This is a genomic window from Actinoplanes sp. NPDC021490, assembly GCF_055562135.1.
Map to the genome: position 1 here is coordinate 1 of NZ_JBVHFW010000015.1, position 56,694 is coordinate 56,694.

Sequence of the window (56,694 nt, forward strand, 5' to 3'; positions counted from 1 at the left end):
CCGCGAAATCTTCACCCACATCCACACCGCACTACGACAACACGGACTACTCACCACACCACAGTTATCCACAACTTGACTCACAGGAGCTTCAGACGGGGTGAGGCGATAAGGCCGCAGGACCGCCCGTGTGGCAGGCTTTCCGGCATGAGTGATTCGGTGAAGTTCGGGCTGGTCGGCTACGGCTCGGGTGGGCGCATTTTCCACGCCCCGCTGATCGCCTCCGCGGCGAACATCGAGTTTCTCGGCGTTGTCACCACTAACACCGAGCGCCGCCGGGAGCTGGCCGCCCAGCGGCCGGGGCTGGCCGCGTTCGACTCGATCGGGGCGCTCAAGGAGGCCGGCGCCGAGGCTGTGTCGATCTCCACGCCGGTCGCCACGCATGCCGAGCTGGCGCTCGAGGCGATCGGCCACGGGCTGCACGTGGTGGTCGACAAGCCGTTCACGCTCGACGCCGAGCGGGCCCGTGAAGTGGTAGCCGCCGCCAAGGCCAAGGGCGTGCTGCTCACCGTCTATCAAAACCGGCGATACGACTCCGATTTCCGGACGCTGCGGCGCCTGATCGATGACGGCCAGTTCGGCACCGTCCGGCGGTTCGAGTCCCGGTTCGAGCGCTGGTCCCCCGAACGCAAGCCCGGCGCGGCCGGCGGCGGCACCCTGCTCGATTTCGGCTCGCATCTGGTCGACCAGGCGCTGCTGCTCAATGGTCCGGCGGTCCGGGCTTATGCGGAGGTTCGCGGCAGCGGCGAGCTCGACGACGACTTCTTCCTCGCGCTGCACCATGTCAACGGCGTCGAGTCGCACCTGTGGGGCAGCTGGCGGCAGGGCGCCCCGGGGCCGCGCTTCCGCGTGGCGGGCACGACGGGGTCGTTCGTGATCGCGGGCATCGACGGGCAGGAGGCGGCGCTCAAGGAGGGCCGGTCGCCGGCCGAGCTGGGCGACGAGTGGGGTGTCGAGCCGGAGGAGACGTGGGGCCGCATCTACCACGGAGACGAAGGCACTCCCGTCCGCAGTGAGCGGGGCCGCTGGGATCTGTTCTACCCGGCGTTCGCCTCGGCGGTGCGCGGTGAGGGTCCGCTGCCGGTGGAGCCGTCCGACGTTGTCCGCAACATGACCGTGCTCGACGCCGCGCGCGAGAGCGCCCGCAGCGGACAGGCCATCCGGCTCTAGGGTGCGTTCGTAGCCGAAGCGGCGGGGACGCGCAGGCCGCTCAGCGCGAAGCCGAGCACCCGGTCGCGCTGCGAGGCGTCGACGAACGCGCCCGACGTCAGGCCGGAGATCATCCGCAGCATGTCGTCGAAGCTGGCGTCGGCCCGCACCTCGCCGGCTTCCTGGGCGCGCTTGAAGAGGGGCTCGCCCGCCTCGTACATGGTGGCCCGGCAGGCCCGGAACATGTCCGACTCGCGGTTCAGGGCCTCGACCAGCGCGCGTTTCGTGCCCACGTAGGCGACGAAACGGTCGAGCCAGGTCGTCAACGCCTCCCACGGCGGCAGGGAAGCCACCGCCTCGGCCACGGCGGCGAGCTGGTTGACCTCGTCGACGTACACGGCCTCGAACAGGTCCTGCCGGGTCGGGAAGTTGCGATAGAGCGTCCCGATCCCCACTCCGGCGCGCCGCGCGATGTCTTCGAGCGACGCCTCGGTGCCGTGCTCGGCGAAGGCGTCCCGGGCGGCCGCGAGCAGCGCGTCGAAGTTGCGCCGGGCGTCGGCGCGCTGGGGACGGCGTACGGGAACCGCCATGGAGACCCTCCTCACAGAGTCCGGTGCGATAAATCAGTTGCGAACCGGAGGCACCCCTCCGCTAATGTGGAGGCATGCCTCGACTTTATCAGAGCCCTTCACGGACGAAGGGTGAGCCGCGTGTGACCTTCGCGGTTCTGGCCGCCGCCGCGGCGGCCTTCTCGCTCATGCAGTCGCTGGTCACGCCGGTCCTTCCGACGATCCAGCAGGATCTGCACACCTCCACCGGCACGGTCACCTGGGTGCTGACCGCCTGGTTACTGGCCGCCTCGGTCGCCACGCCCCTGATGGGCCGCATCGCCGACATGACCGGCAAGGATCGCGCCCTGCTGGTGGCGCTGGCCGCGATCGCCGTCGGCTGCCTGCTCGCCGCGGTCGCCCCCAACGTCACCGTGCTCATCGTCGCCCGCGTCATCCAGGGCCTGGGCGGCGCGATCTTCCCGGTCTCGTTCGGCATCCTTCGCGACGAGTTCCCGCCGGCCCGGGTCACCTCGGCGATCGGCGTGCTGGCCGCGGTCATCGCCACCGGCGGCGGCCTCGGCATCGTGCTGGCCGGCCCGATCGTCGGCGCGCTCAGCTGGCGCTGGCTGTTCTGGCTGCCGATGGCCGTGGTCATCATGGTCGGCGTGCTGGCCTGGCGTTTCGTGCCCAAGTCCCCGGTTCGCACCCCGGGCCGCATCAACTGGCTGTCAGCGGCTATGTTGTCGGGCTGGCTCGTGGCGTTGCTGCTGCCGTTGAGCAAGGCCGCCGTCTGGGGCTGGGCCTCCCCCCGTACGCTCGGGCTCTTCGCCGCCGCCGTCGTGCTCTTCGCCGCGTGGCTGATGGCGGAGCTCCGCTCGTCCGAGCCGCTGATCGACATGCGCATGATGCGCCTGCCCGCGGTCTGGACCGCCAACCTGGTCGCGCTGCTGTTCGGGGCGGCCATGTTCGGGGTGTTCGCGTTCCTGCCGCAGCTCATGCAGATCCCGGCCACGTCCGGCTACGGGTTCGGCGCCTCGGTCACCGGCGCCGGCCTGCTGATGCTGCCGATGCTGGTCACGATGGCCCTGTTCGGCTCGTTGAGCGGCCCGCTCACCCGCTGGGCGGGCAGCAAGGCGCAGCTGCTGTGGGGCGCGGGCCTGAGCACCCTGGCCACCCTGTCGCTCGCGCTGCGTCACGGCGAGCGGTGGGAGGTCGCGGTGGCCGGCGGTGTGTTCGGCATCGGACTCGGCCTGGTCTACTCGTCGCTGGTCAACCTGATCGTGCAGAGCGTCCCGCGCCACCAGACGGGCGTGGCCAGCGGCATGAACACCAACATCCGGACGATCGGCGCCTCCCTCGGCACCGCGATGGTCAGCTCGGTCATCACCAGCCACCCGGGCGCCGAGGGTCTGCCCGCCGAGTCCGGCTACACCACGTCGTTCCTGGTGCTGACGTTTGTCGCCGCGGCCGCTTTCCTGGTCGCCCTGCTGGTGCCGGTCGCCCGGCAACCCGCGGCCGAGCCGGAGCGGCCCGAGGTGCTGCCGGAGCTGAGCCCCGTCGAGGCTTAGACCGCAGTCGAGCCGGAGCGGCCCGAGGTGCTGCCGGAGCTGACTCCCGTCGAGGCTTAGATCGTCACGTGGGCCAGCAGGTTGTCGATCACCTCGTCGATCCCGGCGATCAGCGACAAGTGGCCTTCCTCGGGCAGCAGGTGCACCTCGGCGCCGGGCATGTGACCGGCCAGCCAGTGGCCGTGGGCGGGCGGGACCATCCGGTCCTGCTCGCCCTGCCAGATGGCGACCGGCACCCGGATGTCGGTCAGCGCGAAGCCCCAGTCGGCCAGGAAGGCCAGGTCGTCCTCGCGCCACCCGGCAATCCCGGCCGAGACCGAGTATCGGGTCGACTCGGCCAGATAGCCGGCGAAGCCCCCGGTCAGCGCCCGCTTATCCACCTCGGACAACAGGTCGCCGAAGGCCTCGATCACGTCCTCGGCGGTCACCCGGGCCAGCCCGTCGGCCATGCCGGTCAGAAAAGCGTCCAGCGCCTGTACGCCCTGGGCCGCGGCCCCGAACTCGGCGATGTTCTCCTCGCCCATGCCGTTCAGCCAGTCCAGGCCGGGGGCCTGATAGGGCGCGACGCCGGCGATCACCGAGGCCCCGACGCAGCGCCCGGGCAGCAGGGCGGCGCAGGCCAGCGCGTGCGGGCCGCCGCCCGACCAGCCGACCGTCACGAAATGGGCCGCCTCGAGCCCGTCGAGCAGCGCGGCCGTGTCGGCGGCGACGTCGGAGACCCGGCGGCCCGGGTGCGGCGAAGAGCCGCCGTAGCCGGGGCGGCTGGCCAGCACGAGCCGCAGGCCGTGCCGTGCGGCCGACTCGAAGATCGGCGCGTAGCGGATCGCGCCGCCGGGCGTGCCGTGGTGCAGCACCAGAGGGAGACCACCGGGCGGACCCTCGACCAGGTATTCGAGGGTGCGGCCGTCGGGCAGGACAATGCGTTCCACCTCGCCGAATCTACGCGAACGGCGGGGCGCAGGGGGCCCGCGTGGTCGACGCGGGCCCCCTCCGGGCGTAATTAGTTCCGGTTGATGGTGAACGTGGACGTCGGGTTCTCGATGTCCCGGAAGTTGTTGCTGAACTGCAGGTTGGTGAAGGTCGCCGAGCCCACCGCGGGGCCCTGGTTGGCTTCGGGCAGCGGGTTGGCCCAGATGCCGAAGCCGGACTTGGCGTCGAACTGGTCACCGCTCTTCCGCGCGCCGCTGATCGTGACGTTCGTGAAGACGCTGTCCTTGATCGGGTTCACCGGCTGACCGCCGATGTACTGGGTCTGGAACATGATCCCGGAGTACGTGGGATCGATGATGTCGACGTTCGAGACCCGGATGCCCTGGAAGACCTTCGACGCGCTGAACATCCAGATGGCCGGGAAGGTCTGCGCGCCCCAGAAGTGGCCGCCGGCCCGCACGATCGAGATGTTGTCGAAGACCGTCGGCGGGTTGGCGCCGAACCCGTTCATCGGATAGCCGAAGTCCAGCGAGCTGATCGTGATGCCCGAGTAGACCAGGGTGTCCGCGATGTAGATGTTCTTGAACGTGTTGGCGTACCCGCCGTAGACCGCGATGCCGGCGGCCCGCCAGGTCAGCGTGCTGGTCAGGTTGGAGTAGGTGTTGTTGATCTCGTCGGCGCCACCCGCGTCGATCGCCGAGAACAGCGCGAAGCTGTCGTCGCCGGTCGCCCGGGCATCGTTGTTGTCGACCAGGTTGCCGGTGCTGCCGTTGGTCATGTTGACCCCGTCGGCGAACGTGTTCCGGATCCGGCTGTTCTTGATCACCATGTTGTCGGTGTTCGCGCCCCAGTAGAGGCACACCACGTGCTCGGTCCAGATGTTGTCGATGGTGATGCCGCTGACGTTGGCGAAGTCGAACACCTTGCCGGGGCCGTCGATGCGGATCGTGTAGTTGCCGAAGAACGCGAAGTCGGCGAACGTCGAGCCGTTGGCGGTGCTGTCGGCCCGGAATCCGGCGTCCGTCTCGGTCTGCGACGACGGCGTGAAGAACCGCGTGTACCAGGGACCGGCGCCGACGACGCGCACCGACTTGCCGTACACCTGGAACTTGGACGACGTCTGGTAGTCGCCCGCGGGAAGGTAGACGCCGAGCTTGGACGTGTCCTGACGGGCGGCGTCCAGCGCGGCCTGCACGGCCTGCTGGTCGAAGCCGTTGGGCACGACGTAGCGGGCCGAGTCCGGGTTGGCCTTGGGCGCGACCTGCTCGGTGTTGATGAAGTCGAGCGCGATGCTGCCCGAGTTGCCGCCGTCCTTCTGCAGCTTGATCGTGCTGCCCGCCGGGAACGAGCCGGTCAGCAGGATGTTCGCCTCGTCGTAGATGTGGCGCGGGCCGGTGCCCGAGTTCTGCGGCGACGCCTCGTCACCGTAGAGCCAGGCGTACTTCGAGGTCAGCGGCAGCGTCTTGTTGAGGGTGCCGTTGACGTAGACGTTGATCGAGCTGGTGGTGCCGTCCGGGATGGAGAACCGCGCCACCACCGTGTTGGTCGCCGCCCGGGTGGTCCACTGCACGTACGCCCCGGTCTGGTTGAGCGTGACCGCGCGCCGCCCGGAGGCCTCACCGGCGAGGTCGCCGACCGTGCGGTTGGGCCCGACGATCGCCGCGCCGCCGCCGATCGAGCCGTCCTCGGCCTCGTACATGTCGTACGGCATGTTCGCGCCGCGGCCGACGAAGAACGCCTTCTCGCTCGTGTTGTTGGCCTGCTTCACGGGCAGTTCGTTGGCGTCGTTGGCAATCACCGTCCGTACGGTGTAACGCCCGTTCGCCGCCGTCCAGGTGCCGAGGTTGATCGCCGGCGACGAGGCGCCCGCGGCCAGCGTTCCGGTCCACGAGCCGGTCAGCGTACGCACCACCGAGGATCCGTTGAGCACGGTGAGCGTGACGCCGTGGGCGCCGCCGGCCGACGCCGCCGAACCCTGGTTCTTGAGGGTCACCGAGAACGTGACCGTGTTGCCGGCGGCCGGGGTGCCCGGCGACCAGCTGACCACCGACGCGACCAGGTCGGAGCTGCTGACCGGGGTCACGACGAGGCTCGACGGGCTGGTGTAGGTGTTGTTGGCCTCGTTGGACTCGATGACCGTGTTCGCCTCGTCCACCTTGGCCACGACCTGGTACGAACCGGCGTCGCGAGCGCCGACGTTGGCCGAGACGGTCGCCGAGGCGCCCGCCGCGAGGGCCGCCACGTTGGCCGTGCCCACCTTGGTCGTACCCAGATAGAAGTTGACGTCGGAAGCCGGACTGGCCAGACCGCCGGCGTTGCGCACGGTCGCGGAGAGGGTGATCGCGTCGGTCTCGACCGGGGCGGCGGGCGAGGCCGAGGTGGCGGTGACGGTGAGGTCCGGGTTGGGCGCCGCGGTGCCGATCACCTGCAGCTCGGCCACCTGTCCGCTGGGCGCGCCGCTGTTCGCGGTGAACGACAGGCGCACGTCGGCGGTGGTCGCGCTGACCGGGATGGTCACCGTGTTGCCCGAGGCCGGGTTGAAGCTGTACGAGGCCGCGCCGGTGATCGTGGTGTAGGCGCTCGCGCCCTGGTCCCGTCCGAGGATCGCGAACGTCTGCTGACGGGCGCCCCACGAGCTGTCCGGGTTGAGCTTGACCACGACCGACGACACCGACGCGTTGGCGCCCAGCTTGACGGTCAGCGTGGCCGGATAGGCGCCGCCTTCCCAGTACGTCGCGGTGTCGTTGTCGTTCGCGTTGGTGGCCGCGAACGTGTGGACGACGGAGGACGCCTCGATCGGCTTGCCCAGCGCCAGGTTGCTGCCGGGCTGGGTGGTGCCGGTGCGGGTGACCGCGTTGCCGAGCGCCGACGTGTTGCCCGCGGCGTCCTTGGCCCGCACCTGATAGGTGACGGTCGCGCCGGCCGGCTGGGTGTCCGTGTACGTCAGCACGTTGCCGGCGACGCTGGTGCGCAGCACGCCGTTGGCGAACACGTCGTACCCGGTGACCCCGACGTTGTCGGTCGACGCCGACCAGGTGAGCCGGATCTGGTCACCACCGGGCTGGGTGAGGGCCAGGTTGCCGGGCACGCTGGGCGCCTGGGTGTCGCCGCCCGAGACCGGGCCGTAGACCTCGACCTCGGAGAGCTGACCGGCGGGCCATCCGGTGTTGCCGGTGACGTTGACCCGTACGAACCGGGCGGTGGCGGCGGTGAAGTCGATGGTGACGGTGTTGGCACTGGCCGGGTTGAAGACGTACCCGGCACTGGCCTTGAGCGTCGCGAACGAGCCGCCGTCGGTGCTGCCCTGAATGGACAGGGTCTGGGTGCGGGTGGCCCAGGCACTGGCCGGCGGCAGTTTGAGGACGACCTGGTTCACCTGGGTGGCGGTGCCCAGGTCGGCCTGGATCCACTGCGGGAAGGCGTTGTTGTTGCTTTCCCAGTACGTGTTGGCGTTGCCGTCACCGGCGTTGCCGGCCGGGTAGACGTCGGTGTGGCTGCTGGCGCTGAAGGTCTTTCCGGCGGCCAGGTTGGGACCGGCCGCGTTGGCGGGCGAAGGGGCAACGAGGACAGCGGCTACAACTCCCGCCGCGGCCGCCGCGGCCAGGAATCTTCTACTCCATCGGGACATGTGGGAGCGCACCTTTCGTCGAGGGCAGAGCTGGACGGGCTCAGGAGGGATGGACCTCGAACTCGGAGAGCTGACCGGCCGGCCAGCCGGTGTTACCGGTGAAGGTCAGCCGCACGTAACGCGCGGACGACGCGGGGAAGGTGACGGTGGCGGTGTTGGCGCTCGCCGGGTTGAAGACGTAGCCGGCGCTCGCTTTGAGGGTGGCGAACGAGCCGCCGTCGGTGCTGCCGAGCACGGACAGCGTCTGGGTGCGGGTCGCCCACGCCGTGGCCGGCGGGAGCTTGAGGACGACGCGGCCGACCGACCGGGCCGCTCCGAGGTCGACCGTGATCGACTGCGGGAAGGCGTTGTTGCGGCTTTCCCAATAGGTGCTCGCGTCGCCGTCGGTGGCGTTGTTCGGGGCGTAGACGTCGACCTGGGAAGTCGCCGTCGCGGGACGCCCAGCGGCCAGGTTGCCCGCGGGCGGTGTCGTCGGGGGTGTGGTCGGGGTGTTGTTCCACTGCGGCGCCGGCCACGGACCGCAGTAAGAGTTGGCGGTCGACCAGCCCGAGTTGCCGCCCCCGTCGGTGATCTGCAGCCCGGCGCCCGCGCAGTTGTAGACGGTCTGGCTCTGCGCGATCCCGGACGCCCGTACGTTGGTGAACCGGGCCGACGCCGGAGCCTGGGCCTGCAGGGCGAACGTGCCCGCGCCGGCGATGGTGACGTTGGTCAGGTTGAGCCCGGTGGTCTGGTTGCCGATCCACTGGATGCCCGCGTACGAGCTGTCGAGGATGTCGGTGTCGGTGACGTTGATCGTGGCTCCGGTGATCGGCGCCTGGTCGCCCCAGAACCACAGCGCGCCGATGCCGAAGTTCCAGTTGTAGTCCGAGTTGCCCGCCCGGATCAGGGTGTTGCGGGCCAGCGTCCAGGTGCCGGCGACCGCGGTCGGTCCGGTGACGCCGGGGTAGCGGTTGCCGACGTGGATGCCACCGCCGTTGGAGACCGACTCGCTGACCACGTTGTCGGTCATCACGATGTCCCGGCCGCCATAGCTGACCAGGTGGTTGGCCAGAATCGGGGCGACGATCGTGTTGCGGGTGAACGAGTTGCCGACGTTGGGCACGTTCTCGGCCCACATGGCCAGCGCGTCGTCGCCGGTGTTGCGGACGAATGTGTTGGTGACGGTCGAGTTGGTGACGCCGATGTGGAAGTTCACGCCGTCCGCGGTCTGGTCGAGGATCCGGCTGTTCTTGATGGTGAACCGGTCCATCGGCCCGTCCATCCACGCGCCGACCTTGGTGTGCTGCATCCAGACGTTGTCGATCGTCGAGTTCGACATGGCCCCGCCGAACGCGTTCACCTGGTCGTTGTCGACCCGCTCCCGTATGTCGCCGATCACCGCGAGGTCGCGGACCACGACGTTCTGGCTCGGGCCGCCCTCACCGACGTACTTGCCGTAGAGACCGGCCGCGAGGTTGCGCTGGGTCGGGTGCCGCCCGCCGAGCACCGAATACCAGGGCCCGGCTCCGGCCAGCGTGACCCGGTCGACGATCACGTGGCTGTAGAGGGTGAAAGTGCCGCGCGGCACATAGACGACCCGGCCCGAGGAGGCGCCCGCGTTCACGGCCGCCTGGAACTTGGCCGTCGAGTCGGTCGCGCCGGTCGGGTCGGCGCCGTAGTCGGCCACCACGTCGATGGCCCCGGCCGGCTTGGCGATCGGGTCGGGCACGAGCTCGAAGTCGGCCAGGTCGATCGTGAACGACGGCGACTGGGCGGTCGACGAGACCTGCAGCCGGATCTTGGTGCCGGCCGCGTAGGTGGTGCCGAACAGCGTCCGGGCCTCGTCGTAGAAGTGGTGCGGCAGCGGGTCGCCGGGGTTGTTGGTGAACGGGTAATAGCCGTAGTACCAGCTGTATTTGGAAGTGACCGGAACCGTCTTGATGAGCGTGGAGCCGGTCCGTACGTCGAGGGTGGCGTCGCGGCCGGTCCCGTTCGAGCTGTCCGGGAGGCTGTAGCGGAAGGTGACCGCATTGGCCGGCTTGGTCAGCGTGAACTCGACGTATTCGCCGGACGCGTCGAGGGTCACGGCCTCGCGACCGGAAGCCTCGGACGACAGCGTGCCGTAGATCCGGCTGGTGCCGGTGGTCGTCCCGTTGTGCGCGGCCTTCTCGGCCTCCTGCTCGACGAACGGAACCGTCGCACCGCGGCCGGCGATGTCGAACGGGGACAGACCGGCTGCTTGCGCCGCCGGCGCGTTCAGGGCGATGGCGGCGCCCGCTGTGAGGGCAGCGAGCACGCACCACAGTTTGCGGTTGGCCATGGGGATCCCTTTCATAGGTGGCCAGCCCCCGGGTGTTACGAGTTCATGCGCAGCCACACGGCGGTGTCCTGGGGGAGGCGGTCACCGTCGAGAGGGCCACTGGCGAGCAGAACGGACTGGTGGGTGGGCAGGGCGATGGGGGCGCCCGACATGTTGACGACGCAGGCGAACCGGGGGCCGCGGCAGAACGCCAGCACCTCCGGATCGAGGTCGAGCCAGGAGAACTCGGGGAAGGACTCGGCGCGGCGCAGCCTGATGGCCGATCGGTAGAGCTCGAGCATCGAGCTGGGATCGCCCGTCTGGGCCTGGGCGGTGCGGTCCTTCCACTCGGCCGGCTGGGGCAGCCAGGGGGTGGCGGTGGTGAAGCCGAACGGCGCCTCGTCGCCGGTCCACGGCATCGGCACCCGGCATCCGTCGCGGCTGTGCCCGCGGCGTCCCCACATCGGGTCCTGGAACTGCTCGGGCGGGATGTTCTCGTTCTCCCAGAGCCCGAGTTCCTCACCCTGATAGATGTAGGTGGCGCCGGGCAGCGACAGCGAGAGCAGGGCGGCCGCGCGGGCCCGGCGGGTGCCCAGTTCGAGGTCGACCGGGGTGCCGTCGAGGTTGTTGTCGAAGCTGAAAGTGGTGTCCTCGCGGCCGTAACGGGTGACGTGCCGGGTGACGTCGTGGTTGGACAGCACCCAGGTGGCCGGGGCGCCGACCGCGGCGTGCGCGTGCAGGGTGCGGTCGACGCATGCGCGCATGAGCCGCGGATCCCACGCACAGCCGAGGAAGTCGAAGTTGAACGCCGCGTGCAGCTCGTCGGGGCGCAGGTAGTTGGCGAACCGCTCGACCTCGGGCATCCACACCTCGCCGATCAGAGCGCGGTCTTCCCCGTACGAGTCGGAAACTCGCCGCCAGGCCCGGTAGACCTCGTGCACGCCGTCGAGGTCGTGGAACGGGTGCGGGTTGTCCTCGAGAACCTCGGGCAGCTCCGGATCCTTGAGCAGCAGCGCGGCCGAGTCGATCCGGATGCCGTCGACACCCCGGTCGAACCAGAACCGCAGGATGCTCTCGAACTCGGCCCGCACGTCGGGGTGGTCCCAGTTCAGGTCGGGCTGCTCGGGCGTGAACAGATGCAGATACCAGGAGCCGTCCCCCGTACGGGTCCAGGTCGTGCCGCCGAACTCCCCTCGCCAGTCCGTCGGCATCTCGTCACCGTTCTCGCCCCGGCCCGGCCGGAACCAGAAGTAGTCGCGCTCGGGCGCATCCGGACTGGCCAGGGCCGCCTTGAACCACGGGTGCTCGCTGGAGATGTGGTTGGGCACGATGTCGACGATCATCCGGATGCCGGCCTCGTGGGCCTCCTCGATGAGCGCCTCGGCCTCGGCCAGCGTGCCGAAGGCGGGGTCGATGTCGCGGAAGTCGGCCACGTCGTAGCCGGCGTCGGCCATCGGCGACGGATACCACGGGCTCATCCAGATCGCGTCGACCCCGAGATCGCGCAGGTGTCCCAGCCGCGCCCGGATGCCCGCGATGTCGCCGACGCCGTCGCCGTTCGCGTCGGCGTAGCTCCGCGGGTAGACCTGGTAGATCACCGCGTCGCGCCACCACTGGGAGTCTTTGAGAGACACTGCTACCCGCTTTCTGAGCACGCTGGGTCCGGCAGCCGCGATCGGGCCACCCCTATAAGTAGTGGTATGTCAGCCTTTGAGGCTGCCCGTTGTCAGCCCTGACATGATGTTTCGCTGGAAGAGCAGGAAGATGATCACCGTGGGGATGGCCGCGATGACCGAGGCGGCGATGACGACGTTCATCGGCGTCCCGCCCGAGAAGGCGTAGATGCCCACGCTCAGCGTCCGCGTCTCGGGCGACGGCATGACCAGCTTGGGCCAGAGGAAGTCCTTCCAGACCGCGGTCACCGCAAAGATCGAAACCACGCCGAGGATCGGGCGGGACATCGGCAGGATGATCGACCAGAGCGTGCGCAGCGGCGAGGCGCCGTCGACCTGGGCCGCCGCGATCAGGTCCTCCGGGATCGAGTCGAAGAACCGCTTGAGCAGGAAGATGTTGAACGCGTTGGCGACCAGCGGCAGCCAGATGGCCCACGGCGAGTCGAGCAGGTTGACGTGGATGATCGGCAGGTCGATGGCGGTGACGTACTGCGGCACGATCAGCACCATGGCCGGGATCATCAGCGTGGCCAGCATCAGCCCGAGGATCACGTTGCCGAACGCCGGGCGGAGCTTGGAGAGCGCGTACGCCGCGGCGGTGTCGAAGACGAGCTGGAAGAAGACCGCGCCGGCCGCGTAGTAGAACGTGTTGAACATCAGCTTGGCCAGGTCCAGGTTGTTCCACGCGTCGACGTAGTTCTGCGTCTGCGGATCCCGTGGCCACAGCGTGGGCGGCGTCTGCGCGATCTCCTGGCCCGACTTGAGCGCGCCGGTGACCATCCAGTACAGCGGCCCGAGGAAGACCAGGGTGAAGCCGACGACCACGACGGTGAGCAGCGTCCAGTAGATGTACCGGCCGCGCCCGCGCCGGAGCTGGGCCTGCGAGATGAGGGTCCGGGTGCCGGAGTCAGCCATGGTGTCAGTCCTGTTTCGTCGTCAGTCGCACGTAGACGGCGGAGAAGGCCGCCAGCACCAGCAACATGATGACCCCGAGGGCGGCGGCGCCGTTGAGGTCGTTCTGGAAGAAGCCGTGCTGGTAGATCAGGTATGCGACCGAGGTCGCGGAGTCCTGCGTGCCGGCGCCGTTGGCGAGGATCAGCGGCTCGATGAACAGCTGCATGGTGGCGACGATCTGGAGCATCGCCAGCAGGGCCAGGATCAGCCGGGTCTGCGGGATGGTGACGTTCCAGATGCGGCGCCACACACCGGCCCCGTCGAGCTCGGCCGCCTCGTACAGCTCGCCCGGGATGTTCTGCAACGAGGCCAGATAGATGAGCACCGCACTGCCCAGGTTCATCCAGGTCGAGGCGATCACCATGGCCGGGATCGTCATGGTCGGCGACTGCATCCACTCCGAGGTCGGCAGGTGCAGGAACTTGAGGATCGCGTTGAACAGGCCGGCTTCGCTGGGGTCGTACGCGTAGTACTTGAAGAGGAACAGCGCGGAGGCCGGGGGCAGCATCACCGGCAGATAGACCAGGATCCGCAGATAGCCCTTGGCGTGCCGGAACTCGTTGAGCAGGATCGCCACGAAGAACGGCAGGACGTAGCCGACGACCAGGGCCAGGATCGTGAAGAGGAAGGTGTTCTTCCAGGCGATCCAGAAACTCGGGTCGGCGATGATGCGGGTGTAGTTGTCCCAGCCGACCCACGTGGTCTCGCCGCGCCGGGTGCGCTGGAAGCTCATCACGACGCCGCGGATCATCGGGTACCACATGAAGAGGGCGAAGCAGACGACTGCCCCGATCAGGAACGCGTGCCCGGTGAGGTTGTCCCGGACCTTGCGGCCGGTCCGGCTGCGCCCGGTCGGCGCCGGCGCCTTGTTCTCCGGCGACCGGACGGTGCCCGGGGCGGTGATGATCGCCAAAGCGAACTCCTTCGTCGAGCGCGGGAGCCGTCGCCGGCTCCCGCGCCTCGCAATGATCAGCTACCGGCGGCCTGCAGCTGGTTGACCTTCTGCTCGGCCGTCTTGAGCAGAGAGTCGATGTTGGCGTTGGGGTTGGTCAGCACGCCCGACATGGCCGAGTCGAGCACCGCGTAGATCGCCTGGGCGTTGCGTGGCTCCCCGACGATCGCGACCGGGTTGTCCTCGAAGACCTTGAAGTTGGCCGTGTCGACGTTGGCGTTGGCCTTGCGCAGCTCGAGCTCCTGCTTCTGCGCCTCGCTGCCGTTGGCGAACAGCAGCGGCTGGGGCAGACCCACCGGGTAGTTCTGCGGCTTGGCCCGCACGTAGTCGAGCTGGCCCTTGCCCGGGGTGAGCTTCTGGTACGCGATCCACTTCAGACCGGCCTTGACCTGCTCGTCGCTGAGGCCCTTCTTGAAGAAGTAGCCCTCGCCGCCGCCGAGCGTGCCCTTGGCCGCGCCGTCCTGGCCGGGCATCGGGCCCATCGCCCAGTCCTCGTACTTGCCCTGGAACTGGCTGACGATGGCCTGGGTGGCGTCGGGAGCGCCGATGAACATGCCGACCTTGCCGGCCCCGGCGTTGGTCAGCAGGTCGCCCCACTGCAGCAGCTGGCGGCTGCCCATGCTGTTGTCGCCGTAGCGCATGTCCTTGAGGTTCTGCAGGACCTGCTTGCCCGCGGCGTCGTTGAAGGCGGCCTTCTTGCCGTCCTCGCCGAGGACCTTGCCGCCCTGCGAGTAGAGCTCGGCGGTGAAGTGCCAGCCGCCGGTGTTGCCCGCGCTGTACTCCGAGAAGCCGGCGACGCCGCCACCCAGACCGGCGATCTTCTTGGCCGCGGTGCGCACCTCGGCCCAGGTCTTGGGCGGGGTCTCGGCGTCCAGGCCGGCCTTCTTGAACAGGGTCTTGTTGTAGACCAGGCCCATCGAGTAGTTCTTCACCGGGACCGCGTAGAGCTTGCCCTCGTCGGTGAAGACCTCCTTGAGCGCGGGGTCGACGCTGTCCCAGGTCGGGATCGTGTCCTTGCTGACGGCCGAGGTGATGTCCATCGCCTGGCCGGAGTCGAGCACCTGCTGCAGGTCGGTCATGTAGCCGTAGAAGACGTCGGTCATGGTGCCGCCGGCCAGCCGGGCGGTGAAGTCCGGCGGGTTGTTGCACTGCTCGCCGACGCTGACGCTCTTGATGCTGATGTCGGGGTTCTGCTTCTCGAACTCCGCGACATCCGCGTTCCAGTTCGCCAGCAGTTCCTTCTGCGCGCCGACCGGCTGGCAGTCGACGGTGATGGTGACCTTGCCACTGGCGTCAGTTCCCGAGTCGTCGCTGCTCTTGGTCGAGCACGCCGCCAGGCTGAGCCCCAGGCCGGCCGCGAGCGCGAACGCCGCCGCCTTCCGGTACTGCGGTACGGACATCTGTCCATCCCTTCGGGAACGGTTTATCCATGGCCATCGCTTGAATTGCGGTGTCGTCACGGTGCGGACGAGAGGCTTGTGACCCAGGTCTCTCGTCATGTTTCGTGGAGGTGACGATACAAAGTCCAACGGGTCGCCGCAAGAAGGCGACTGATGTCAGAAAAAACTCGACTCCCCGTCCCGAGGGTGCACATGGCAAAGGGCGGGCCGATCGGCCCGCCCTTCGGTTAATAAAGTTGCTGGTCAGCCCCGCTGAGGCGCCGGCCCGGTCGATCCCCGCACCACGAGTTCCGGCTCGAAAAGAAGTTCGTCGGGTTCGACGCCGCTGCCCTCGATCTGGTTGACGAGCAGATCGACGGCGGCCTGACCCATCATCTCGATGGGCTGCCGCACGGTCGTCAGCGGCGGATCGGTGCAGGTCATCAGCGCCGAATCATCGAAGCCGACGACCGAGATGTCGGACGGCACGTCGAGCCCCAGCCGGCGGGCGGCCCGGATCGAGCCGAGCGCGAGCACGTCGGAGGCGCAGATCATGCCGGTCACGCCCCGGTCGATCAGCTTCGCCGCGGCCAGCCGGGCGCTCTCCATCGAGAAATTCGTCCGCTCGATCAGGAAATCCTTGCCCTCGAGCGCGGCCAGCTTGCGTCGCGACGGCACATGATCCTCGGGACCCATGACCATGCCGATGCGCTCATGACCGAGAGACCGCAGATGCCCGTACGCCTGCTCGACCGCCACCGCATCGTCGGTCGAAATGTGCGGAAACCCCAGGTCGGCCACCCCGGCGTTGACCATCACGACCGGCATGCGGCGGTCGGTCAGCGCGCGGTAGTGCCCGTGCTCGGCCTCGGCCAGCGCATAGGATCCACCGGCGAACACGACCCCCGAGACCTGATGATCGAGCAGCATCTCGATGTAGTCCCGCTCGGGAACGCCGCCTATCGTGCGGGCGGCCAGCAACGGAGTGAACCCGCGCTGGGCCAGCGACGCGGTCACCACCTCGGCCAGCGCCGGGAAGATCGGATTTTGCAGCTCGGGCAGCACCAGCCCGACCAGCCGGCCGCGCTCGCCCCGCAACTTGGTCGGGCGCTCATAGCCCAGCACATCGAGCGCGGTCAGCACCGAGGCCCGGGTCGCCTCGCTCACGCCGCTGCGCCCGTTGAGCACACGGCTGACGGTCGCCTCGCTGACGCCCGCCTTCTTGGCCACCTCGGCCAGACGTTTGGTCACGCAGCAATCCTAGGGCAGATCCCTGCAAATTTCGAACCACCGCTTGCAGCAACCCTGAATCCCGGCGTTCAACCTTGCAGCCGCCGTCAAACCATCCGGCAACAGGCCCGGCTCCTGTCATCCAGAATGTTGCGGGGCGTGTCCGGTCGGGCCGGATGAAGCGATTAAGTCGTCGCTGAGCGCAATGACGGCCCGGGCACCGGCTTGCGGCGGCGCCGATCCCGAGCCCCACCTTCGTCGCCGGGGACGCCGGCGGCGCGGCTCGCGGCCGAAATGGAGCGGACGTTGTCCCGCCGAACCGGCACCATGGCCCGGTGACGATTCTGGCGGAAGCCCGGCGAGGCGGCCCGGGCCTCGACGCGATCATCGAGTCGCTCGCGGCCGGCGAGACCGACCCGGCCGAGCTGACCGACCGGCCCCGGCTGGTCGCCTGGCTTGACGAACGGCGCCGCAGTTGGCTGATCACCAAAGACTCACACCCGCGAGCCAACCGGCTGGTGGCCGGATTCCAGCGTGACCCGGCGGCCTCGGCGGTCGCGGCCGTACTGGCCGGCTCGGAACGCGACGGACACGTTCGCGAACTCGCCGTCCGGGCCATGGCCGCCCGGCCGGCCCCGGAGCTCATGCCGTTCCTGGTGCTGCGTTGCGGCGACTGGGCGCTTCCGGTGCGGGAGGCCGCCCGGGCCGCCGTGGCGACCCTGCTCGCCGACCACCCGGAGACCTGTCTGCCCGCTGCGGTGCCGATGGCCACCCACATCCGGGACCGCTATCGCGGCGCGTGGGCGATGGACGAGGTGAGAGCGGCGACGGCGGCCGCGTTCGACCGGGTCCGGCCGGCCCTGCTGGCGTCGCGGCTCCCGGCCGTACGGCGGCTGCTCTTCGAAGTGGGAACCGAGCTCGGCCGGTGGGGCCCGGACGACCTGCTGTGGTTCGCGCTGCACGAGCCCGACACGGTGGTCCGCGTCATCGCCGCCGACGCCGCCGCGGCCGGAGCGGCGGAGCGAGGCGACGTGCCGACCCTGCGGATCATGGCCGGCGCGCGGTTCGCCCAGGTGCGGGCGGCGGCGCTGGTCGAACTGGCCCGGCTCGGCCTGGACGCCGACGTGGCCGCGGCCGCGGACGACCCGGCCGGGCTGGTCCGCGCGTACGCCCGCACCCGGCTGGCCGACCCGCCCGCCTACTACCGGTCCGCCGTCGCGACCCGCCCGGCGCCGGGGGTGATCGCGGGGCTGGGCGAGGTCGGCGGCTACTCCGACGAAGCCCTGCTCGCGCCGTTGCTCGGCCACGACGACGCGCGGATCCGGGCCGCCGCTGTGAAAGCGCTCGCGGCCCTGGACGCCGTACCGGTGGACATGGTCTTGCCGCTGCTGCGGGACCCGGTGGCCGGGGTGATCCGCGAGGCCTCGACCGCTCTTCGCCCCTATCAGCGGCGGCTGCCGGCCGACCTGCTCGAGCGACTGCTCGGCGATCCGCGAGCCGAGGTGCGACGAGGGGCGTACCGGATCGTCCGGAACTGGGACAGGGCGAGCGCGTTGCGGGCCGCGCGGGTGATGGCCGGCGACGACGACCCGCAACTGGCCCAACGCGGGCGGGAGGACGTGCGATCGTGGGAGAGGATCGTCATCGAGCAACGGGCGGGCTGACAAAATGGGTCTCATGGCGCAGAAGACCAAGCATTGCCCCTGCGGGCGCGGGCTGGCGTACGAGGAATGTTGCGGGCCCGCCCACCACGGTCAGCCGCCCGCGACCGCCGAGGCGCTGATGCGTTCGCGCTACTCGGCCTTCGCCCTCGACGACGACGCGTACGTGCTCAGCAGCTGGCACCCGAAGACCCGGCCCCAGCGGATCGAACCCGACTCGCATCTGCGCTGGGTCGGGCTCGAGATCATCGAGTCGTCGGGCGGCGGCATGTTCGACAACGAGGGCGTCGTCGAGTTCCGGGCGCACTACCGCGATCACGGCAAGCCCGGCGACATGGTCGAGCGCAGCCGGTTCGTGCGGCACGACGGCCGGTGGGCGTACTGGGGACCGATTCTCGCCGATGGATCACTCGCGAACGTCTGAGCGGTGTGCTTGTCTTCAGGTTGAGATCTGAAGAAGCGCTTTGGAGGCAACCGTGAGCTCGGACCACCGGCCGATCGAGGACTCCGTCGTCCGCGACTTCAAGGTCAATCTCTCGTACGGGCGTTATCTGCACCTGGACGAGCTGCTGAACGCGCAGCACCCGGTCAGCGTGCCCGAGCACCACGACGAACTGCTGTTCATTTTGCAGCACCAGACCTCCGAGCTCTGGCTCAAGCTGGTGCTGCACGAGCTGCGCGAGGTCACCCGGCGGATCGCCCAGGACGACCTGCGCCCGGCGCTCAAGGGCCTGGCCCGGGTCAAGCACATCCAGCGCACGCTGACCGAGCAGTGGTCGGTGCTGGCCACGCTGACGCCCAGCGAATACGCCGAGTTCCGCAGCTTCCTGGGCACGTCGTCGGGCTTCCAGTCGTACCAGTACCGCGCGGTCGAGTTCATCCTCGGCAACAAGGACGAGCGGATGCTGTCGCTGTTCACCGACGACCAGGGCGCCCTCGAGATGCTGACCGAGGCGCTGGCCGCACCCAGCGTGTACGACGAGTTCCTGCGCTACCTGCATCGCCACGGTCACGACGTGCCGGTCGAGCTGCTGCAACGCGACGTGCGCCTGCCGTGGCGCTACCACGAGGACCTGGTGCCGGTGTTCGTGCGCATCTACAGCAACCCGGAAAAGCACTGGGAGGCGTACGAGGCCTGCGAGGAACTCGTCGACATCGAGGAGAACTTCCAGCTCTGGCGCTTCCGGCACCTCAAGACCGTGGAGCGGACCATCGGGTTCAAGCGGGGCACGGGCGGGTCGAGCGGCGTGAGCTTCCTCAAGGCGGCGCTGGACCTGACTTTCTTTCCCGAGCTTTACGCCGTACGCACCGAGATGGGGACGCCTCACTGAGCCGCCGGCTCGAGCAGGGCCCGTAACGACGGGACCAGCTCGTCGAAATCCGTCTTACGGCCGGTGAAGAATTCCGCGTAGAGAAACGTCCCGACCATACGGACGTAGAGATAGGCGAGATGGCCGAGATCGGTGCCCGCCGGCAACTGGCCGGCCACGCCCGTCTCGCGAAAGATGTCGGCCTGAGCGGCCACCGCGCTCTCGTGCACCCCACCCGCCGGTGTGAATAATATTCGCGCCGCGGCCTCCGGGTCCTGGCGCAGAAACCGGTCCAATATCGGTGAGCGTAATTGTTCGCCGAAATGCCGGGAGATCTCCACGACCCCGTCGAAGCCGGGCCGGGTGCGGGCCATCCGGGCTTCGCCGAACATCCGCTGCGTGAGGACGGCCAGGATGTCCTCGAGCAGGGCGTCCCGGCTGCCCGCGACCCGATAGAGGGTGGCCCGGCTGATCGCCATCTCGGCGGCCAGCGTCTCCATGTCGAGCGACGACCGGACCAGAAAATGATCAATTCCGGCGAGTACGACTTGTTCGTGGCTGACGACGCGTCGGCTCGCCGCTTTCTCGTCAGTCATTGCGTACCACCTTGATCGAACTCCGGCGCTCACTGTAGCAATGCCCCGGCGCACGGCACAGGAATCCTTTCACCGGTCCCGGCCAACGCCTTTGTCCGAATAGTCGCCACCGCATCGAAGCTTCTCTCTATGCGACCGCCGTCTCACGAATGCCCGTCGGTCTTGAACACGGATGGAAGCGCGTTCAGGATCGATTCCGGCGCGCGCCTCGCAATTTTCGTTCACCCGGCTCTCCCCTCCGAGAGGCTTCCCATGTCCCAAACGCACACCGCCCCGGGCGTCCGGCGCCGCCCGCGTGCCCGTTTCCTGGTGAGCGCGGCGGCCGCCGTGGCCGTCGCGATCGGCGGCGTCACCCTGGTGCCGTCGGCCGAGGCGGCGACCAACCCCTTCGAGCGGGGCCCGGCACCGACCCTGGCGAGCATCCAGGCCACCCGCGGATCGTTCGCGGTCTCCCAGACCAGCGTCTCGGCGCTGTCCGCCTCGGGATTCGGCGGCGGCGACATCTATTACCCGACCAGCACCAGCGCCGGGACCTTCGGCGCGGTGGCGATCGCGCCCGGATACACCGCCAGCCGTTCCAGCATGGCCTGGCTCGCCCCGCGGCTCGCCTCGCAAGGCTTCGTCGTCTTCAACATCGACACCCTGACCCGCTCGGACCAGCCCGCCAGCCGGGGCCGGCAACTGCTGGCGGCGCTCGACTACCTGACCCAGCGCAGCAGCGTCCGCACCCGCATCGACGTCAACCGGCTGGCCGTCGTCGGGCACTCGATGGGTGGAGGCGGCACGCTCGAGGCCGCCAAGAGCCGCCCGAGCCTGCAGGCCGCGGTGCCGCTGACCCCGTGGAACCTCGACAAGTCGTGGCCCGAGATCAGGACGCCCACCCTGGTGATCGGGGCGGAAAGCGACTCGGTGGCGCCGGTGGCGTCGCACTCGATCCCGTTCTACACCAGCCTGCCGTCGTCGCTGGACCGGGCGTATCTGGAGCTCAACAACGCGTCGCACTTCGCGCCGAACACCAGCAACACGACGATCGCGCAGTACAGCATCTCCTGGCTGAAGCGTTTCGTGGACGACGATCTCCGGTACGAGCAGTTCCTGTGCCCGATCCCGCGGGCCGGCACGCAGATCTCGGATTACCGGGGCAACTGCCCGCACACGTCCTGACGATTGCTCTCCGCCGGACTCCCTGGGGTGTGGTTTTCCGCAGGGAGTCCGGCGGCCGCCCTCATGGTCCGCCACCCCGCCGGTCCCTAGCGTCGTAACCATGACCACGACCTCTGGTTCCGGCCTCACCGACCTGGTCACCGGCCTGGTCGAGCGCCTGGGCGGCCCCGGCGCCGGCCTCGCCGTCGCCCTGGAAAACCTGTTCCCGCCGATCCCCAGCGAGGTGATCCTGCCGTTGGCCGGCTTCACCGCCGGGCAGGGGCGCATGAGCCTCGTCGGGGCGATCGTCTGGACCACTCTCGGCTCGGTCGTCGGCGCCGTGGCCCTCTATTACGCGGGCGTGCTGCTCGGCCGTGACCGGCTACGCGCGACAGCCGCCCGCCTGCCCCTGATCAAGCTCAGCGACATCGACCGCACCGAGGCCTGGTTCGCCCGGCACGGCCCCAAGACGGTTCTCCTCGGCCGCATGATCCCGATCTTCCGCAGCCTGATCTCGATCCCGGCCGGCGTCGAACGCATGCCGCTGCCGACCTTCCTGCTCTGCACCACGATCGGCAGCCTGATCTGGAACACCGCTTTCATCCTGGCCGGCTACTCCCTGGGCGCGAACTGGCACGCCGTCGAGTCGTACGCCTCGATCTTCCAGAAGCTGGTGATCGTCCTCTGCGTCGTCGCCGCCGTCGCCTTCGTCGCCGTCCGCCTGACTCGCCGCCATCGCGTACGGTGACCGGCATGCCGTTCCTCTCCCGCCGAGGTGGCCGGTCATGATGGGCGCGCTCCGCCTGCTCCGCCGGGCCGGGGAGCCGCTGGCCGTGGTCGCGCTCGGGGCCTTGAGCGGACTGGCGGAGGCGCTGTTCCTGCTCGTCGCCGGGCTGGCCTGGGCCACCCCCGGACGCGCGGCGGTGGTGGATCGCGCCCGCCGGGTCGCCACCTGGGAACGGCGGCGGCTGTCGCTCGAACCGCGGCCTTCCCCGCCGAGCGAGCTCCGGGTTCTCGGATTTCTGGCGGCCCGGCTGGTTCCGGCCTTCCTGGGTGCTCTCACGGCCGGGGTGCTCGTGATCGGCTTGGTGCTCGCGGGCATCGTCGCGCGGTCTTTCGTCACCGGGCCGATGAGCGCGCTCGACCTGCTGGTCCAGGTCCTCATCGGCTCGCTGCTGCTCGCGCTCAACCTCCAGGCCGTCGGCAGCGTGCTCCGGCTCGACCGGTGGCTGGCGCGCCGGCTGCTCGAGTCCGGCTCCCGCGAAGTGCTCGAACAGCGGATCACCGAGCTGACCGCCACCCGGGCCGGCGTCATGGCCGCGGTCGACGCGGAACGGCGGCGTATCGAGCGCGACCTCCACGATGGACTGCAGCAGCGGCTGGTGGCCCTGGGCATGCTGCTCGGCCGCGCCCGCCGCAGCCGCGACCCCGACCAGGCCGCACGCTTGCTCACCCAGGCCCACGACGACGCCCAGCGCGCCCTCGACGAGTTGCGCGAGGTCGCGTGGCGCGTCTATCCATCGGCGCTCGACCACGGCACCCTCGACGACGCGCTCAGCATGGTGGCGCAGCGTTCCGCCGTCCCCGTACGCATCGCCTACCGCCTGACCGAACGCCCCGCGCCACAGGTCGAGACCGTCCTCTACTTCGTGGCGTGCGAGGCCATCACCAACGCGGCCAAACACTCCGGCGCCACGGTCATCGACATCACCCTCAGCCCTTCCGGCACAGAGGTCGAGATGCGAATCCGCGACGACGGCCGGGGCGGCGCCGACCCGTCCGGCAGCGGCCTGCAGGGCCTGAGCCGTCGCGTGGCCGCCCTGGACGGCCGGTTCCACCTGGAGAGCCCCACCAACGCCGGCACCACCATCGACGTCACCCTCCCCCACTCCCCAGCCTCCCCGCCGCCGCCATCCACCACCTCACCGCCGCCGTCGTCGTCGCGCATCCACGCACTGTCGCCGACCACCACACCGCCGCTCGGGCCCACCACACCACCGCCCTTGCGTACCCCTCCGCCGCCGCCTGCCTCACCGCCGCCCACCACCACACCGCTGTCGGCTGTCTTTCCTCTGCCGTTCGAATCGCCACTGCCTTCACCGGCCCGCCGGTGCCCGCCTGCCTCGGCGTCGGTGCCGTCCGCGCATCTGCGCCGGGCGGGGTGAGGTCGCGATGCGCATCGTTCTGGCTGAGGATTCGACGCTTCTGCGGGAGGGGCTTGTCCGGCTGCTCGCTGACGAGGGTCACGACATCGTCGCGGCGGCGGCTGATGCTGATCAGCTTGTGGAGGCCGTCGAACGGCATCAGCCCGACGCGGTGGTGACCGATGTGCGGATGCCGCCGACCAACAGCGATGACGGGCTGCGGGCGGCGCTGGAGATTCGGCGCCGGTGGCCGGCCGTGGCGGTGCTCGTGCTTTCGCAGTACGTGGAGAAGCGGTACGCCACGCAGTTGCTGTCCGACCGGTCCGACGGCGTCGGCTATCTACTCAAGGACCGCGTCGCCCAGGTCGAGGACTTTCTGGACGCGCTCGAACGGGTGGCGGCCGGATCCACCGCGCTGGACCCGGAAGTCGTCCGGCAGTTGTTGTCGGGCACCAGCCACACCGACCCGCTGAGCCGGCTGACTCCGCGCGAGCACGACGTGTTGCGGCACATGGCTCAGGGCTACACGAACGCCGCGATCGCCGAACGCCTGCACGTGTCGCAGAGCGCCGTCGAGAAACACGTCAACGCGATCTTCGACAAGCTCGCGCTGACCGACACGTCGGGTTACAGCCGCCGGGTGCTGGCTATCCTCCGCTACCTGGGGAGCTGAGCGCGGGTGTCAGCTGATGCGCGTCCACGTGCGGCAGCCGCTGCTCTGGAAGATGCCCCCGGGGGTGATCGTGACGACCAGCTGGCCCTTGGCGAACTCGTTGGCGATCGTGCTGGCGGAGGCGCCGTCGGCCGAGCGGGCCCGCTCCCAGTAGCAGAAGTCGGTGTTGCCGGTCGAGCGGTACGTGCCCGGCAGGAAATCCGAGCCGACGAAGTAGACGCCGTTACCGGCAATCGTCGTCTTCTTCTTCACGCTCATGGCCGCGGCGGTGACCCGGGTCCACGTACGGCATCCGCTGGTCTTGAAGACCTTGTCGGTCGGCTTGACGTAGACCAGCCGCTGCCCGGCGCCGATGTCGTTGGCGATGATGCTGCTCATCGCCCCGGTCGCATCGGTGGCGCGCTGCCAGTAGCACGAAGTGTTGCCCACCGACCGGTAGACACCGGCGTTGAAGTCCTTGCCGGCCAGATAGGTCCCCGACCCGGGAATCGTGTTCTTGGGAGCGGCCGCCGCCGGGCTCGCCTGAGTCGTGAGCACGACCGCGACCGCGACTGCCAGCGCCGCGACGACACGGCCACGCGAGCGGGTGGCCCGCCGGAAAAGAACGATCATCTGAATCCTTCGAGCTGAGAGCCGAGAGCTGACCTGGGACCTGAGGCCGGATAGCGGAGACCGGATAACTCAGAACTGAGAACTGAGAACTGAGAGGTGAGAACTGAGAGAGGTGAGAGTCGAGATGAGCCGCGACCCGCGAGCCGCGAGCCGCGAGCGCGAGCCGCGAGTGGAGAGCGGCGAGCCAAGAGCTGCGCAGTGAACGCAGCAGGAGCCGCACGATGAGCGATCCGATCACAATAACGACATGTGGCATTTTGTCGGTCGGATGACTTCGACGACGCGGCAACTCGCCCGCTTCCGCCACTCGCGGGGAACGTCTGCCCAATCGGACGACACCTTGCGGGGGACCGCCTCGTCGCGAGGCAGGCGCGCGGCGGGGGAACGCTGTCCCCGGCCCGCATCGCGCTCGCGGCGGGAACGCTGTCCAGCCCCCGATCGGGCTCGCGGCGGGAACGCTGTCCAACCCCCGATCGGGCTCGCAGCGGGGACGCTGTCCAGCCCGGATCGGGCTCGCAGCGGGGACGATCAGGCCACGACGGTCTCGTAGCGGTCGCCGCGCTTATGCCGGACCGGCCGGGGGCCGCGGTGGGGAGGCGTACAAAGGGGGAATGAGTTTGATCGTGGTGACGGGTGCCAGCGGGCGCCTCGGTGGACGGGTTGCTCGGCAGCTGAGCGGGCCCATGCGGCTTGTGGTCAGGGATGCGAGCCGGGCGCCGCAAGTGGCGGGGGCCGAAGTGGCCGTTGCGGAGTATCGGGATGGGGCCGCGGTTGGCCGGGCTCTGGACGGGGCGGGCACGGTGCTCATGGTGTCGGCGGCCGAGACCCCGGATCGGGTGGACGAGCATCGCAGCTTCGTGGATGCGGCGGCCGCCGCGGGCGTGCGGCACCTTGTTTACACGTCGTTCGTGGGGGCCGCGCCGGACGCGACGTTCACGTTGGCCCGCGACCATTGGGCTACCGAGCAGCACATCCGCGCGAGCGGGCTGGCCTTCACGTTTCTGCGGGACAACCTCTACGCCGACTTTCTGCCGTTCCTGGTCGGGGACGACGGCGTGATCCGGGGGCCGGCCGGTGACGGACGCGCGGCCGTGGTGGCTCAGGACGACATCGCCGACGCGATCACGGCGGTGCTGCGGGATCCGGGGGCGCATGCGGGCCGGACCTACGACCTCACCGGGCCGGCCGCGCTCAGCCTGGCCGAGGTGGCGGAGACGATCAGCGCGTCCACCGGGCGGGCGGTGCGCTATCACGACGAGAGCATTCCCGAGGCGTACGAGTCCCGGTCGTCCTTCGGCGTCCCGGATTGGCAGGTCGACGCCTGGGTCAGCACCTACACGGCGATCGCCGCCGGTGAGCTGGCCGAGGTCAGCACGGCCGTCGAGGACCTGACCGGCCACCCGGCGACCCCACTGGCCAAGCTGCTGGACAACTCTTAGCCCTCGACCGGGATCGGCTTGCGGACGCGGCGGGCCGGGTCGACGGCGTACATGCGGGCCTCCGCGAGGTCGAAGTACAGGCCGGTGAGCGTCAAGCGTCCGGACGCCTCGGCCTCCCGCACCACCGGATAGGTTCGCAGGTTGGCCAGTTGCTGCGACACGTTGGCGGTGACGCAGTGTTCCTCGTCGGCGCAGTCGGAGAAGTCGGCGCCCGACTGCCGCAACCACGAACCGAGCGAGCCACCGGCCGAGCCCTTCGTCAAAGCCTGCACGGCGCCGCAGCCGGAATGCCCGCACACCGTGATCGTGCTGACCTTGAGCACGTTGACCGCGAACTCGATTCCGGCCCCGACCGAGTCGTCGCCGGACCCGTACGGGGGAACGATGTTGCCCACGTTGCGCAGGCAGAACAGGTCGCCCGGCCCGCTGGTCGTGATCAGGTTGGGCACCAGGCGGGAGTCGGCGCAGGTGATGAACAGCTGTTCCGGCTGCTGACCGTCCCGGGCCAGCCCGGCCAGGTGCGGCCGCACCAGGGGCGCCACGCTGCGCTCGAACTCGCGGATCCCGGCCTCCATCGCGTCCCGCCGCTGACGGTCGCGGTCCTGCCACTGGGTCCACGACCCGAACCGTCGCGGCGGCGCGGACTTGCCCGCCCCGAGCCGGCCACTGGTCGCGCGCTGGAACCACCCGCCCTGCGTCTCGCGCACCGTGACGGTTCCGCCGCCTCTCTCGTACGCCTCCCGCCAGTCCTGGATGACCTGGAAGGCCCCGTGGTCCAGGTAGTCGAGTTCCAGCTCGACGGTCACCTTCTCCCCGGCCGGGATCCCGGCCAGCGCGCGGGCCAGCCGTCCCGATCCCACGAAGGCCAGCGTGCCGCGCAGGGTCACGGACCACTCCCCGGCGTTCTCCCCGGGCACGGCGCGGATCTCGCAGCGCACCAGCCGCCACAGCATCATGAGCACGGCCGCGGCGAGCCCCATCCCCACTCCGGTGAGCAGATCCGTCGCGACGACCCCGACCGCGGTGATCACGTACGTCGGGAGTTCGCGATGCCGCACGTAGGTGCGGATCTGGGCCAGGCTGATCAGCCGCAACCCGACGACGACGAGCACCGCGGCCAGGGCGGCCATCGGGATCATCTCGAGCAGCGGCGCGCAGAGCAGCACGAACAGCGCGATCCAAAGGCCGTGCAGGATTGCCGACATCCGCGTCTTGGCGCCCGCGTCGACGTTGGTCGAGCTGCGGACGATCACACCGGTCACCGGCAGCCCGCCGAGCAGGCCCGAGGTCGCGTTGGCGGCGCCCTGGGCGACCAGTTCCCGGTTGAGGTCGGCGCGCGGGCCGTCGTGCATGCGGTCGACGGCCACCGCCGACAGCAGCGATTCGATGCTGGCGACCAGGGCGATGGCCAGCACGGCGACCGCGATCTGGCCCGGTCCGGCGTCGGGCCAGCGCGGGAAGGCCAGTTCGGCCAGCGGCGTCTCGGGCAGGTCGACCCGTTTGGCGTCCGAGCCCAGCACGGCGGCCGCCCCGGTGGCGATCACGACGGCGGCCAGGGCGGCCGGCAGCAGCGAGGTCTTGACCAGGCGGGGCCACAGCAGCAGGACCCCGATGGTGAGCACGCCGAGCATCGTCGAGTGGCTGTGGTTGCCGGCGATCTGTGCGGGCAGGCCACGCAGGTTGGCCCAGGCCTCGCTCCGGGCGTCGCCACCGAGCAGCACGTGGATCTGGCTGAGCGCGATGACCAGCCCGATGCCGGCCAGCATGCCGTGCACCACGGCGGGTGAGAGGGCTAGTGCGGCGCGGCCGAGACGGGCGGCGCCGAGCAGGATCTGTACGCCGCCGGCGAGCGCCACGATGGCGGCGGTGGCGGCGAATCCATAGCTGGCGATGGTCCCGGCGACGATCACGGTGAGCCCGGCGGCCGGGCCGCTGACCTGCAGCGGCGCGCCACCCAGCAGACCGACGACCACGCCCCCGACGACCGCGGCGATGAGGCCGGCCATCAGGGGCGCGCCCGAGGCGGCGGCGATGCCGAGCGAGAGCGGGATCGCGATCAGGAAGACCACGATCGAGGCCGGAACGTCCTGCCGTAATGCCTTCAAGACGGACATGCCCGAAATGTACAGAGCGCGAGTTAACTGGCTGTTACGACGCGACCGCCCCCAGGCAAACCACAGCCAACTGCCCGGAGTCTCTCAGCCGCAGATGAACGGGCAAACGAGAAGGGCGGATCAAGCCTTCCAGACGTCCTGGTTGGCCTCGTACATCTCGCGCAGGATGGCCGGAACGTCGTAGGTGAGCTTCCACTCCGGGTAGTGCTGCTCGAACCGGGCCGTGCTGCTGATCCACCACTGGTGGTCGCCGGTGCGGGCCTGGTCGACGTAGTCGGTGCGCGCCTCGAGGCCGGTGATCTGCTCGGCGATCTGGAAGGCCTCGATGTGGCTGCAGTTGGAGAAGCGGCCGCCGCCCATGTTGTAGACCTCGGCGATCCGCGGGGCCCGGTAGAACGCCTCGAACGCCGACACCAGGTCGTGCGAGTGGATGGCGTCGCGGACCATTTTGCCCTTGTATCCGTAGATGTGGTACATCCGCTGCTCCATGACGCAGCGCATCACGTAGGCCAGGAAGCCGTGCAGCTCGGCCGCCGAGTGACCCGGCCCGGTCAGCGTGCCGCCGCGGAACACCGCCGTCGGCATGTCGAAATACCGCCCGTACTCCTGGACCAGCACGTCGGCCGCGACCTTGGACGCGCCGAACACCGAGTGCAGGGTCTGGTCGATCGACATCTCTTCGTCGATGCCGCCGTGCCACTGGTGGCCCTCGGGCAGCTCGTACCGCGTCTCCTGCTCGACCAGCGGGAGCCGGTTGGGGGTGTCGCCGTAGACCTTGTTGGTCGAGGTGAAGATGAACGGGGCGCTGGGCGAGTGCTGCCGCGCCGCCTCGAGCATGTTGAGCGTGCCGACCGCGTTCACGTCGAAATCGGTGAACGGCTCCTTGGCCGCCCAGTCGTGCGAGGGCTGGGCCGCGGCGTGGATGACCAGGCCGATGTTGCTGCCGAGCTTGGCGAAGAGCGCCGCCAGACCGTCCCGGTCGCGGATGTCGATCTCGTGATGGGTGTACCGGTCGCCGACCTCTTTGGTCAGGCGGTCCAGGTTCCACCGGGTGGACCCGTCCTTGCCGAAGAAGTAGCTGCGCATGTCATTGTCGATGCCGACGACGTCCATGCCCAGGCCGGCGAAATGCCTCACCGACTCGGAGCCGATCAGGCCGGCGGATCCGGTCACCACGACGACATTGCTCATCAAACTACCTCCCGGTGAGAGTTCGGCCCGAGGTTACAGGGTGTGCGCATCCGCGCGGGGCACCGCCCGCCATGTCCTCACAGTGATGCATGCCTTGAGCTGGAAACGGGCACGGAACAGGATCGGTACATGTGATGGCGAGGCTCCGACGGAACAAAAGTGCGGGCCACAAGGAGGACGGTCGGAATGACGGAGTCTCTGAGCGTCACGTCGAGCAACGAGATCAACGACCGGGGGCTCGACCTCGGCGCCGAGGAGGAATTGCACGTCGTCGACCTGGTGACCAGGGAACTCGTCCCGCGCGCGCAGGAGATCCTCGACCAGCTCAACCCCGAGCATTTCTCGGCCGAGCTGCATCGATCGGTGGTCGAGACGAACACCCCGGTCTCCGACACGCTGGACGGCCTGCGCGACGCGATCGTCGAGCGGCGGCGCACCGCGATCAAGGTGGCCGAGTCGCTGGGCCTTGGTCTGGTCGCCGCGGGCACGGTCCCGCTCGTCGACCTGGAGTCACTCCCCGTGACACCCACTTCGCGCTATCGGCGGATGCTCGACGACTACCAGCTGCTCGCCCGGGAACAGCTGATCTGCGGCGCCCAGGTGCACGTCGGCGTGCCCGACCGGGACGAGGCGGTCGCCGTCACCCAGCGGGTCGCGTCGGCGCTGCCCACCCTGCTCGCGCTGAGCACCAGTTCCCCGTACTGGATGGGTGAGGACTCGGGTTATGCCAGCGTACGATCGCTGGTCTGGCTGCGCTGGCCGACCGCGGGCGACCCGGGCGTGCTCAACAACGCCGCCGACTACGACGAGCTGGTCGCCGATCTGCTGGCCTCGGGCACCATCACCGATCCCAAGATGGTCTATTTCGACGTACGCCCGTCCGCCCATGTGCCCACCGTCGAGCTGCGCGTCACCGATTCCAGCCCCGACGTCGACACGGTCGTGCTGCTGGCCGGCCTGTTCCGGGGTCTCGTGCTGCGCGCGCAGCAGGACTACCGGGCCGGGCGCCCGTTCACGCCGACCCGGCCGCCGCTGCACCGCGCCGCGATGTGGCGGGCCGCGCGCTCGGGACTGGAGGGTGATCTGCTCGACCTGGTCCGGCGTCAGCCCGAGCCGGTGCCGGCCCCGGTCTCCGTCGAGCGGCTGGTCGGGGATCTGCGCCCGCAGCTCGAGGAGCTGGGCGACTGGGAGCAGGTGTTCGACCTGTCGGTGCGGGCGCTCAGCCGGGGCAGCTCGGCCGCCCGTCAGCGCCGGGCCATGACGCGGCGCGGCCGGATCTCCGACGTGGTCGACCTGCTGGTGGCCGACACCCGGGGCGGCGCCACCGGCATCGCGCCCGAGGGCCAGTCGGTGCCGGCCGGCCTGTTCCCGTACGCCCAGGCCGGCGACGAGGCCTTCCCCGGTGGTGACGTGGCCGAGCCGTACGCGGGAATCCTGAATGTCATGACCGCGCTGGGCTCGGCCGGTCTGCGCCGTCGCGAGGACGTGCGGGACGACGAGCAGCGCCAGCGCGGCATCACCTTCAGCGTGGCCGGCGAGGCCGCCACCCGCCTGTTCCCGTTCGACCTGGTGCCGCGCCTGGTGCCCGCCCCGGACTGGTCGGCCCTGCGGGTCGGGCTGGTGCAGCGGGTCCGCGCGCTCGACCTGTTCATCCAGGACGTCTACGGCGAGCGGCAGGTCGTGCGGGACGGCGTCATGCCCGAGTGGGTGATCGACGGATCGCCCGAGCTGCGGCCCAGCGGCGCCCTGGTCGACCACGCGGGCGTCCGCGCGCAGGTGGCCGGGGTCGACCTGGTGCGCGACGCCGACGGCCGGTGGTGCGTGCTGGAGGACAACCTGCGGGTGCCGTCCGGCATCGCGTACGCCATGCAGAACCGCCGCCTGACCCACGCCGTGCTGCCCGAACTGCCGCTGCCGGAAAACCTGATCCCGATCGAGCGCACACCCGAGATGCTGCGGCGCGCGCTGACCGAGTCGGCCCGCCCGGCCGCCGGCGACGACCCGCGGATCGTGGTGCTGAGCCAGGGCCCGGACGACTCGGCCTGGTTCGAGCACCGCATGCTGGCCGAGGAGATGGGCGTTCCCGTCGTCCGCAGCACCGAGCTGTTCGTCGACGAGGGCCGGGTGTTCCGGCTGCGCGACGGCAAGCGTCACCGGGTCGACGTGATCTATCTGCGGATGGGCGAGGACAGCCTCGTGCACTCCCCCGGCGCCGACGGGATGCCGCTGGGCCCGAGCCTGATCACCGCGCTGCACGCCGACACCGTGGTGCTGGCCAACGCGCTGGGCAACGGCATCGGCGACGACAAGGCCGTGTACGCGTACGTGCCCAAGCTGATCGAGTACTACCTGGGCGAGAAGCCGCTGCTGGCCGACGTGCCGACCTATCTGTGCGGCATCCCCGAGCAGCGCGCCGAGGTGCTCGACCGCCTCGACCAGCTGGTGTGCAAGCCGGTCGACGGTTACGGCGGCGACCGCATCGTGATCGGTCCGCACGCGACCCCCGAGGACCTTTCCGCCGTACGCCGTCAGATCCGCACCGCCCCGCACCGGTGGGTGGCGCAGGAGGTCGTACAGCTCTCGACGCACCCGGTCTTCGACGGTCATCAGCTGTCGCCGCGGCACGTCGACCTGCGCGCCTTCGTCTTCACCGGCTCGGAGTCGGTGGTCGCTCCGGCCGCCCTGACCCGGGTGGCCCCGGCCGGCTCGATGATCGTCAACTCGTCGCGGGGCGGCGGCTCGAAGGACACCTGGTTGCTGGGGTGACCTGCGCGTTACGGCGTGGTGACCAGATCGAAACCGACAACAGGGAGGTTCATCAATCATGTGCGGAATCGCGGGCGAACTGCGGCACGACGGCCGGACGGCGGATGCCGAAGCCGTCCGCCGGATGCTGCCGTGCCTGGAGTCGCGCGGTCCGGACGGCGAGGGCTTCTGGGCCCGCGGCCCGGTTGCGCTCGGTCACCGCCGGCTCAAGATCATCGACCTGTCGGAGGCCGGTCAGCAGCCGATGATCGACGAGGAACTGGGCCTCTCCCTGGTGTTCAACGGCTGCATCTACAACTACAAGCAGCTGCGTGAAGAGCTCAGCGGGCACGGCTACAAGTTCTTCTCCACCTCGGACACCGAGGTCATCATCAAGGCGTACCACCGCTGGGGCGCCGACTGTGTGAAGCATTTCCTCGGCATGTTCGCCTTCGCGATCGTCGAGCACGGCTCGGGCACGGTCATGCTGGCCCGCGACCGCCTCGGCATCAAGCCGCTCTACCTGGCCGAGACGCCGGGCCGGCTGCGCTTCGCCTCGACGCTGCCCGCGCTGCTCGCGGCCGGTGACGTGGACAAGTCGATCGACCGGGTCGCGCTGCAGCACTACATGACGTTCCACTCGGTCGTGCCCGCGCCGCGGACGATCGTCAACGGCGTACGGAAACTGCCTCCGGCGACCGTCCGCATCATCCGGACCGACGGCACCTCGTCCGAGCACGTCTACTGGGAGGCCTCGCACACCCGCCGGCCCGGCATCGCCGACGCCGAGTGGCCCGAGCTGATCCACGAGAAGCTCAAGCTCGCGGTCGAGCGGCGCATGGTCGCCGACGTGCCGGTGGGCGTGCTGCTCTCCGGCGGCATCGACTCCAGCTACATCGTGGCGCTGCTGGCCGAGCAGGGTCAGCGCGGGCTCACGACGTTCAGCATCGGGTTCGAGGCGGGCGGCGGCGAGCAGGGCGACGAGTTCGCCTATTCGGACATCGTGGCCAAACAGTTCGACACCGTGCACCACCAGATCCGGATCGGGAAGGACCGGTTCCTCCCGGCGGTCGACCGTACGGTGGCCGCGATGAGCGAGCCGATGGTGTCGCACGACTGCATCGCGTTCAACCTGCTCAGCGAGGACGTTTCCCAGCAGGTCAAGGTCGTACAATCGGGCCAGGGCGCGGACGAGATCCTGGCCGGCTACAGCTGGTATCCGCCACTCGCTGACGTGCCCTATGCCGAGGCCGTGGATGCGTACGCGAAGGAGTTCTTCGACCGCCCGCACAGCCGTCTCGCCCAGCAGCTCAACCCCGAGTGGCTGGTCGACACGGATGTCAGCCGGGAGTTTGTCGCCGCGAGCTTCGGCCGGCCCGGCGCCGAGACTGCGGTCGACGCGGCGTTGCGTCTCGACTCGCAGGTGATGCTGGTCGACGATCCGGTCAAACGGGTCGACAACATGACTATGGCGTGGGGCCTCGAGGCTCGCGTACCGTTCCTCGATCACGAGTTGGTGGAGCTGGCCGCGGCCTGCCCGCCGGCTCTGAAATTGGCGCACGGCGGCAAGGGGGTTCTCAAGGACGCGGCCCGCGGGGTCGTGCCCGACGAGGTGATCGACCGGACCAAGGGATATTTCCCGGTTCCGGGCATCCGGCACCTCGAGGGCCCGATGCTCGACAAGGTCCGCGACGCGCTTTCCGCGCAGGCCGCGCGGGAGCGGGGGCTCTTCCGGCAGGAGTACGTGGACTTCCTGCTGGCCGACCCCAACACGCCGCGCACGACGCTCGGCGCCAACCAGCTGTGGCAGCTCGCCCTGCTGGAGATGTGGTTGCAGGACAAGGGAATCTAGATATCGAGGGAGGACCCGTATGACCGGTCAGCTCAACCGTGTCGACGTCACCGTTTTGCCTTTGGGCTGGACGAACATAGGTACGGGTTCCTTTCCCTCGGAAGTTTCCGGAAGCTGGTCGCCGGCCCTGTCGCCGGACGGCCGGCACGCCGCGTACGTCTCCGACCGCGGCGGCCGCCCGCAGGTGTGGGTGCAGCCGGTCGGCAGCGACCTGACCTTCCTGGTCGACACGGGTGAGGCGCCGGTCGCGGCCGTGCAGTGGTCGACCGGCGGCGGCTGGCTGGCCTGCCACGTCGCCCCGGGCGGCGCGCCCCGCCACGAGGTGTGGCTGGTGCGGCCGGACGGCTCTGAGCTGCACCAGGTGGCCGGCTTCGGCTCGGACACGGCCGACAACATGCGCTGGCTGCCCGGCCGGTCGCTGCTCGCGCTGACCGAGAACCTGACCACCGCGCTGCTGATCGACCCGGTCACCGGTTCGCGGTCGGAGGTGGCTTCCGGCTCGCTGATCTCCCTGCTCGACGTCGCGCCGGGCCGCGACCGGGCGCTGCTGCGGATCGGCCCGCGCGGCGACCGGCACATCGTGCTGCGCGACCTGCTGACCGGCGTCGACGAGTTCGTCACCGCGGGCGAGCAGGCGGTCTTCGGGCCGGACGGCGAGACCGTGTACGCCCGCAGCGAGTCGGGCGAACTGCCGGTGCTGATCCGGGTGTGCAAGGGAGACGTGGACGTCCTCGCCGCGTCCGAGACCGACGAAGTCGAGTCGTTCACGATCACGGCCGACGGGCGTACGGCGGCGGTGTTGTGGAACGTGCGGGGCGGGCGGTCGTCGATCTCGCTGCTCGACCTCGACTCGGGCGGGCGGCGCCCGCTGACCCCGCTGCCAGGCTCGGTGATCAGCGGCCCGACCTGGTGCTTCGACGGGTCGACGCTGGCCTTCACGGCCGAGGGACCGGGCCAGCCGCACGGCGTGTGGGTGTCGTCGGCCGCGGGCGTGGTGCCCGTGTCGGCCGATCCGCCGGCGCCGGACGCGGTGCATCCCACGCTCGAGACCTTCACGGCCCACGACGGGCTGGAGCTGACCGGTTGGCTGTTCCGGCCGGCGGGCGACGGGCCGCATCCGACCGTGCTGTGGTTCCACGGCGGGCCCGAGGCGCAGGAGAGGCCGGGGCACGGGCCGCTCTTCCAGTCGCTGGTCGACCGGGGCATCGCCGTTTTCGCGCCCAACGTACGCGGGTCCTCGGGCTTCGGCCGTACGTTCGTGAACGCCGACAACCTGGAGTTGCGCTACGCCGCGATCGAGGACGTGCGGTCCTGCGTACGCTTCCTGACCGGCTCGGGCGTCTCCGACGCCTCCCGGCTGGGCATCATGGGCCGGTCGTACGGGGGCTATCTGACGCTGGCCGCCCTGACGACGTTCCCCGACATGTTCGCGGTCGGGATCGACGTCTGCGGCATGTCGAACTTCGCCACCTTCTACGAGCACACCGAGCCCTGGATCGCCGCGGCCGCGGTCTCCAAGTACGGCGACCCGGCCACCGACCGCGACCTGCTGGCCGACCTCTCCCCGATCACCCGGATCGACCGGCTGCGGACGCCCCTGATGATCGTCCACGGCGAGAACGACAGCAACGTCCCGGTGATCGAGGCCGAACAGGTGGTGGCGGCCCTGACCGAACGCGGCCTCCCGCACCGCTACCTGCTGTTCCCCGGCGAGGGCCACGAACTGCTGCACCGCTCGTCGAGGGCCGACTACCTGCGCGAGACGGTCGACTGGCTGACCACCCATCTGCGATAGGCCGGCACGAGGAACGCCGGCCACCGCGCGGTCCCCTCCCGCTGCGGCCGGCCGGCGCTCCCGTATCAGGCGTCCGTGCGGACGCTGCCCTTTAGAACTTCGTCAACGTGATCCCGGCCAGCCGCGGGTCGCCGCTGTGCACCAGCGACTCCTGGGCCTGCACGTCGTCGAAGGCGAACGCGTACGCCCGGCCGTCGACCATGTTGTCGTGGATGACCTTGCCGTACACGTTGGGCGTGTCGCCCTGGTAGAAGTCGGCCGCCGTGCCGCTCGGCTGGACGTCGAGCCGGTCCAGCGTGTTGCGGGTCAGAGCCGCGCACAGGGTACGGGCGATCGGGCCGACGACCAGGTCGTTGGGGGCGCCGAGCGCGCCGTCGCAACCCCACACGTTCGCGGTCGACGGCTTGGTGAACGACGCGACCGTCTTGCCGCTGCCGTCGGTGAAGTTCATGACGTTGCCCGAGGTGCGGCCGAGGAACTTCTTGCCCGGCTGGTCGCTGAACGGGACGACGGTCAGGTTCTTCCCCGCGTACGTGTTCCACGACTTGGTGATGTACGCGTCGAGGTAGGTCGGGCTCATCAGGCCCGCGTCGGCCGCCTTGCCCGGGGCCAGCACCCTCAGCACCGTGCCGTCGGCCCGGGTGACCACGCTCTTGGCGAAGTCGGGCGAGGCCTTGATCGCGTCGATGACCCGCTGGCGGCCGTTGGCCTTGACCTCGCCGGTCCGCAGGGTCCGGCCGTCGCCGCCGGTGACGCTGATGGCGTGCGGCACGGCGAACATGTCGACCTGGGAGCTGTTGATGAACAGGCCGGAGTCGTTGAGCGTGAACTCGCTCCAGTCGAACAGGATGTCGCGGTTCGGGTCAGCGCCCGCCCACGGCGCCGGCTGCACGAGCCCGTCGCCGGTCAGCCGGAAGTCGAGCTTCTTGCCGAACGACATGTAGAGGCGGCCGGACAGGTTCTTCGGCATCTTGACGGTGACGCTGGACCCGTTGGCCGGGCCGGGGATCGAGACATCCGGCGCCGGTACGGGCACCGGGCCCCCGCCGGACCAGTTGGTGAACGCGCCGTCCGCGTTGACGTAGCCGAGCTTGCCGGTCGTCAGGTTCGTCCCCAGCATGTACAGGAAGACGTTCTCGCCGCGGCCCGTCTCGTTGGTGACCTTGACCGGCAGCACGTTGCTCGCCGGCGGCACGCTCGCGCCCGCCTCGGGCTGGGCCGGCGCCTTGGTGGCCGCCGGCGGCTGCGTGGCCGGCGCCGTGGCCGGAGGCGCCGCGGTCGGAGCCTTGGTGATCGGGGCCACGGTCGGGGCCGTCGTGGCGATCACGTCACCGCCGCCACCGCAGGGCATGCCGTTGAGCTTGCAGTTGGCCGGTTTCCCGCCCGCGCCGACGAACCCGAAGGTCATGGTGGCGTCCGCGCCGACGACGCCGTTCCAGGGCCGGTTGCTGAACGTCAGGTGGCTGCCGCTGACCGACAGGTCGGTGTCCCAGTAGCTGCCGACCGAACCCCCGGCGGGCAGGTCGAACTCGACCTTCCACGACTTCATGTCGCCGCCGGTGTTCTTGATGGTCACCTCGCTCTGCCACCCCGAACCCCAGTCCGAGACCGTACGCAAGGTGGCGGTGGGCGCGGCGGCCGAAGCGGGCAGGGCGATCCAGGTAGTGACCCCGACAACGGCCGCGGCCACGACCGAGAGGGCGAGAGTTCTTTTCCGACGCATGCCGCCATCCTGGGAAGCACCCCCTTAAAGCGACCTTAAAGATCATCCCGGCGGTCCTTAAACCGCGGGATGTTGCCCGAACGCGCCCCCGCCGGAAGGTCAGGTGGCCGGGCCGCCGAGGTCCTGGGCCAGCCAGCCCGGCGAGTCGAAGCGCACAGGCTGCGGACCGGCCAGGGCAACGAGGTGGTCCTCGAGCTTGCGCAGCTCGGCCGCCCCGATCCGGGCCTCCCACTGCTCCCGTAGCCGGTCGAAGATGGCCTCGCCGGTGCGCATCACCTCGAAGCCGAGCGGGGTGACCTCCAGCCGCTTGCGGCGCGCGTCCCGCGGGTCGGGGCCGGTCGTCACCCAGCCGCGCTCCTGCAGCACCGCGATCGTCCGCGCCGCCGACTGCTTCGTGATCGAGAGCCGCCGACCCAGCTCGGAGGCGGTGTCGGCGCCGGCCGCGATCGCTCGCATGGCGAAATCGAGAACGGGCCGGGCGTCCTTGAAGCCCTGCTCGGCCAGCTCGGCGACCGCGGCGTCCACGAGCGTACGGAAACCGCCGAGAAGAAGAAGCGCGAGGTCGGCGCCGGAACGTGACATGCGACAAGGCTAAGGGAATCGCTGGACAATCGACAGTCTGGGTGTCTATCTTTGCGGCAGGACGACAGTCAGACTGTCGAATAGAGGAGAGACATGTCGATCACGCATCACCAGGCCCGGATCAACGGCACGACGCTGCACTACGTCTCGGCCGGAACCGAGGGCTCCCCGATCCTGCTGGTCCACGGTTTCCCCGAGACCTGGTACGCGTTCCGCAACGTGATTCCGCTGCTGGCCCGCGAGCACCGCGTCTTCGCCGTCGACCTGCGCGGCTTCGGCGACTCCGACGCGGGCGACAACGACAGCGCGACCGCCGCCGAGGATCTGCACCAGCTGATCGCCCATCTGGGTGTCGGACCCGTACACCTGACCGGGCAGGACATCGCCGGAGGCACGGTGTTCCGGCTGGCCGCCGATCACCCGGAGGACGTGCTCAGCCTGGCCGCGATCGAGATGGGGCTGGCCGGCTACGGGCTGGAGGCGCTGGCCGACATCACCCACGGCGGCGCCTGGCACATCGGCGTCCTGACCGCGCCGGGCATCCCCGAAATGCTGCTCGCCGGACGCGAGAAGGAATTTCTGGGCCGGTACGCGTTCCCGTCGCTCGCCGAGGCCGACATCGACGAGTTCGCCCGCACCTACGCACGCCCCGACGGCTGGCGCGGCGCCGCCGGCCTCTATCGCTCGATGCTGCGGGAAGGCGACGAGCTGCGAGCCCTGCCCGCCCTGAAGATGCCGGTCCTGGCCGTCGGCGCGTTCACCATCGCCACCATGACGCAGGTGGCGACCGAAGTCACCGAGGTGGAACTGGACGGCGTGGGCCACTACGTCGCGCTCGAGGCGCCCGAGCGACTGGCCCACGCCGTCCTGGATTTCACCCGAGGCTCTTGAGCTTCTCCTGAATGCGCTCGCGCCGCTGCTCGAGCGTGTCGATGATCGCCTCGTTCTCGGCGATGCCGGTCAGCTCGGTGGCGATCTCCTCCGGCTCGATGTCGCCCTCGGAGTTGTCCGTGTCGCGGCCCCGGCGGGCCTGCGCGTCGCCGCCGACCCGCCGCAGCTCGGCCAGCTCCTCGTCGACGTCCTTCAGTTCCTGGCGCAGCTGGTCGGCCGTGATCTCATCGCTCATCCCGCCATCCTAGAGATCGATCGGCACGCCGAATATTTCAGAGGTTCGTTCAACTATTGCAATCCTGTGACCGGCATTGCGACGATGACCGTCGATTCGTTCCATCCCCAACCGGATCGACAGGAGTCCCCATGACTGTCACCCGACGAGCACTGTTGTCCGCGGCCGCCCTCACGCCCGCGGCAACCCTGCTCCCCACCCCCACCGCGGCGGCCGCCGCCTCCCCGCCCGGCGACGTCGTCGGCAAGATCAGCGTTGGCTATCAGGGCTGGTTCTCCTGCCCCGGCGACGGCGCCCCGATCGGCGGCTGGTGGCACTGGAGCCGCGACCGCTTCCAGCCGCCGTCACCCAGCAACACCACGATCGTGTCCTGGCCCGACATGCGGGACTTCGCGCACGCCTACCCCACGGCGTACCCGAACCTCGGCGACGGGCGGCCGGCCACCCTCTTCTCCTCGTACGACCAGCAGACCGTCGACACGCACTTCCAGTGGATGCGGACGTACGGGATCGACACGGCCGCGCTGCAGCGGTTCAACCCGATGGGCGACGAGGGCCCGACCCGCGACGCGATGGCGGCCAAGGTCCGCGGCGCCGCCGAGGCCACCGGGCGCAAGTTCTACATCATGTACGACGTCACCGGCTGGACGGCCATGCAGAGCGAGATCAAGGCGGACTGGTCGAGCAAGATGTCCGCGTACGCGTCCTCGCCCGCCTATGCCCGCCAGAACGGCAAGCCCGTCGTCTGCGTCTGGGGCTTCGGCTTCAACGACGACGGCCGCCCGTTCTCGCCCGCGGCGTGCCTCGACGTCGTCAACTGGTTCAAGGCGCAGGGCTGTTACGTGATCGGTGGCGTGCCGACCTACTGGCGCGAGGGCAAGAACGACAGCCGAGCCGGGTTCTCCGACGTCTACCACGCGTTCAACATGCTCTCGCCGTGGATGGTCGGCCGCACCGGCACGCTCGACGGGCTCGACTGGTTCCTGGCCAACGTCAACACGGCCGACCAGGCCGACTGCAACGCCCGCGGCATCGACTACCAGCCGTGCGTGCTGCCCGGCGACCTCTCCTCGGGTCACCGCCGCCACGGCGACTTCTACTGGCGCAGCCTCTACAACATGATCAAGCTGGGCGCCCAGGGCCTGTACGTGTCCATGTTCGACGAGTTCAACGAGGGCAACCAGATCGCCAAGACGGCCGAGACCGGCGCGTCGATCCCCGCGGGCACGGGCATCCGGGCGCTCGACGAGGACGGCACGTTCTGCTCGTCCGACTACTACCTGCGGATCACGGGCGACGGCGGGCGCATGCTCCGGGGACAGATCGCCCTGACCGCCGTACGGCCGACGCAGCCCTCAACCGGCACGGCGCCCGTTCCGACCGGTGATCTCGCGGCCGGCAAGTCCGTGACGGCCAGCAGCGCGAACGGTCCGTACATCGCGGCCAACGCCGTCGACCGCAACACGGGCAGCTACTGGGAAAGCGGCAACAACGCCTTCCCACAGTGGATCGGGGTCGATCTGGGCGCCGCGTACCCGGTCAAGCGTCTGGTGCTGCGCCTGCCCGACTTCTGGGAACGCCGAACTCAGACAATCACCGTGCCGGGCGGCGCGGCGGCCACCTACGTCTTCGACCCGGCCTCCGGCAACACCGTGACGATCACGCTGCCCGGCGCTTCGGTGCGGCAGATCCGCCTGAACTTCACCGCCAATACCGGATGGCCGGCCGCACAGTTGTCCACCCTGGAGGCGTACGCGTAAAGGCCCCCTTGCGCCGGGGACCCAGCATGAACACATGTCGATGAATCGTCGGGGCGTGTCGCTGGTGGTGGCCGCGGCGGCGCTGGTCATGGCGGCCGGCGTGGCCGTCAGCCTGTGGCCGCGCGACAACGACCCACGCAGCCGGGCCACCGAGGCCGCGCTCGACCGGGCGCTGGCCATCGGCGGCCCTCAAGGCTGGACGAGCGCCGAGCCCGTCTCGCTGCTGCCCCAGGCCGCCCAGACCGGCAAAACCGAGTCCCGCGACGGCGTCCTCGTCGGCATCACCCGCGACGGGGACGCCAAGACGGCCTTCACCGCCACCTGGACGACGACGATGACGGCCGCCTCGGCCAACCAGGCGTGCGAGGCGCTGGTGGCCTGGGCGGTCAAGGTCATCCCGTCAACCGACGTCAAGGAAACCCGCTCGAGCTGCCGCGACAACCGCGACGGCGGAGGGCTCTTCGCGAGCGAGGGCACAGAGCCCGACGGCAGCGGCCGCCAGATGTTCTACGCCTCGGCCGACGGCGACGCTGTTGCTTCGGGGGCTGTGCTTTCGGTTTCGCTGGCTTATAAGGCGCCGCTCGACCCAGCCTGACCCCTGGGCCACCCTCGCCGCCGGCCCACTTCACGGCGGCGTCGCACAGGATCACGTCTGCGCCGCGCAGGCGGCCGGCGTCGCGTCGGCGGGCTGTTCGCGCTGACATCGACCTAGCCCCGCCCGCCTGGTCGCCCTGCCCGTGGTCGCCCTGTCTCCCGTTCGCCCCGCCCATGGTCGCCCTACTGTGGTCGGCCCTGTCCCCCCGTTCGCGCCGCCTGTGGTCGCCCCGTCCGTGGTCGCCTTGTCCGTGGTCGCCCTACCTGTGGTCGCTCTGTCCTCCGCTAGCTCTGCCCGCGGTCGCCCTGCCCGTGGTCGCCCTGACCTCGATCGCCGCACCTCGACGCCGTGCCCCTGATCGCCCCACATAGCTCGTCGCAACTAACCCAGAACAGGGCCCGCCCTACCTAAGGGGGCCTCCGCGCCACGGCCACCATTCTTGCGTTTTTGGGCGATCTTCGCGGGTCGCCCTGTGGATAACCCTCGACTGTGGATAACCGTTGGAGCGGGTTGCGACCCGGCTAAAGTCGGGGATCCACAGACGGGAGCCGAAGCACGAGGGCGATGCCGCACCACGGGGTCGACGACGCTTCGCAACCTCGTTGCTCAAGCCGTGTGCGAGCGGGGCCAGGATCCGACAGGGTCGAGGCCGCGATCGGCGCATGTCTCCACGATCGAGTTGGGAAGGGGGTTCCTCGCGATGCGTCTGCTCGTTCTTGGTGGCACCCGGTTCGTCGGGCGCGCTGTTGTCGAGGCCGCGCTGGGCGCCGGCCATGAGGTGACGCTGTTCAACCGTGGCCGCACGGCCCCGCATCTCTATCCGCAGGCGGAGACCGTGGTCGGGGATCGCACGGCCGACCTGGCTCCGCTTGCGGGGCGCGCCTTCGACACCGTCATCGACTGCGCGGGTTATCTGCCCGAGGTGGTCGGCAAATCGGTGGCCGCGCTCCGCGACAACGTGGGGCGTTACGTCTTCGTCTCGTCGGTTTCCGTGTACGCCGACCAGAGCGTCCCGGCCGACGAAGCTTCCCCGGTGCTCGACGACGACTCGTACGGCGGGCAGAAGGCGCGCTGCGAGCGGGTGGTTGTCGAGGGGTACGGCGAACGGGCCCTGATCGTCCGGCCGGGCCTCATCGTGGGGCCGCACGATCCGACGGAACGGTTTCCGCACTGGCCGAGGCGGATTGCGCGCGGCGGACGGGTGCTGGTTCCGGGGGCGCCCGATGATCCGATGCAGCTGATCGACGTACGGGATCTGGGGCAGTGGCTCGTCTCGACCGATGCGGCCGGGGTGTTCAACGCCGTGGGGCGGCCCGTTCCGATGCGCGAGCTGATCGGGGCGTGTCCGGCGGGCGCGCCGGCCGAGCTGGTCTGGGTGCCGAGCGAGGTGTTGATCAAGGAGGGGGTCGACCCGTGGATGGGTGTGCCGATGTGGATCGGTGATCCGGCGTGGGCGGCGGCCAATCTGGTTGACGGCGAGCGGGCGTGGGCTCAGGGGCTGACGACGCGGACGGTGAGCGAGACCGCGGCCGACGTGCTGGCCTGGGATGTCGCGCGGGGCGGTCCGGTCGACGACCCGTTCCCGGCCGAGCTCGAGGAGGCGCTGCTCAGGCGAGTGTCAGGTTGAGCGTGCAGAGCCCGGCCGAGGCTCAGGCGAGCGTCAGGCTGAGCATGTGGAGCCCGGCCGAGGCTCAGGCGAGCGTCAGGCTGAGCATGTGGAGCCCGGCCGAGGCTCAGGCGAGCGTCAGGTTGAGCATGTCGAGGCCGGTGACCGGGCGGAAGCCGACCTCGCCGTAGAGGGTGAGCGCGGGGGCGTTGTCGGTCTCGGTCTGCAGTGAGACTCGGCGGGCGCCGGCCTCGCGGGCCGCGGTGACCACGTGGGCCAGCAGGGCCCGGGCCACGCCGCGGCGTCGGGCGCGGGGTGGGACGAACAGGTCGCGGACCAGCCAGGCCGTGCCCAGGCTCAGCGACGCGGGCAGGACGGCCGTGGTGACGAAGCCGCGGACGGTGTCGTCGTCGAGCGCCGCCGCCACCGCGAAGCGGCCCGCGGTGACCTGCTCGGTCAGCCATGCGTGCGTCTCCGTCCGAGCGGAGGGAAAGCCGTAGTGGACGCGATATTCGTCGAACAACCCGGCCACGGAGTGGAACAGCCAGTCCGCAGACCCGGGCAGGGCAGCCGGGGACGGGGAGGGAGCGGCAGCCAGGGACGGAGCGGCAGCCGGGGACGTAGCGGCGGCGGGGGTCAGCCAGGTGATCACAAGGTCTCCAGTTCGGCCTCGAGCAGCTTGGTCACGTGGTCGTGCCGGCCGTCGGTCAGGGCCATGCCGCGGCTCGGCTGCTCGGCCAGCATCAGCACGTACAGGTGGACCCGGTAGAGCGCCAGCCGCGTCTGCTCGTCGGGGGTGAAGGCGCGGGCTCCGTAGCCTGCGGCGAACGGGTGTTCGGGGGTGATGCGCTGCATGAGGGCGGGTGACACGAAGTCGAGCAGCGGATCGCCGTACAGGTAGCGTTCGCCGTCGACCAGGCCGCTCAGGGATCCGTCCGGCGCGACCAGCACGTTGCCGTCCCACAGGTCGAAGTACAGCAGCGCGGGCCGGGTGACGGTGGCCAGCAGGGCGCGGTGGCGGGCGACCAGGCCGTCCAGCGGGGGCAGCGGCACGTTCCAGTGGGCGGCGTCCTCGCGCAGCGATGTGATCATCGCGTCGAAGGCAGCTGGCCAGCCGGGGGCGGACGGGCGGTCGCCGGTGTAGCCGAAGTGCGGGCCGGTGAGACCGTGCACCCGGGCGACGGCCGCGCCGAGTTGTTGACGGGCCAGCGGTGAGTCGCCCTCGGTCAGTGGGCGCCCGGGCAACAGGGTCGAGATGATCCAGCTCTCGGTGTGCGCCAGCACCTCGGGCACCGGCGCCAAGCCGCGGACCAGGGCGAAATACTCGGCTTCGGCCGGGAGCATTCCGGCCTCGTACGCGAGAAGGCGGGCCGACGGCGGCGGACCGACCTTGACCACCACGTCGCGCCCGTCGGTCAGCGAAGCCCGCCAGACCGCGGCGAATCCGCCCCCGCTCAGCTCGGCGGCCTCGGATACGGCAGCGCCGAGACCGTCACGGACGATCCCGGTGATGTCGTCGGAGTCAACAGAGGGCTGAGTCGGACTGCGCATGTGGCGAAGATTAGATCCTCAGCGGCCCGAGCACTGTCCCCGGTAAGAATGCGATCAGTGTGCGACGGCCATCACGGGCTCGCCGGTCTCGACGGGCAGGCTCGAGGGCCGCACGACCGCCCAGAGCACGGCCACCGAGGCGAGCATCGCGCCGGCCACGACGATGGCCATGGCGATCGAGCTGTTGCCGAGCACGCCGACCAGCGGGGCGGCCAGGGCGCCGACGCCGAACTGCACCGCGCCGAGCAAGGCGGCCGCGGTTCCGGCGGCCTCGCCGTGGCGGGACAGCGCGAGAGCGGGAGCGTTCGGCATGGCCAGCCCGACGGCGGCCAGCACCAGCCAGAGCGGGATCAGGATGCCGGCCAGGCCACCGAAGCCGGTGGTCGCGAAGATCAGCAGGACGACGCCGGAGACCGCGCCCGCGACCAGCGCGCCGCCCAGGATCTGGGCCGGCTGCCAGCGGCGGAGCAGGCGCACGTTGAACTGGGTGGCGCCGATCAGGCCGACGGCGCCGCCGGCGAAGACGTACGCGAACTGCTGCTCGTCCATGCCGTACTCCTCCTGGAAGACGAAGGACGAGCCGGAGACGTACGCGAACAGCGCCGAGAACGCGAGCGCGGCGACCAGGATCAGGCCCACGTAAACCCGGTCGGTGAACAACCGCCCGTAGTCGCGCAGGGTGCCGCTCAGACCGCCGTTGCGGCGCCGCTCGACGGGCAGCGTCTCGGGCAGGAACAGCGCGGTCGCCGTCATGATCGCGATGGCGGCCACGGTCAGCACGACGAAGACGCCGCGCCACGAGGTCCAGTTGAGCACCACGCCGCCGATGGTGGGCGCGAGGATCGGGGCCACGCCGACGACCAGCATCAGGCGCGAGAAGAGCATGGCCGCGGCCAGCCCGCTGAACAGGTCGCGGACGATCGCCATGGCGACCACGGAGGCGGCCGCGGCGCCCAGGCCCTGCAGGACACGAAGAGTGCCGAGCACGGCCAGGTTGGGCGCGATGACGCAGAGGACCGAGGCCAGCACGTGCACGCCGACTCCGGCGAGGAGCGGCATGCGGCGTCCGACGGCGTCGGAGAGCGGTCCGACCAGCAACTGCCCGAGGGCCAGGCCGAGCAGGGTGCCGGTCAGCGTCAGCTGGACGGCCGCCTCGGTGGAGTGCAGGTCAGTGGTGATCGTCGGCAGCGACGGCAGGTACATGTCGATCGTCAGCGGCCCGAGCGCGGTGAGGAAACCCAACACGAGGACGATGCGGAGGCGGCGGCCTGCGGGCAGGAGTTCGCCAGGGGAAAGTTCAGCGCGCATATTCGGCGACAAGTCTCCCGCGGCCCGGTTTGTTCCGGCCCGTAATGGTGATCACAAAGCCGCCGAACCGCGGAAAAGGCTTGACTACCTCGGTAAATGATCAGTGACCGGACCCACGTGTGGTCTGGGCCGCGATCGGTTGTGACCTTCGGCCGGGCGGAGAAGGCTGGAACCCGTACGCGAACAAATGCCAAGGAAAGGCGACCCCGTGCCCCTGCGTCCCCCAGCGAGGGCCTGGGCGGTCTGGGCCGTCGGCCTCGCCGCGTACATCATCGCGGTGCTGCACCGCACGTCGCTCGGCGTCGCCGGGCTGGACGCGCAGCACCGCTTCGGCATCGGAGCCGGAGCCCTGGCCTCGTTCGCCGTGCTGCAGCTTCTCGTCTACGCCGGCCTCCAGGTGCCGGTCGGGCTGCTGCTCGACCGATTCGGCTCCCTGCGCCTGGTGGTCAGCGGCGGCGTGCTGATGGCGGCCGGTCAGGCGATCATGGCCACCACCGATCACGTGGGCGGCGCGGTGCTGGCCCGCATCCTGGTCGGCGCGGGCGACGCGATGACCTTCATCAGCGTGCTGCGCCTGGTGCCACAGTGGTTCCCGGCCAAGCGAGTGCCCGTGCTGACCCAGATCACCGGTCTGGCCGGGCAGGCCGGGCAGGTGCTCTCGGCCGTGCCGCTGGCGGCCATGCTGGCCGGGCCCGGCTGGACCACCGCGTTCCTGTCCGCCGCGGGCGCCGGGGTCTTCGTCGCCGTCGCGGCGTTCGTGGCCCTGCACGACAGCCCGGAGGGGCGGATCAGCAACGGTCCCGCGGTCACGATGCGGCAGCTCGGGCGTGACCTGAGCGGCGCGTGGCGGCATCCGGGGACCCGGCTCGGGCTGTGGACCCACTTCACCACCCAGTTCACCGGCACCGTCTTCGCGCTCATGTGGGGCTTCCCGTTCCTCATCGCCGGGCAGGGTCTGGCTCAAGAGACGGCGAGCGCGCTGCTCACCCTGTTCGTGCTGGTCGGCATGGCGACCGGTCCGCTGATCGGGGTGCTCGTGCAACGGCACCCGCTGCGCCGGTCGTGGCTGGTGCTCGGGGTGATCGCGGCCAACGCGGCCGGGTGGGGGCTGGTGCTGGCCTGGCCCGGGCACGCCCCCATGCCGGTGCTGGTGGTGCTGATCGTCGCGCTGGCCCTGGGCGGGCCGGGTTCGATGATCGGTTTCGACTACGCCCGCACGTTCAACCCGCCGAGCCGTCTGGGCACGGCCACCGGGGTCGTCAACGTCGGCGGCTTCGTGGCCTCGCTACTATCCATCGAATTGATCGGCCTGATCCTCGACGCCCGCACCGGCGGCGGCGCGAACTATGACATCACCGACTTCAAGGTGGCCATGTCGGTGCAATACGTCTTCATGGTTCTCGGCGTGGCCGGGATCCTGCGAACCCGCAGGCTGGCCCGGCGGCGCATGGCCGAGGAGGGGATCGTCGTACGTCCCCTGCGCGAGGTATGGGCGGACCGCCGGGGTTTAGCGATCGGGCGTAAGGAGAAGGCGAAGACCTGACAGTCAGTCGGGACACAAGGGCAGAGGCAAGGAGGACATGACCGAGCACGCACCGGCCAAGATCTGGTCCGGCATCGACATCCCCAAGACCATCGCAGGAACCCTGGCCGCGGTCTCCGCCGCGGTAATCGGTTCCTTCCTAGGCGTGGCCGGAACGCTCATCGGCGCGGCCGTGGCCAGCCTCATCGGCTCGGTCGGAACGGAGCTCTATCAACGGTTCATCCACCGCGGCAGCGAGAAGATCAAGACGCTCGTGACCGCGCCGTCGGCCATAGGCACCCCGCCCGTCGCCGCGGCCGAGCACGAGGTGCCGTCCGACGAGCCGGTGCCGGATTCGACGAAGCCTAGGGTCAAGATGCGCTGGGGTCGGATCGCCGCCGTCGCCGGAGCGCTGTTCGTGCTGGCCATGGGCAGTCTCACGGCATTCGAGCTGATCGCCCAACGCTCGATGGCGGACGCGGTCGGGCACCGCACCAGCTCCAGCACGACGCTGGGGTCGGCGTTCAAGGGCGACAACGGATCCGACAAGAAGCCCGCTCCCTCGGAGTCGGCGTCGACCGAACCGACGGGCGAGCCGACCGGGGAACCGACTGGCGAACCGACCGGGACGCCCACGCCGACCGACACGACGGCGCCGGCGACCGCGCCCGCCGAGTCGCCCGAGCCGGTCCAGACCGACGGCACGGACACGGGAACGACGCCCACCGAGGCGCCCGCGGACGAGCAGCAGCAGCAGGACGGCACGACGCAGCAGAACGGCGGCTCGCAGGATCAGCAGATCCAGCCGGACGGAGTGGAGTAGTCGGATGGACTCCAAGGACGTACTGACCGAGGCCTTCGGCCGGCTCCCCGAGCTGGTGGGCGCCGCGGTGCACGGGCTCACCCCCGAGCAGCTGCGGTGGCAGCCGGCCAAGGGAGCGAACTCGATCGGCTGGCTGGTCTGGCACCTCACCCGGGTGCAGGACGATCACGTCGCCGAGGTGATGGGCGTCGAGCAGATCTACGCGAGCAAGCAGTGGGCGCCGCGGTTCGGTCTCGAGGATCAGAGCGAGACCGGATACGGGCACGACGCGGCCCAGGTGGCGGCGGTGGCGCCGGAGAGCGCGCAGGCCCTGCTCGACTACTACCAGGCGGTCCACGACCGTACGGTGGCCTGGCTGGCCGGTCTCACCGAGGCCGACCTCGACCGGGTGGTCGACGACAACTGGGACCCGCCCGTGACGCTCGGCGTTCGCCTGATCAGCGTGTACGACGACGACGCGCAGCACGCGGGACAGGCCGCGTACGTCCGCGGGTTGCTCTGAGCTGAACGGAGGCGGGCGGGGATCATCTCCCCGCCCGCTTTCTCATGCCGAGGACGGCTCGGTCAGCGGCAGCCGCACCAGGAACTTCGTGTTGCCCGGCTGCGAGTCGAGCTTGATGTCGCCGCCGTGGCCGTTGACCACGATCCGGTACGAGATGTCCAGGCCGAGGCCCGTGCCCTCGCCCACCGGCTTGGTGGTGAAGAACGGCTCGAAGACGCGCTTCTTGAGTTCCTCGGGCACGCCCGGACCGGTGTCGCCGATCGAGACGATCACGTGGTCGTCCTCGTGCAAGGTCTTGATCGTGAGCGTTCCGACGCCCTTCATGGCTTGCACGGCGTTGTCGATCAGGTTGGTCCACACCTGGTTGAGCTCGGCCGGATGGGCCGGGACCTGCGGGAGCGTACGGTCGTAGTCCTTCACGACCTTGACCCCGTTGCCGATCTTGTGGTTGAGCATGACGAGGGTGCTGTCGAGCCCGCTGTGCACGTCGATCCACTGGTGCGCGGCCCGGTCCATCTGCGAATACTGCTTGGCCGCGGCCACCAGCGACGACACGCGGCTGGTGGCGTCCTCGATGTCGGTCATCAGCTGCTCGGTCTCCAACGCGTACCCGATCCAGTGAATCGCCTGGTCGAGCAGCTTCTGGGTGCCGACGCGCTCCTCGATCAGGGTGAGGCACTCGATGTCGAGGCCGCCCTGGGCGAAGACCGGCGCCAGGTCCCAGCCGCCGGTGACGTTGCGCTCGTCCATCCAGTCGCCGAGCTCGTCCTCGCGGTCGGACGTCTCCATCGCGGTCAGCGGCTTGGCCTTGGCCGCCCGCTCGATCACGTCCTCCTGCAGCTCGACCAGCGCGACCAGGCGCTCCGGGTCGACCTTGCCGGCGGCCAGCATGGCCAGCTTGTGCCGCATGCCGGCGACGCGCTGGCGCAGCGAGGCGGTGGCCCGGGAGGCCGCCGCGGCCGGGTTGTTGAGCTCGTGCATGAGGCCGGCCGAGAGCGCGCCGAGGGCGGTGAGCCGCTGCCGCTCGCTGACCGCGGCCTGGCTGTTGCGCATGCCCAGCGTCAGGCCCTCGAGCAGGTGGATCGCCATCGGGAACCAGTCGCGCATCAGCCCACCGAAGTCGGCCGCGCTGAGCACGAAGAAGTCGCTGTCGTCGAGGGCGCGCATCGAGGCCATGTAGCTGCGGGGCACGCCGTCGTCGCGCAGGTAGGCATTGGTGGCGCCCATGTAGACGCCGCGCTGCTCGGTGCGGTTCATCCGCACCTCGTCCTGACCGACCCGGCGGGTGAGCTCGATGGTGCCGCTGAGCAGCACGAAGAACTGGTCGGCGGGGTCGCCCTCGCGGATCACCGTGCCGCCGGCCGGCATGTGCATGGTGCAGCCGTGCTCCGAGATCCAGGTCAGCTGGTCGTCGGTCAGCTTCTCGAACAGGAACAGGGTGCGGAGCTCGTCCGGGCTGAGCTGCCCGGGTTCGCAGGGAACGAGCCGGACCTCATCGGCTGTATCACTCATGGCTTACTGCGCCTCCAGGTAACGATGGACCAGCGTGACGGCCATCGCGCCCTCGCCGACCGCCGAGGCCACCCGCTTGACGGAATTGGCCCGGACGTCGCCGGCGGCGAAAATGCCGGGAACACTGCACTCCAAGTAGAACGGATCCCGCTCCCGATCCCATCCCTTCGGACGGGTGCCATTTGAGAGAAGATCGGGCCCGGTGTAGACGAAGCCCTTCTCGTCGCGGGCCACGGAAGTTCCCAGCCAGTCCGTACGCGGTTCCGCGCCGATGAAGACGAACAGGTAGCCGCACTCGACGGTGGTGGACTGGCCCTCTTTGCTGTCGCAGATGGTTATCGCCTGCAGGTGCCCGTCGCCCTGGGCGCCGATCACCTCGCACCGGGTCCGGACCTTGATGTTGTCGATCTTGTTGAGCTGCTGGATGAGGTAGTACGACATCGACGCCTCGAGCGAGTCGCCCCGCACCAGCAGCGTGACCGAATTCGCGTACCGGGAGAAGAACAGCGCCGCCTGCCCGGCCGAGTTCGCGCCGCCCACGATGTAGACGTCGGTGCCGGCGCAGGACGGGCCCTCGGTGGACGCCGAGCCGTAGTAGACCCCGGAGCCGGTGAGCTCGGCGACGCCGTCGGCCACCAGCGGCCGGTACGCCACCCCGGTGGCCAGCACGATCGAGTGCGCCGAGATCTCGCCGCCGTCGGCGAAGCTGAGCGTGCGGGCCGAGCCGTCCTGCCGCAGGCCCGTCACGTCGCGCGTGGTCAGCACCTCGGCCGAGAACTTGCCGGCCTGCCGTCGCGCGCGATCGGTGAGCTGGGCGCCGGAGATGCCGTCGGGAAAGCCCAGATAGTTTTCGATGCGCGAGCTCTGCCCGGCCTGGCCGCCGACCGCGCGCCGCTCGACCAGCAGCGTCCGCAGGCCTTCGGAGGCGCCGTAGACCGCGGCGCCGAGCCCGGCCGGCCCGCCACCCACGATGATCAGGTCGTAGAAGTCGCGGCCCGGTGCGGTCGACAGCCCGACCGCCTCGGCCACCTCGGTCGTGGACGGCTGGGCCAGGGTGCGCCCGTCCGCCGTGACCACCAGCGGGATCGACTCGGGCCCGACCCCGGCCGCCTCGAGCAGGCGCCGGCCCTCGGACTCGTCGGCGCCGAGCCACTTGTAGGGAACGAGGTTGCGGGCCAGGAAGTCGCGGATCTCGTAGGACGGCTCGCTCCAGCGGTGCCCGACGACGCGGATGTCCTCCATCTCGCGGTCGCCGGTGGCCTGCCAGGCGTCGAGCAGCGCGTCGATCACCGGATAGAGCTTCTCCTCCGGCGGGTCCCACGGCTTGAGCAGGTAATGGTCGACGTCGACGACGTTGATGGCCTGGATGGCGGCGTCGGTGTCGGCGTACGCCGTCAGCAGGGCCCGCCGCGCGTTGGGGAACAGGTCCATCGCCTGCTCCAGGAATTCGATGCCGTTGGTCTGCGGCATCCGGTAGTCGGCGAGCATGACGGCCACTCGGCCGCCGCGCAGCTTGAGTTCCTTGAGGGCGTCGAGAGCCTCGGAGGCCGACGAGGCGCGCAGGATGCGGTACTGGTCGCCGTAACGGCGGCGCAGGTCGCGGGCGATCGCCCGGGAGACCGCGGGGTCGTCGTCGACGGTCAGGATCGCGGGGTGGCCCATGGCAGTTACCTCAGCTATCCGCAGTTGGGGTGGCCAGCAGGTCGGCGTATTCGGGGTGGCGGTCCAGATATCCGGTGACGAAGGGACAGGACGGGACGACCGGGGTGCCGCGGCCGCGGGCATCGTCGAGCGCGGCCGAGGCGAGCCGCCCGGCCAGGCCCCGGCCCGAGAACGACTGCTCGATCTCGGTGTGCAACAGCTCGATCCGGTCGCCGTGGCGGCGGTAGTGCAGCACGCCGGCGACCTCACCGCCGAGCAGCAGCTCGTAGCGGCGCCGCTCGAAGGCGTCGACCACCACGGCGTCGGCCGCGTTGGGCACGCCGACCTGGGCGCTGCCCTCGACGCGCAGCTTGCGGCGGGCCCGCTCGTAGAAGCTGGTGCTGCCGAGGCGGATGACCTGGGCCGCGGACGGGATCGGCTCGATCGACAGCTTGTCGCCCGGTGCGGCGTACCCCTCGATGATGCCGTCGACCTCGATCGCCAGCCGGCCGCTGGTGGGCAGCACGTCGAGGTCGAGCTGCTCCTGCAGGGCCAGCATCAGCGGGCGGTTGAACGAGGAATGCGCGGCCGAGGCGGTGACGATCAGGCCCTCGACCCGGGGCGAGACGATCGGGCCGCCGGCCGAGAAGCTGTACGCCGTCGAGCCGGTGGGGGTGGCGACGATGACCGCGTCGGCCGCGTAGCTGACGAAGTTCTTGCCCTCGACGCTGATGCCGATCGCGGCCAGCCCGTCGCCCGGCACGCGCACCATGGCGATGTCGTTGAAGGCCGAGACCTCCTTGCCGTCGGGCAGAACGGTCCGGACCGCCGTACGGGACTCGATGGTGAATTTGTGCTCGTCGATCGCGGTGAGCGCGTCGGGAAGATCGGGCAGGTCGACCTCGGCCAGGAAGCCCAGGCGACCGACGTTGACGCCCAGCACCGGCGTCTTGCGGCCCTCGACCAGCCGCATCGTGCGCAGCATCGTGCCGTCGCCACCCAGGCTGACCAGCAGCCCGGCCCGCTCGGCCATCTCTTCCGGGGTGACCGCCACGGCCTCGCAGTCGATGCGGTCGATCTCGTCGTGCAGACCCAGCACGGTGACGTCGCGCCGCTCGGCCCAGTTCACGATCGCGTCGATCGCCGATCCGCAGTCGCGTCGCGGGTGCAGCACGAGCCCAACGATCTTGACCATGCCCATGCCGGATTACCGCCCGTTCTCTCAGTTCAAGAGAACAGCCTTGCACGTCCGGCGCCGGATCGGCGAGGGCAGGCGACCGAGCACACGTGGTTCATTCGGGCAAGTTTCCTTCGTGTTTCTTGACAGCGTTGTCATCCATAGACAGCCTCCGATCTATCCCCGATTTCCCCGGCGCTCCGAAAGGATCCCCATGCGCCCAAGTTCACGCCTGCTGGCGATAGCCGCGGCCACGGTCACCGCGGCCACCCTCAGCCCTCTGCCCGCAGCTCAGGCCGCCCCGGCCCCGGCACCCTCGGCCTCCTCCGCCGTGGACATCGATCCGGGCATGCTCAGCGCGATGCGCCAGGACCTCAAGCTCAACGACACCCAGATCGAGGCCCGGCTGCGCACCGAGGCGGCGGCGCCCGCGATCGAGAAGCGGCTCCGGGCCAAGCTGGGCTCCACCTTCGCGGGAGCGTGGATCCCCTCCGGGGCCTCCCGGCTGACGGTTGCGGTCACGTCGTCCGCGGCCGCTGATTCCGTACGGGCCGAGGGAGCCGACGCCCGGCTCGTCGCGTCCAGCGCCGCCGACCTCGCGGCCACCCGGGCCCGGCTCGACAAAAAGGCCAAAACGGCCAAGGCTTCCGTCGTACGCGGCTGGTACGTCGACACCCCCAACAACCGGGTCGTCGTGATGGCCGCGCCCGGGTCCACGGAAGCCGCGCGCTCGTTCGCCTCGGGCGCCGGCGCGGTCACGGTCGTCACCTCGGCCGAGCAGCCCCGCGCCATGTACGACATCCGCGGCGGCGACCAGTACGTGATCAACGGCAACACGCTCTGCTCGGTCGGCTTCTCGGTCGCGGGCGGCTTCGTCACGGCCGGTCACTGCGGCGGCACCGGCAGCCCGACCCTCGGCAACAACAACGTGGCCCAGGGCAACTTCGCCGGCTCCTCGTTCCCGGGCAACGACTACGCCTGGGTCCGTACGAACGGCAACTGGACCCCGCAGCCGTGGGTCAACAACTATGCGGGCGGCAACGTGACCGTGGCCGGCTCGCAGGACGCGGCGATCGGCAGCTCGATCTGCCGCTCCGGCCGCACGACGGGCTGGCGCTGCGGCACCCTGCTCGGCCGGGACGAGACGATTGTCTACGCGCAGGGCTCGGTCTCGGGCCTGTCCCGCAGCAACGCGTGCGCCGAGCCCGGCGACTCCGGCGGCTCGTGGATCTCGGGCAACCAGGCCCAGGGCGTCACCTCCGGCGGCACCGGCAACTGCTCGAGCGGCGGCACCATGTGGTTCCAGCCGGTCAACGAGATCCTCCAGGTGTACGGCCTGTCGCTGACCACCACGGGCGGCGGCTCGTCGGGTTCGTCGGTGATCAGCAGCCTCAACAACAAGTGCCTGGACGTGCCCAACGGCAACTTCGCGGACGGCGTACGGGTGCAGATGTGGAACTGCAACAACACGGCCGCGCAGAAGTGGAACTTCGTGAACGGCACCCTGCAGACCTCGAACAACAAGTGCCTCGACGTGGCCTGGGGCTCCACGGCCAACGGCGCGGCCATCCAGATCGTCACCTGCAGCGGTAACCCGGCTCAGCAGTTCGTCCTGTCGGCGGCCGGCGACCTGGTCAACCCGCAGGCCAACAAGTGCGTCGACATCGACGCCTGGAACGCCAACGAGGGCGCCGTGCTGGTCCTCTGGGAGTGCACCGGCGGAGCCAACCAGAAGTGGCGCCGCGGCTGATCGTTTCCTCTCGTCAGGGCCCGGGGTTCACCGCCCCGGGCCCTGCGCTCTCAGTAGGCCAGGTTGACGTGCGCCCGGCGGTGGTCGCCCTTTTCGATGAGGTCGACGAACCCGATCGCGTAGTCGACACCGGAGATCTCCCCGCCGCCCTCGGGCTGAACGGCGATGTCCCCGCCGGCCCGGTACTGGCCCCGCCGCTCGCCGGGCACGTACGAGCCGAACTTCGCGGCCGGGCTGACGAACACCCAGTTGAGCGTGTCCGGAGTGGCCGGCAGATCGTCGATCACCACCGCCGCCCCGGCGAGGATCTCGTCCCGGAACTCGGCCGGGGCGTGGCTCAGGTCCTCGACGAAGCGGGCCGCGCCCGGGGCCGGGCGCAGCGACGAGAACCCGCCCACCACGAAGAACGACGCCCCCGCGGCGTCGGCCAGCCGAGCGACGGTGCGGTAGACGTCGCGGAACGAGCCGGCGAGCTCACCCCGCGGGGCGAGGGCGCCCACCACGACGTCGGCCCCGTCGACGACCGGCGACAGCGCCGCCTCGTCCGCGGCGTCACCCTGGACGTAGGTCACGCCCGGCACGGGCGCCGCCGGAAGCGAGCGGCTGAACGACGTGACCTCGTGACCGCGAGCGGCGGCCTCGGCGACGATGGCCGACCCGGCGTAGCCGGTGCCGCCGACAACGGTGATGCGGGACATGACGTGCCCTTCTGTCGAAAAATCGTGGACCCGGAACCCGGGCTTACTCGGTTACCGTAAGAGAGCAGCTCTCTTTCGGGAAGAAGGCACTTCGTGGTAACCACACCCTCCGGATCGGTCCTCGGCGGCGACCCGTACCGGGCCGACTGCCCGACCCGCCGCATCCTCGACCGCATCGGCGACCGGTGGACCGTCCTGATCATCGGCGTTCTCGGCGACGGCGACGCCCGCTTCTCCGAACTGCGGCGGCGCATCGACGGCGTCTCGCAGAAGATGCTGACCCAGACCCTCCGCGGCCTCGAACGCGACGGGCTCGTACGCCGCACGGTCCACCCCGAGGTGCCGGTCCGTGTCGAGTACGCCCTCACCGAGGCCGGCCGAACCCTGCTGGAACCGCTGCGCGCGCTGCAACAGTGGTCGATCGAACACCTCAGCGACGTGTCCGCCGCCCAGCACGCCTACGACGGAAGCCTGCGCACAGCGGACGGGAACTGACCGCAATTCCGGGCACGGTGACCCTCATGACCACCACGGACCGCTCCGGATCGCGCATCGACCACCTCAACCTCGCCGTGCCCTCCCTGGCCGCGGCGGTGTCCTTCTACGAGCCGGTGCTGGCCGCCATCGGCATCACCAAGATGCTGGAGATCCCGCCCAACGCCACCCCCAACCAGCCGACCGCGATGACCGGTTTCGGGCTGGCGAACGTGAAGCCGTACTTCTGGCTCATCGACGGCGGCACCGTGGGATCCAACATGCATGTGGCCTTCACGGTCGACACCCGCGACGACGTGAGCACCTTCTACGAGGCCGCCCTCAAGGCCGGCGCCACCTCCCTGCTCGAGCCGGCCGTCCATCCGGAATACCACGACGACTACTACGGAGCCTTCGTGCTGGACCCGCACGGAATCAACCTCGAGGCCGTCTGCCACCACCCGGCCCCCTGAACCAGCGGGCCCGGCCGGGTCACGGGCCGGATCGGGTGGCTATGGCGAGGAAATGGGCCTCGTCGTCCTCGTAGTGGCTGGGCTCCCAGCCCGCGACGGCCAGCAAGCTCGTCAAGTTGTTCTCGTTCATGGGGTCGGCGGGGGTCAGCTTGCGGCCGTGGCGGGCGGCCAGCGCGGCGCGGCCGGTGGGGTGGAAGAGGACGAGGCGGCCGCCGGGGCGGGTGACGCGGGCCAGTTCGGTCAGGGCGGCCGCGACGTCGGGCAGGTGGTGCACCAGGCCCGCCGCGAAGACCACGTCGGCGGC

47 protein-coding genes (1 of these 47 only partly in view) are annotated in these 56,694 nt (G+C 70.0%); 23 read left to right on the forward strand and 24 right to left on the reverse strand.

Going from position 1 to position 56,694, the window contains the following annotated elements; translation table 11 throughout:
• The first annotated feature begins 147 nt into the window (after positions 1–147).
• Positions 148–1,170 (forward strand): Gfo/Idh/MocA family protein, encoded by a 1,023-nt coding sequence (locus tag ACZ3I4_RS32630; RefSeq protein ID WP_465385898.1) that lies wholly within the window; start codon positions 148–150, stop codon positions 1,168–1,170.
• Here ACZ3I4_RS32630 and ACZ3I4_RS32635 read toward each other — a convergent pair.
• Complete coding sequence (locus tag ACZ3I4_RS32635; RefSeq protein ID WP_465385899.1) at positions 1,167–1,739, reverse strand: TetR/AcrR family transcriptional regulator; 573 nt, start codon at positions 1,737–1,739, stop codon at positions 1,167–1,169. The two genes, ACZ3I4_RS32630 and ACZ3I4_RS32635, sit on opposite strands and share 4 nt — an antisense overlap.
• Positions 1,740–1,861: 122 nt before the next feature.
• Here ACZ3I4_RS32635 and ACZ3I4_RS32640 point away from each other — a divergent pair, with 122 nt between their 5' ends.
• Entirely contained in the window at positions 1,862–3,268 is a 1,407-nt protein-coding gene (locus ACZ3I4_RS32640) for an MFS transporter (RefSeq protein ID WP_465385900.1), read from the forward strand.
• Positions 3,269–3,324: 56 nt separating this feature from the next.
• Here the strand turns inward: ACZ3I4_RS32640 and ACZ3I4_RS32645 are convergent, their stop codons facing one another.
• The 8 genes from ACZ3I4_RS32645 to ACZ3I4_RS32680 form a co-directional block, all read right to left on the reverse strand.
• Positions 3,325–4,197, reverse strand: a complete 873-nt coding sequence (locus ACZ3I4_RS32645) for an alpha/beta fold hydrolase (protein WP_465385901.1) — start codon at positions 4,195–4,197, stop codon at positions 3,325–3,327.
• 71 nt (positions 4,198–4,268) lie between these two features.
• The gene (locus tag ACZ3I4_RS32650) at positions 4,269–7,826 is read right to left on the reverse strand and encodes a galactose-binding domain-containing protein (RefSeq protein ID WP_465385902.1); all 3,558 of its coding nucleotides are present in this window, start codon (positions 7,824–7,826) and stop codon (positions 4,269–4,271) included.
• 40 nt (positions 7,827–7,866) lie between these two features.
• On the reverse strand, positions 7,867–10,125 hold the full coding sequence (locus ACZ3I4_RS32655) for a galactose-binding domain-containing protein (RefSeq protein ID WP_465385903.1): 2,259 nt from the start codon (positions 10,123–10,125) through the stop codon (positions 7,867–7,869).
• Positions 10,126–10,160: 35 nt separating this feature from the next.
• Entirely contained in the window at positions 10,161–11,738 is a 1,578-nt protein-coding gene (locus tag ACZ3I4_RS32660) for a glycoside hydrolase family 13 protein (RefSeq protein WP_465385904.1), read from the reverse strand.
• A 69-nt stretch (positions 11,739–11,807) separates the two neighbouring features.
• Positions 11,808–12,692, reverse strand: coding sequence for a carbohydrate ABC transporter permease (locus ACZ3I4_RS32665; RefSeq protein ID WP_465385905.1), 885 nt, complete (start codon positions 12,690–12,692; stop codon positions 11,808–11,810).
• 4 nt (positions 12,693–12,696) lie between these two features.
• Positions 12,697–13,644, reverse strand: coding sequence for a carbohydrate ABC transporter permease (locus tag ACZ3I4_RS32670; RefSeq protein ID WP_465385906.1), 948 nt, complete (start codon positions 13,642–13,644; stop codon positions 12,697–12,699).
• Between the two features lie 56 nt (positions 13,645–13,700).
• Positions 13,701–15,083: an ABC transporter substrate-binding protein gene (locus ACZ3I4_RS32675; protein ID WP_465385907.1), complete on the reverse strand. Its 1,383-nt coding sequence runs from the start codon at positions 15,081–15,083 to the stop codon at positions 13,701–13,703.
• 243 nt (positions 15,084–15,326) lie between these two features.
• A complete protein-coding gene (locus tag ACZ3I4_RS32680) occupies positions 15,327–16,313 on the reverse strand; it encodes a LacI family DNA-binding transcriptional regulator (RefSeq protein WP_465385908.1) in 987 nt (328 codons plus the stop codon).
• A gap of 314 nt (positions 16,314–16,627) precedes the next feature.
• On the opposite strand from ACZ3I4_RS32680, the gene ACZ3I4_RS32685 reads away from it, so the two are divergent.
• From ACZ3I4_RS32685 to ACZ3I4_RS32695, 3 genes are read left to right on the forward strand one after another with little or no spacing between them, the layout of a single operon-like run.
• Positions 16,628–17,956 carry a hypothetical protein gene (locus ACZ3I4_RS32685; protein WP_465385909.1) on the forward strand — a complete coding sequence of 443 codons (1,329 nt, stop codon included), beginning with the start codon at positions 16,628–16,630 and terminating at the stop codon, positions 17,954–17,956.
• Positions 17,957–17,969: 13 nt separating this feature from the next.
• Positions 17,970–18,377 (forward strand): YchJ family protein, encoded by a 408-nt coding sequence (locus tag ACZ3I4_RS32690; protein ID WP_465385910.1) that lies wholly within the window; start codon positions 17,970–17,972, stop codon positions 18,375–18,377.
• A 52-nt stretch (positions 18,378–18,429) separates the two neighbouring features.
• A complete protein-coding gene (locus ACZ3I4_RS32695) occupies positions 18,430–19,284 on the forward strand; it encodes a tryptophan 2,3-dioxygenase (RefSeq protein WP_465385911.1) in 855 nt (284 codons plus the stop codon).
• Here ACZ3I4_RS32695 and ACZ3I4_RS32700 read toward each other — a convergent pair.
• A complete protein-coding gene (locus ACZ3I4_RS32700) occupies positions 19,278–19,859 on the reverse strand; it encodes a QsdR family transcriptional regulator (RefSeq protein WP_465385912.1) in 582 nt (193 codons plus the stop codon). The genes ACZ3I4_RS32695 and ACZ3I4_RS32700 overlap by 7 nt on opposite strands.
• A 252-nt stretch (positions 19,860–20,111) precedes the next feature.
• On the opposite strand from ACZ3I4_RS32700, the gene bdeA reads away from it, so the two are divergent.
• The 4 genes from bdeA to ACZ3I4_RS32720 all read left to right on the forward strand — a co-directional run bounded on the left by bdeA (position 20,112) and on the right by ACZ3I4_RS32720 (position 23,819).
• Positions 20,112–21,023 (forward strand): bis(hydroxyethyl) terephthalate hydrolase, encoded by a 912-nt coding sequence (bdeA, locus tag ACZ3I4_RS32705; protein WP_465385913.1) that lies wholly within the window; start codon positions 20,112–20,114, stop codon positions 21,021–21,023.
• A gap of 100 nt (positions 21,024–21,123) precedes the next feature.
• Positions 21,124–21,750, forward strand: a complete 627-nt coding sequence (locus ACZ3I4_RS32710; RefSeq protein ID WP_465385914.1) for a DedA family protein — start codon at positions 21,124–21,126, stop codon at positions 21,748–21,750.
• Positions 21,751–21,787: 37 nt separating this feature from the next.
• Entirely contained in the window at positions 21,788–23,167 is a 1,380-nt protein-coding gene (locus ACZ3I4_RS32715; protein WP_465385915.1) for a sensor histidine kinase, read from the forward strand.
• A 7-nt stretch (positions 23,168–23,174) separates the two neighbouring features.
• Positions 23,175–23,819 carry a response regulator gene (locus ACZ3I4_RS32720; protein ID WP_465385916.1) on the forward strand — a complete coding sequence of 215 codons (645 nt, stop codon included), beginning with the start codon at positions 23,175–23,177 and terminating at the stop codon, positions 23,817–23,819.
• 9 nt (positions 23,820–23,828) lie between these two features.
• On the opposite strand, the gene ACZ3I4_RS32725 is transcribed toward ACZ3I4_RS32720, so the two are convergent.
• Entirely contained in the window at positions 23,829–24,431 is a 603-nt protein-coding gene (locus ACZ3I4_RS32725) for a hypothetical protein (protein ID WP_465385917.1), read from the reverse strand.
• Between the two features lie 611 nt (positions 24,432–25,042).
• Here ACZ3I4_RS32725 and ACZ3I4_RS32730 point away from each other — a divergent pair.
• Positions 25,043–25,870: an SDR family oxidoreductase gene (locus tag ACZ3I4_RS32730; RefSeq protein WP_465385918.1), complete on the forward strand. Its 828-nt coding sequence runs from the start codon at positions 25,043–25,045 to the stop codon at positions 25,868–25,870.
• On the opposite strand, the gene ACZ3I4_RS32735 is transcribed toward ACZ3I4_RS32730, so the two are convergent.
• Together ACZ3I4_RS32735 and ACZ3I4_RS32740 are read right to left on the reverse strand one after the other, a co-directional pair.
• Positions 25,867–27,984, reverse strand: coding sequence for a SulP family inorganic anion transporter (locus ACZ3I4_RS32735; RefSeq protein ID WP_465385919.1), 2,118 nt, complete (start codon positions 27,982–27,984; stop codon positions 25,867–25,869). The genes ACZ3I4_RS32730 and ACZ3I4_RS32735 overlap by 4 nt on opposite strands.
• Positions 27,985–28,104: 120 nt before the next feature.
• Positions 28,105–29,175 (reverse strand): NAD-dependent epimerase/dehydratase family protein, encoded by a 1,071-nt coding sequence (locus ACZ3I4_RS32740; protein ID WP_465385920.1) that lies wholly within the window; start codon positions 29,173–29,175, stop codon positions 28,105–28,107.
• A gap of 186 nt (positions 29,176–29,361) precedes the next feature.
• Between ACZ3I4_RS32740 and ACZ3I4_RS32745 the strand changes: the two genes are divergently transcribed.
• From ACZ3I4_RS32745 to ACZ3I4_RS32755, 3 genes are read left to right on the forward strand one after another with little or no spacing between them, the layout of a single operon-like run.
• Positions 29,362–31,941, forward strand: coding sequence for a glutamate--cysteine ligase (locus tag ACZ3I4_RS32745; RefSeq protein ID WP_465385921.1), 2,580 nt, complete (start codon positions 29,362–29,364; stop codon positions 31,939–31,941).
• Between the two features lie 58 nt (positions 31,942–31,999).
• The gene (locus ACZ3I4_RS32750) at positions 32,000–33,772 is read left to right on the forward strand and encodes an N-acetylglutaminylglutamine amidotransferase (RefSeq protein ID WP_465385922.1); all 1,773 of its coding nucleotides are present in this window, start codon (positions 32,000–32,002) and stop codon (positions 33,770–33,772) included.
• Between the two features lie 19 nt (positions 33,773–33,791).
• Positions 33,792–35,567, forward strand: coding sequence for a S9 family peptidase (locus ACZ3I4_RS32755; RefSeq protein WP_465385923.1), 1,776 nt, complete (start codon positions 33,792–33,794; stop codon positions 35,565–35,567).
• A 91-nt stretch (positions 35,568–35,658) separates the two neighbouring features.
• On the opposite strand, the gene ACZ3I4_RS32760 is transcribed toward ACZ3I4_RS32755, so the two are convergent.
• Together ACZ3I4_RS32760 and ACZ3I4_RS32765 are read right to left on the reverse strand one after the other, a co-directional pair.
• Positions 35,659–37,290, reverse strand: a complete 1,632-nt coding sequence (locus tag ACZ3I4_RS32760; RefSeq protein ID WP_465385924.1) for a beta-1,3-glucanase family protein — start codon at positions 37,288–37,290, stop codon at positions 35,659–35,661.
• A gap of 99 nt (positions 37,291–37,389) precedes the next feature.
• Positions 37,390–37,872: a MarR family winged helix-turn-helix transcriptional regulator gene (locus tag ACZ3I4_RS32765; RefSeq protein ID WP_465385925.1), complete on the reverse strand. Its 483-nt coding sequence runs from the start codon at positions 37,870–37,872 to the stop codon at positions 37,390–37,392.
• A gap of 93 nt (positions 37,873–37,965) precedes the next feature.
• Here ACZ3I4_RS32765 and ACZ3I4_RS32770 point away from each other — a divergent pair, with 93 nt between their 5' ends.
• On the forward strand, positions 37,966–38,763 hold the full coding sequence (locus ACZ3I4_RS32770) for an alpha/beta fold hydrolase (protein ID WP_465385926.1): 798 nt from the start codon (positions 37,966–37,968) through the stop codon (positions 38,761–38,763).
• On the opposite strand, the gene ACZ3I4_RS32775 is transcribed toward ACZ3I4_RS32770, so the two are convergent.
• Positions 38,747–38,998 carry a hypothetical protein gene (locus tag ACZ3I4_RS32775; protein WP_465385927.1) on the reverse strand — a complete coding sequence of 84 codons (252 nt, stop codon included), beginning with the start codon at positions 38,996–38,998 and terminating at the stop codon, positions 38,747–38,749. The two genes, ACZ3I4_RS32770 and ACZ3I4_RS32775, sit on opposite strands and share 17 nt — an antisense overlap.
• 131 nt (positions 38,999–39,129) lie before the next feature.
• Between ACZ3I4_RS32775 and ACZ3I4_RS32780 the strand changes: the two genes are divergently transcribed.
• From ACZ3I4_RS32780 to ACZ3I4_RS32790, 3 genes are all read left to right on the forward strand, one after another.
• Positions 39,130–40,758 (forward strand): glycoside hydrolase family 99 protein, encoded by a 1,629-nt coding sequence (locus tag ACZ3I4_RS32780; protein ID WP_465385928.1) that lies wholly within the window; start codon positions 39,130–39,132, stop codon positions 40,756–40,758.
• 34 nt (positions 40,759–40,792) lie between these two features.
• Positions 40,793–41,353, forward strand: a complete 561-nt coding sequence (locus ACZ3I4_RS32785; RefSeq protein WP_465385929.1) for a hypothetical protein — start codon at positions 40,793–40,795, stop codon at positions 41,351–41,353.
• A 700-nt stretch (positions 41,354–42,053) separates the two neighbouring features.
• Complete coding sequence (locus tag ACZ3I4_RS32790) at positions 42,054–42,980, forward strand: NAD-dependent epimerase/dehydratase family protein (protein ID WP_465385930.1); 927 nt, start codon at positions 42,054–42,056, stop codon at positions 42,978–42,980.
• Positions 42,981–43,086: 106 nt separating this feature from the next.
• Here the strand turns inward: ACZ3I4_RS32790 and ACZ3I4_RS32795 are convergent, their stop codons facing one another.
• From ACZ3I4_RS32795 to ACZ3I4_RS32805, 3 genes are read right to left on the reverse strand one after another with little or no spacing between them, the layout of a single operon-like run.
• Positions 43,087–43,611, reverse strand: a complete 525-nt coding sequence (locus tag ACZ3I4_RS32795; protein WP_465385931.1) for a GNAT family N-acetyltransferase — start codon at positions 43,609–43,611, stop codon at positions 43,087–43,089.
• Positions 43,608–44,510 carry a phosphotransferase gene (locus ACZ3I4_RS32800; protein WP_465385932.1) on the reverse strand — a complete coding sequence of 301 codons (903 nt, stop codon included), beginning with the start codon at positions 44,508–44,510 and terminating at the stop codon, positions 43,608–43,610. Before ACZ3I4_RS32800 ends, ACZ3I4_RS32795 begins: the two co-directional genes overlap by 4 nt.
• A 54-nt stretch (positions 44,511–44,564) precedes the next feature.
• Positions 44,565–45,818 (reverse strand): multidrug effflux MFS transporter, encoded by a 1,254-nt coding sequence (locus ACZ3I4_RS32805; protein ID WP_465385933.1) that lies wholly within the window; start codon positions 45,816–45,818, stop codon positions 44,565–44,567.
• 208 nt (positions 45,819–46,026) lie between these two features.
• On the opposite strand from ACZ3I4_RS32805, the gene ACZ3I4_RS32810 reads away from it, so the two are divergent.
• The 3 genes from ACZ3I4_RS32810 to ACZ3I4_RS32820 are packed head-to-tail and all read left to right on the forward strand — an operon-like array spanning position 46,027 to position 48,665.
• A complete protein-coding gene (locus ACZ3I4_RS32810) occupies positions 46,027–47,361 on the forward strand; it encodes an MFS transporter (RefSeq protein ID WP_465385934.1) in 1,335 nt (444 codons plus the stop codon).
• Positions 47,362–47,398: 37 nt separating this feature from the next.
• Positions 47,399–48,163: a hypothetical protein gene (locus tag ACZ3I4_RS32815; protein ID WP_465385935.1), complete on the forward strand. Its 765-nt coding sequence runs from the start codon at positions 47,399–47,401 to the stop codon at positions 48,161–48,163.
• 4 nt (positions 48,164–48,167) lie between these two features.
• Positions 48,168–48,665, forward strand: a complete 498-nt coding sequence (locus tag ACZ3I4_RS32820; RefSeq protein ID WP_465385936.1) for a mycothiol transferase — start codon at positions 48,168–48,170, stop codon at positions 48,663–48,665.
• A gap of 42 nt (positions 48,666–48,707) precedes the next feature.
• Here ACZ3I4_RS32820 and ACZ3I4_RS32825 read toward each other — a convergent pair whose 3' ends face one another.
• From ACZ3I4_RS32825 to ACZ3I4_RS32835, 3 genes are read right to left on the reverse strand one after another with little or no spacing between them, the layout of a single operon-like run.
• Positions 48,708–50,177, reverse strand: coding sequence for an ATP-binding protein (locus tag ACZ3I4_RS32825; RefSeq protein ID WP_465385937.1), 1,470 nt, complete (start codon positions 50,175–50,177; stop codon positions 48,708–48,710).
• A 3-nt stretch (positions 50,178–50,180) separates the two neighbouring features.
• Positions 50,181–51,839, reverse strand: coding sequence for an NAD(P)/FAD-dependent oxidoreductase (locus ACZ3I4_RS32830; RefSeq protein ID WP_465385938.1), 1,659 nt, complete (start codon positions 51,837–51,839; stop codon positions 50,181–50,183).
• Between the two features lie 10 nt (positions 51,840–51,849).
• Complete coding sequence (locus ACZ3I4_RS32835) at positions 51,850–53,013, reverse strand: N-acetyltransferase (protein ID WP_465385939.1); 1,164 nt, start codon at positions 53,011–53,013, stop codon at positions 51,850–51,852.
• A gap of 196 nt (positions 53,014–53,209) precedes the next feature.
• Between ACZ3I4_RS32835 and ACZ3I4_RS32840 the strand changes: the two genes are divergently transcribed.
• Positions 53,210–54,745 (forward strand): ricin-type beta-trefoil lectin domain protein, encoded by a 1,536-nt coding sequence (locus tag ACZ3I4_RS32840; RefSeq protein ID WP_465385940.1) that lies wholly within the window; start codon positions 53,210–53,212, stop codon positions 54,743–54,745.
• A 50-nt stretch (positions 54,746–54,795) separates the two neighbouring features.
• On the opposite strand, the gene ACZ3I4_RS32845 is transcribed toward ACZ3I4_RS32840, so the two are convergent.
• On the reverse strand, positions 54,796–55,443 hold the full coding sequence (locus ACZ3I4_RS32845; protein ID WP_465385941.1) for an NAD(P)-dependent oxidoreductase: 648 nt from the start codon (positions 55,441–55,443) through the stop codon (positions 54,796–54,798).
• Positions 55,444–55,536: 93 nt separating this feature from the next.
• Between ACZ3I4_RS32845 and ACZ3I4_RS32850 the strand changes: the two genes are divergently transcribed.
• Together ACZ3I4_RS32850 and ACZ3I4_RS32855 are read left to right on the forward strand one after the other, a co-directional pair.
• Positions 55,537–55,938 (forward strand): winged helix-turn-helix transcriptional regulator, encoded by a 402-nt coding sequence (locus tag ACZ3I4_RS32850; RefSeq protein WP_465385942.1) that lies wholly within the window; start codon positions 55,537–55,539, stop codon positions 55,936–55,938.
• Between the two features lie 26 nt (positions 55,939–55,964).
• Positions 55,965–56,390, forward strand: coding sequence for a VOC family protein (locus ACZ3I4_RS32855; RefSeq protein WP_465385943.1), 426 nt, complete (start codon positions 55,965–55,967; stop codon positions 56,388–56,390).
• A gap of 19 nt (positions 56,391–56,409) precedes the next feature.
• Here ACZ3I4_RS32855 and ACZ3I4_RS32860 read toward each other — a convergent pair whose 3' ends face one another.
• Positions 56,410–56,694: the 3' portion of a class I SAM-dependent methyltransferase gene (locus tag ACZ3I4_RS32860; RefSeq protein ID WP_465385944.1), read on the reverse strand. 693 nt of this gene lie beyond the right edge of the window; 285 of the gene's 978 nt are visible here — the last part of the coding sequence; its start codon lies beyond the right edge, outside the window; the stop codon is at positions 56,410–56,412.

Bases quoted from the DNA above. Each gene is read 5' to 3' on its own strand.
- ACZ3I4_RS32730 (WP_465385918.1), top strand. From the start codon at position 25,043: ATGAGTTTGATCGTGGTGACGGGTGCCAGCGGGCGCCTCGGTGGACGG.
- ACZ3I4_RS32840 (WP_465385940.1), top strand. From the start codon at position 53,210: ATGCGCCCAAGTTCACGCCTGCTGGCGATAGCCGCGGCCACGGTCACC.
- ACZ3I4_RS32635 (WP_465385899.1), bottom strand. From the start codon at position 1,739: ATGGCGGTTCCCGTACGCCGTCCCCAGCGCGCCGACGCCCGGCGCAAC.
- ACZ3I4_RS32750 (WP_465385922.1), top strand. From the start codon at position 32,000: ATGTGCGGAATCGCGGGCGAACTGCGGCACGACGGCCGGACGGCGGAT.
- ACZ3I4_RS32815 (WP_465385935.1), top strand. From the start codon at position 47,399: ATGACCGAGCACGCACCGGCCAAGATCTGGTCCGGCATCGACATCCCC.
- ACZ3I4_RS32715 (WP_465385915.1), top strand. From the start codon at position 21,788: ATGATGGGCGCGCTCCGCCTGCTCCGCCGGGCCGGGGAGCCGCTGGCC.
- ACZ3I4_RS32690 (WP_465385910.1), top strand. From the start codon at position 17,970: ATGGCGCAGAAGACCAAGCATTGCCCCTGCGGGCGCGGGCTGGCGTAC.
- ACZ3I4_RS32755 (WP_465385923.1), top strand. From the start codon at position 33,792: ATGACCGGTCAGCTCAACCGTGTCGACGTCACCGTTTTGCCTTTGGGC.
- ACZ3I4_RS32855 (WP_465385943.1), top strand. From the start codon at position 55,965: ATGACCACCACGGACCGCTCCGGATCGCGCATCGACCACCTCAACCTC.
- bdeA (WP_465385913.1), top strand. From the start codon at position 20,112: ATGTCCCAAACGCACACCGCCCCGGGCGTCCGGCGCCGCCCGCGTGCC.
- ACZ3I4_RS32845 (WP_465385941.1), bottom strand. From the start codon at position 55,443: ATGTCCCGCATCACCGTTGTCGGCGGCACCGGCTACGCCGGGTCGGCC.
- ACZ3I4_RS32720 (WP_465385916.1), top strand. From the start codon at position 23,175: ATGCGCATCGTTCTGGCTGAGGATTCGACGCTTCTGCGGGAGGGGCTT.
- ACZ3I4_RS32700 (WP_465385912.1), bottom strand. From the start codon at position 19,859: ATGACTGACGAGAAAGCGGCGAGCCGACGCGTCGTCAGCCACGAACAA.
- ACZ3I4_RS32835 (WP_465385939.1), bottom strand. From the start codon at position 53,013: ATGGTCAAGATCGTTGGGCTCGTGCTGCACCCGCGACGCGACTGCGGA.
- ACZ3I4_RS32805 (WP_465385933.1), bottom strand. From the start codon at position 45,818: ATGCGCGCTGAACTTTCCCCTGGCGAACTCCTGCCCGCAGGCCGCCGC.
- ACZ3I4_RS32630 (WP_465385898.1), top strand. From the start codon at position 148: ATGAGTGATTCGGTGAAGTTCGGGCTGGTCGGCTACGGCTCGGGTGGG.
- ACZ3I4_RS32800 (WP_465385932.1), bottom strand. From the start codon at position 44,510: ATGCGCAGTCCGACTCAGCCCTCTGTTGACTCCGACGACATCACCGGG.
- ACZ3I4_RS32770 (WP_465385926.1), top strand. From the start codon at position 37,966: ATGTCGATCACGCATCACCAGGCCCGGATCAACGGCACGACGCTGCAC.
- ACZ3I4_RS32655 (WP_465385903.1), bottom strand. From the start codon at position 10,125: ATGGCCAACCGCAAACTGTGGTGCGTGCTCGCTGCCCTCACAGCGGGC.
- ACZ3I4_RS32790 (WP_465385930.1), top strand. From the start codon at position 42,054: ATGCGTCTGCTCGTTCTTGGTGGCACCCGGTTCGTCGGGCGCGCTGTT.
- ACZ3I4_RS32825 (WP_465385937.1), bottom strand. From the start codon at position 50,177: ATGAGTGATACAGCCGATGAGGTCCGGCTCGTTCCCTGCGAACCCGGG.
- ACZ3I4_RS32820 (WP_465385936.1), top strand. From the start codon at position 48,168: ATGGACTCCAAGGACGTACTGACCGAGGCCTTCGGCCGGCTCCCCGAG.
- ACZ3I4_RS32735 (WP_465385919.1), bottom strand. From the start codon at position 27,984: ATGTCCGTCTTGAAGGCATTACGGCAGGACGTTCCGGCCTCGATCGTG.
- ACZ3I4_RS32780 (WP_465385928.1), top strand. From the start codon at position 39,130: ATGACTGTCACCCGACGAGCACTGTTGTCCGCGGCCGCCCTCACGCCC.
- ACZ3I4_RS32765 (WP_465385925.1), bottom strand. From the start codon at position 37,872: ATGTCACGTTCCGGCGCCGACCTCGCGCTTCTTCTTCTCGGCGGTTTC.
- ACZ3I4_RS32785 (WP_465385929.1), top strand. From the start codon at position 40,793: ATGTCGATGAATCGTCGGGGCGTGTCGCTGGTGGTGGCCGCGGCGGCG.
- ACZ3I4_RS32725 (WP_465385917.1), bottom strand. From the start codon at position 24,431: ATGATCGTTCTTTTCCGGCGGGCCACCCGCTCGCGTGGCCGTGTCGTC.
- ACZ3I4_RS32710 (WP_465385914.1), top strand. From the start codon at position 21,124: ATGACCACGACCTCTGGTTCCGGCCTCACCGACCTGGTCACCGGCCTG.
- ACZ3I4_RS32665 (WP_465385905.1), bottom strand. From the start codon at position 12,692: ATGGCTGACTCCGGCACCCGGACCCTCATCTCGCAGGCCCAGCTCCGG.
- ACZ3I4_RS32675 (WP_465385907.1), bottom strand. From the start codon at position 15,083: ATGTCCGTACCGCAGTACCGGAAGGCGGCGGCGTTCGCGCTCGCGGCC.
- ACZ3I4_RS32740 (WP_465385920.1), bottom strand. From the start codon at position 29,175: ATGAGCAATGTCGTCGTGGTGACCGGATCCGCCGGCCTGATCGGCTCC.
- ACZ3I4_RS32650 (WP_465385902.1), bottom strand. From the start codon at position 7,826: ATGTCCCGATGGAGTAGAAGATTCCTGGCCGCGGCGGCCGCGGCGGGA.
- ACZ3I4_RS32745 (WP_465385921.1), top strand. From the start codon at position 29,362: ATGACGGAGTCTCTGAGCGTCACGTCGAGCAACGAGATCAACGACCGG.
- ACZ3I4_RS32775 (WP_465385927.1), bottom strand. From the start codon at position 38,998: ATGAGCGATGAGATCACGGCCGACCAGCTGCGCCAGGAACTGAAGGAC.
- ACZ3I4_RS32830 (WP_465385938.1), bottom strand. From the start codon at position 51,839: ATGGGCCACCCCGCGATCCTGACCGTCGACGACGACCCCGCGGTCTCC.
- ACZ3I4_RS32760 (WP_465385924.1), bottom strand. From the start codon at position 37,290: ATGCGTCGGAAAAGAACTCTCGCCCTCTCGGTCGTGGCCGCGGCCGTT.